The sequence below is a fragment of the Streptomyces sp. NPDC052301 genome (genome assembly GCF_044593395.1).
Taxonomy (GTDB): Bacteria; Actinomycetota; Actinomycetes; order Streptomycetales; family Streptomycetaceae; genus Streptomyces.
In genome coordinates this window covers 1-57,671 of the sequence record NZ_JBIUBE010000019.1, presented here as the reverse complement: position 1 = coordinate 57,671, position 57,671 = coordinate 1, and the positions used below count along the sequence as shown (strand labels likewise).

Annotated in this window: 43 protein-coding genes and 1 pseudogene; 18 read left to right on the top strand and 26 right to left on the bottom strand. The window is 71.2% G+C overall.

The window, feature by feature from the left end:
* Nucleotides 1–498: 498 nt before the first annotated feature.
* The 9 genes from ACIHEJ_RS36295 to ACIHEJ_RS36255 all read left to right on the top strand — a co-directional run bounded on the left by ACIHEJ_RS36295 (nt 499) and on the right by ACIHEJ_RS36255 (nt 11,472).
* Complete coding sequence (locus ACIHEJ_RS36295; protein WP_400141920.1) at nt 499–4,374, top strand: nitrate- and nitrite sensing domain-containing protein; 3,876 nt, start codon at nt 499–501, stop codon at nt 4,372–4,374.
* A 9-nt stretch (nt 4,375–4,383) separates the two neighbouring features.
* A complete protein-coding gene (locus tag ACIHEJ_RS36290; RefSeq protein WP_014675212.1) occupies nt 4,384–4,797 on the top strand; it encodes a roadblock/LC7 domain-containing protein in 414 nt (137 codons plus the stop codon).
* Between the two features lie 111 nt (nt 4,798–4,908).
* The gene (locus ACIHEJ_RS36285) at nt 4,909–5,307 is read left to right on the top strand and encodes a DUF742 domain-containing protein (protein ID WP_009190816.1); all 399 of its coding nucleotides are present in this window, start codon (nt 4,909–4,911) and stop codon (nt 5,305–5,307) included.
* Nucleotides 5,288–5,863 (top strand): ATP/GTP-binding protein, encoded by a 576-nt coding sequence (locus ACIHEJ_RS36280; RefSeq protein ID WP_184970470.1) that lies wholly within the window; start codon nt 5,288–5,290, stop codon nt 5,861–5,863. The genes ACIHEJ_RS36285 and ACIHEJ_RS36280 overlap by 20 nt, the downstream gene beginning before the upstream one ends.
* Before the next feature lie 380 nt (nt 5,864–6,243).
* A complete protein-coding gene (locus ACIHEJ_RS36275; RefSeq protein ID WP_400141917.1) occupies nt 6,244–9,471 on the top strand; it encodes a nitrate- and nitrite sensing domain-containing protein in 3,228 nt (1,075 codons plus the stop codon).
* Between the two features lie 10 nt (nt 9,472–9,481).
* On the top strand, nt 9,482–9,895 hold the full coding sequence (locus ACIHEJ_RS36270) for a roadblock/LC7 domain-containing protein (protein WP_004983065.1): 414 nt from the start codon (nt 9,482–9,484) through the stop codon (nt 9,893–9,895).
* A gap of 94 nt (nt 9,896–9,989) precedes the next feature.
* Nucleotides 9,990–10,559, top strand: coding sequence for a DUF742 domain-containing protein (locus tag ACIHEJ_RS36265; protein ID WP_366012002.1), 570 nt, complete (start codon nt 9,990–9,992; stop codon nt 10,557–10,559).
* Nucleotides 10,540–11,121, top strand: coding sequence for an ATP/GTP-binding protein (locus ACIHEJ_RS36260; protein WP_026248371.1), 582 nt, complete (start codon nt 10,540–10,542; stop codon nt 11,119–11,121). Before ACIHEJ_RS36265 ends, ACIHEJ_RS36260 begins: the two co-directional genes overlap by 20 nt.
* A gap of 84 nt (nt 11,122–11,205) precedes the next feature.
* The gene (locus ACIHEJ_RS36255) at nt 11,206–11,472 is read left to right on the top strand and encodes a hypothetical protein (protein ID WP_400141915.1); all 267 of its coding nucleotides are present in this window, start codon (nt 11,206–11,208) and stop codon (nt 11,470–11,472) included.
* 60 nt (nt 11,473–11,532) lie between these two features.
* Here ACIHEJ_RS36255 and ACIHEJ_RS36250 read toward each other — a convergent pair whose 3' ends face one another.
* The 4 genes from ACIHEJ_RS36250 to ACIHEJ_RS36235 form a co-directional block, all read right to left on the bottom strand.
* Nucleotides 11,533–11,727 carry an acyl-CoA carboxylase subunit epsilon gene (locus ACIHEJ_RS36250; RefSeq protein WP_400141913.1) on the bottom strand — a complete coding sequence of 65 codons (195 nt, stop codon included), beginning with the start codon at nt 11,725–11,727 and terminating at the stop codon, nt 11,533–11,535.
* Nucleotides 11,728–11,784: 57 nt separating this feature from the next.
* A complete protein-coding gene (locus ACIHEJ_RS36245; RefSeq protein WP_400141911.1) occupies nt 11,785–13,380 on the bottom strand; it encodes an acyl-CoA carboxylase subunit beta in 1,596 nt (531 codons plus the stop codon).
* A gap of 154 nt (nt 13,381–13,534) precedes the next feature.
* Complete coding sequence (locus tag ACIHEJ_RS36240) at nt 13,535–15,841, bottom strand: polysaccharide lyase 8 family protein (protein WP_400141909.1); 2,307 nt, start codon at nt 15,839–15,841, stop codon at nt 13,535–13,537.
* A 30-nt stretch (nt 15,842–15,871) separates the two neighbouring features.
* Nucleotides 15,872–16,387, bottom strand: a complete 516-nt coding sequence (locus ACIHEJ_RS36235) for a hypothetical protein (protein WP_400141907.1) — start codon at nt 16,385–16,387, stop codon at nt 15,872–15,874.
* Nucleotides 16,388–16,614: 227 nt separating this feature from the next.
* On the opposite strand from ACIHEJ_RS36235, the gene ACIHEJ_RS36230 reads away from it, so the two are divergent.
* Complete coding sequence (locus tag ACIHEJ_RS36230) at nt 16,615–17,223, top strand: YceI family protein (RefSeq protein WP_400141905.1); 609 nt, start codon at nt 16,615–16,617, stop codon at nt 17,221–17,223.
* Nucleotides 17,224–17,440: 217 nt separating this feature from the next.
* Here the strand turns inward: ACIHEJ_RS36230 and ACIHEJ_RS36225 are convergent, their stop codons facing one another.
* Nucleotides 17,441–18,817, bottom strand: coding sequence for a hypothetical protein (locus tag ACIHEJ_RS36225; protein ID WP_400141903.1), 1,377 nt, complete (start codon nt 18,815–18,817; stop codon nt 17,441–17,443).
* A 48-nt stretch (nt 18,818–18,865) separates the two neighbouring features.
* Entirely contained in the window at nt 18,866–21,880 is a 3,015-nt protein-coding gene (locus ACIHEJ_RS36220; protein ID WP_400141901.1) for a glycoside hydrolase family 3 protein, read from the bottom strand.
* Nucleotides 21,881–21,989: 109 nt separating this feature from the next.
* Between ACIHEJ_RS36220 and ACIHEJ_RS36215 the strand changes: the two genes are divergently transcribed.
* The 3 genes from ACIHEJ_RS36215 to ACIHEJ_RS36205 all read left to right on the top strand — a co-directional run bounded on the left by ACIHEJ_RS36215 (nt 21,990) and on the right by ACIHEJ_RS36205 (nt 25,121).
* The gene (locus tag ACIHEJ_RS36215) at nt 21,990–23,855 is read left to right on the top strand and encodes a lectin (protein ID WP_400141899.1); all 1,866 of its coding nucleotides are present in this window, start codon (nt 21,990–21,992) and stop codon (nt 23,853–23,855) included.
* Between the two features lie 286 nt (nt 23,856–24,141).
* Complete coding sequence (locus ACIHEJ_RS36210; protein WP_400141897.1) at nt 24,142–24,432, top strand: muconolactone Delta-isomerase family protein; 291 nt, start codon at nt 24,142–24,144, stop codon at nt 24,430–24,432.
* A 29-nt stretch (nt 24,433–24,461) separates the two neighbouring features.
* Entirely contained in the window at nt 24,462–25,121 is a 660-nt protein-coding gene (locus ACIHEJ_RS36205; RefSeq protein ID WP_400141895.1) for a GPP34 family phosphoprotein, read from the top strand.
* A 48-nt stretch (nt 25,122–25,169) separates the two neighbouring features.
* Here ACIHEJ_RS36205 and cimA read toward each other — a convergent pair whose 3' ends face one another.
* The 6 genes from cimA to ureA all read right to left on the bottom strand — a co-directional run bounded on the left by cimA (nt 25,170) and on the right by ureA (nt 32,523).
* Complete coding sequence (cimA, locus tag ACIHEJ_RS36200) at nt 25,170–26,780, bottom strand: citramalate synthase (RefSeq protein ID WP_400141893.1); 1,611 nt, start codon at nt 26,778–26,780, stop codon at nt 25,170–25,172.
* 285 nt (nt 26,781–27,065) lie between these two features.
* Nucleotides 27,066–28,367, bottom strand: a complete 1,302-nt coding sequence (locus ACIHEJ_RS36195) for an MFS transporter (protein ID WP_400141891.1) — start codon at nt 28,365–28,367, stop codon at nt 27,066–27,068.
* 38 nt (nt 28,368–28,405) lie between these two features.
* Complete coding sequence (locus ACIHEJ_RS36190) at nt 28,406–29,017, bottom strand: TetR/AcrR family transcriptional regulator (protein ID WP_400141889.1); 612 nt, start codon at nt 29,015–29,017, stop codon at nt 28,406–28,408.
* Between the two features lie 17 nt (nt 29,018–29,034).
* Entirely contained in the window at nt 29,035–30,075 is a 1,041-nt protein-coding gene (locus tag ACIHEJ_RS36185) for an agmatine/peptidylarginine deiminase (RefSeq protein WP_400141887.1), read from the bottom strand.
* 16 nt (nt 30,076–30,091) lie between these two features.
* Entirely contained in the window at nt 30,092–31,816 is a 1,725-nt protein-coding gene (locus tag ACIHEJ_RS36180; protein WP_400141885.1) for an urease subunit alpha, read from the bottom strand.
* Nucleotides 31,813–32,523 carry an urease subunit gamma gene (gene ureA, locus ACIHEJ_RS36175; protein ID WP_400141883.1) on the bottom strand — a complete coding sequence of 237 codons (711 nt, stop codon included), beginning with the start codon at nt 32,521–32,523 and terminating at the stop codon, nt 31,813–31,815. Before ureA ends, ACIHEJ_RS36180 begins: the two co-directional genes overlap by 4 nt.
* 142 nt (nt 32,524–32,665) lie before the next feature.
* Between ureA and ACIHEJ_RS36170 the strand changes: the two genes are divergently transcribed.
* Nucleotides 32,666–34,102: a cytosine permease gene (locus tag ACIHEJ_RS36170; protein ID WP_400141881.1), complete on the top strand. Its 1,437-nt coding sequence runs from the start codon at nt 32,666–32,668 to the stop codon at nt 34,100–34,102.
* An 11-nt stretch (nt 34,103–34,113) separates the two neighbouring features.
* Here the strand turns inward: ACIHEJ_RS36170 and ACIHEJ_RS36165 are convergent, their stop codons facing one another.
* The 4 genes from ACIHEJ_RS36165 to ACIHEJ_RS36150 form a co-directional block, all read right to left on the bottom strand.
* Nucleotides 34,114–35,202, bottom strand: coding sequence for a branched-chain amino acid aminotransferase (locus ACIHEJ_RS36165; RefSeq protein WP_400141879.1), 1,089 nt, complete (start codon nt 35,200–35,202; stop codon nt 34,114–34,116).
* Nucleotides 35,203–35,450: 248 nt separating this feature from the next.
* The gene (locus ACIHEJ_RS36160; RefSeq protein WP_400141877.1) at nt 35,451–36,494 is read right to left on the bottom strand and encodes a 3-isopropylmalate dehydrogenase; all 1,044 of its coding nucleotides are present in this window, start codon (nt 36,492–36,494) and stop codon (nt 35,451–35,453) included.
* Nucleotides 36,495–36,586: 92 nt separating this feature from the next.
* Entirely contained in the window at nt 36,587–36,718 is a 132-nt protein-coding gene (locus ACIHEJ_RS36155; protein ID WP_351240118.1) for a hypothetical protein, read from the bottom strand.
* 233 nt (nt 36,719–36,951) lie between these two features.
* Nucleotides 36,952–37,860, bottom strand: a complete 909-nt coding sequence (locus tag ACIHEJ_RS36150; protein ID WP_400141874.1) for a LysR family transcriptional regulator — start codon at nt 37,858–37,860, stop codon at nt 36,952–36,954.
* 102 nt (nt 37,861–37,962) lie between these two features.
* Between ACIHEJ_RS36150 and ACIHEJ_RS36145 the strand changes: the two genes are divergently transcribed.
* The gene (locus ACIHEJ_RS36145; protein ID WP_400141872.1) at nt 37,963–38,955 is read left to right on the top strand and encodes an NADP-dependent oxidoreductase; all 993 of its coding nucleotides are present in this window, start codon (nt 37,963–37,965) and stop codon (nt 38,953–38,955) included.
* Between the two features lie 7 nt (nt 38,956–38,962).
* On the opposite strand, the gene ACIHEJ_RS36140 is transcribed toward ACIHEJ_RS36145, so the two are convergent.
* The 3 genes from ACIHEJ_RS36140 to ACIHEJ_RS36130 all read right to left on the bottom strand — a co-directional run bounded on the left by ACIHEJ_RS36140 (nt 38,963) and on the right by ACIHEJ_RS36130 (nt 42,176).
* Nucleotides 38,963–39,502 carry a GNAT family N-acetyltransferase gene (locus tag ACIHEJ_RS36140; RefSeq protein WP_400141870.1) on the bottom strand — a complete coding sequence of 180 codons (540 nt, stop codon included), beginning with the start codon at nt 39,500–39,502 and terminating at the stop codon, nt 38,963–38,965.
* A 76-nt stretch (nt 39,503–39,578) separates the two neighbouring features.
* Nucleotides 39,579–41,210 (bottom strand): L-glutamate gamma-semialdehyde dehydrogenase, encoded by a 1,632-nt coding sequence (gene pruA / locus ACIHEJ_RS36135; RefSeq protein ID WP_400141868.1) that lies wholly within the window; start codon nt 41,208–41,210, stop codon nt 39,579–39,581.
* 39 nt (nt 41,211–41,249) lie between these two features.
* Nucleotides 41,250–42,176 carry a proline dehydrogenase family protein gene (locus ACIHEJ_RS36130; protein ID WP_400141866.1) on the bottom strand — a complete coding sequence of 309 codons (927 nt, stop codon included), beginning with the start codon at nt 42,174–42,176 and terminating at the stop codon, nt 41,250–41,252.
* A gap of 142 nt (nt 42,177–42,318) precedes the next feature.
* Between ACIHEJ_RS36130 and ACIHEJ_RS36125 the strand changes: the two genes are divergently transcribed.
* Entirely contained in the window at nt 42,319–43,629 is a 1,311-nt protein-coding gene (locus tag ACIHEJ_RS36125; protein WP_400141864.1) for a PucR family transcriptional regulator, read from the top strand.
* A gap of 228 nt (nt 43,630–43,857) precedes the next feature.
* Here ACIHEJ_RS36125 and ACIHEJ_RS36120 read toward each other — a convergent pair whose 3' ends face one another.
* Nucleotides 43,858–44,442 (bottom strand): TetR/AcrR family transcriptional regulator, encoded by a 585-nt coding sequence (locus ACIHEJ_RS36120; protein ID WP_400141862.1) that lies wholly within the window; start codon nt 44,440–44,442, stop codon nt 43,858–43,860.
* A 97-nt stretch (nt 44,443–44,539) separates the two neighbouring features.
* Between ACIHEJ_RS36120 and ACIHEJ_RS36115 the strand changes: the two genes are divergently transcribed.
* Nucleotides 44,540–46,087: an MFS transporter gene (locus ACIHEJ_RS36115; RefSeq protein WP_400141860.1), complete on the top strand. Its 1,548-nt coding sequence runs from the start codon at nt 44,540–44,542 to the stop codon at nt 46,085–46,087.
* A gap of 63 nt (nt 46,088–46,150) precedes the next feature.
* Here the strand turns inward: ACIHEJ_RS36115 and serA are convergent, their stop codons facing one another.
* The 6 genes and pseudogenes from serA to ACIHEJ_RS36085 all read right to left on the bottom strand — a co-directional run bounded on the left by serA (nt 46,151) and on the right by ACIHEJ_RS36085 (nt 56,133).
* Nucleotides 46,151–47,740 carry a phosphoglycerate dehydrogenase gene (gene serA / locus ACIHEJ_RS36110; RefSeq protein ID WP_400141858.1) on the bottom strand — a complete coding sequence of 530 codons (1,590 nt, stop codon included), beginning with the start codon at nt 47,738–47,740 and terminating at the stop codon, nt 46,151–46,153.
* A gap of 255 nt (nt 47,741–47,995) precedes the next feature.
* Nucleotides 47,996–48,994, bottom strand: a complete 999-nt coding sequence (gene ilvC / locus ACIHEJ_RS36105) for a ketol-acid reductoisomerase (protein ID WP_400141856.1) — start codon at nt 48,992–48,994, stop codon at nt 47,996–47,998.
* 113 nt (nt 48,995–49,107) lie between these two features.
* A complete protein-coding gene (gene ilvN, locus ACIHEJ_RS36100) occupies nt 49,108–49,632 on the bottom strand; it encodes an acetolactate synthase small subunit (protein ID WP_030654216.1) in 525 nt (174 codons plus the stop codon).
* Nucleotides 49,633–49,652: 20 nt separating this feature from the next.
* Nucleotides 49,653–51,500, bottom strand: a complete 1,848-nt coding sequence (locus ACIHEJ_RS36095; RefSeq protein ID WP_400141854.1) for an acetolactate synthase large subunit — start codon at nt 51,498–51,500, stop codon at nt 49,653–49,655.
* 243 nt (nt 51,501–51,743) lie between these two features.
* Nucleotides 51,744–54,791, bottom strand: a pseudogene (locus tag ACIHEJ_RS36090) (putative bifunctional diguanylate cyclase/phosphodiesterase).
* A 379-nt stretch (nt 54,792–55,170) separates the two neighbouring features.
* Complete coding sequence (locus ACIHEJ_RS36085) at nt 55,171–56,133, bottom strand: 2-hydroxyacid dehydrogenase (protein ID WP_400141852.1); 963 nt, start codon at nt 56,131–56,133, stop codon at nt 55,171–55,173.
* A 75-nt stretch (nt 56,134–56,208) separates the two neighbouring features.
* Between ACIHEJ_RS36085 and ACIHEJ_RS36080 the strand changes: the two genes are divergently transcribed.
* Nucleotides 56,209–57,207 (top strand): aldo/keto reductase, encoded by a 999-nt coding sequence (locus ACIHEJ_RS36080; RefSeq protein ID WP_400141850.1) that lies wholly within the window; start codon nt 56,209–56,211, stop codon nt 57,205–57,207.
* Nucleotides 57,208–57,671: the final 464 nt, after the last annotated feature.

Here is a 57,671-nt window from a genome sequence, read left to right as displayed (position 1 = left end):
CGATTCCCCGTCGATGACGCCAACTGGCCGCCGCAGGCATGTGAGTTTGCTCACGAAGTCACGGACGAACCGGTCAAATCGGGCCCGCAAATCGGCCCATCGAAACGGACATTGACCCCCTGAAGGCATCATTCCGCTCCTGATCATGGCGACTGGGACACCGCAGCCCCCTCGACGACTCGCAGGGATACGCCCGTTATGCACCGAATCAGGCTCCACGGCTGGTAACGCGTCACTCACACGCCGTCACGGAGGTCACAGCTCGGGACACGGCCCTTGTTGGAGATCCGGCACTGTGCTGGAATTCCACGGACCGCCGCGGGATCGAGCCGGCGCGCAAGGGCGCAACGCAGCGCCGGGTGTGGCGGTGAGAGTAGGGGGAACCAGCGCCGGTCACTCCAGACCACCGGGGGGCGTATTCAGGGCGCTCTCCAGAACGCCGACACCGTGTTCCTCCGTTCGCGCGGAGGGGCGCCTGGTCCAGAGGTTGCGACGCTAGTGCAGGGACGTTTCAAGAGGGATGGCAGCGCTTCGGCGGAGCCGGAGTCGCACGACAGGACTGGCCCCATGAAGGGCAGCTCCTCGCCCCAGCACGCCCACAACCAGGGCCCGGCCCCGTCCGGAGACGGCGGTGACCGCGGCGGGCGCCCCGGTCCGTCGGCCTCGTCGGGCACCACGGCGGCCACCAATTCCGCCGGCGCCACGCCGACCGTGAAGGCCCCGCAGGGCCCCACCGGTCCCGGCTCGCGCATGGCCCTGCGCAACTGGCGCATCTCCACGCGCCTGGTGTCGCTGCTCGCGCTGCCCGTGGTCGCGGCGACCTCGCTCGGTGCGCTGCGCATCAGCGACAACATGAACGACATCCAGCAGCTCGACAACATGAAGCTGCTGACGGACATGACCAAGCAGGCCACCGAGCTGGCCGCCGCGCTCCAGGACGAGCGCGACCAGTCCGCCGGTCCCCTGGCGCACGGCCTCACGGTGAACAACTACGAGGTCAAGGGCTACCAGGAGAAGACCGACCGGGCCCGTTCGAACTTCCAGAACGCGGCCGAGGAGATCGACGCCGCCAGCAAGCAGGGCAACCTGCAGGGCGTCCGTGACAACCTCGTCGGCCTCTTCAACCAGCTGGACCAGCTGGCCAAGATCCGCAAGAACGCGTACCAGCAGAAGGACAACTCGACCCAGACGATCGAGTCCTACCACCGGCTGATCACCCAGCTGATCGGCCTCTCGGAGGACATGGCCGAGGCGTCCAGCAACCCGGAGATGATCCAGCGCACCCGCGCCCTGGCGGCCTTCTCCACCGCCAAGGAGTACGCGTCGGTGCAGCGCGCCGTGATCGCCGCCGCCCTGCCCTCGACCCCCAGCGGCAAGAGCAACCTCTCCGACAACGACCGCCTCTACGGCGAGTCGGCCTCCGAGAGCGAGAGCTCCGAGATCTCGATCTTCCGCAAGATCGACACCGCCGAGGACCCCGAGGAGCTGCTGAAGCCGATCGACCAGGGCAACCCGACGATCCAGGCCGCCGACCTGTACGCCAAGCGCGCGCTCGCCTCCCCGGAGGGTCTCGGCCAGCAGACCGCGCGTTCCTACCGCGACTGGGTGGACGACAGCTCGACCAAGATCGAGCAGATGAAGAAGATCGAGCACACGCTGCTCGAGGACATGGAGCAGAAGGCGCGCGAGCTGAAGAGCGCCACCCAGCGCGACGCCATCATCTCCGGTGCGCTGATCCTGCTCGTGCTCGGCGTGTCGCTGGTGGGCGCGTTCGTCGTGGCCCGCTCCATGATCCGCTCGCTGCGCCGGCTGCAGGAGACCGCGACCAAGGTCGCCCAGGAACGCCTGCCCGAGCTGGTCAAGCAGCTGTCGGAGTCCGACCCGCAGGACGTCGACACCTCCGTGGAGTCGGTCGGTGTGCACTCCCGGGACGAGATCGGCCAGGTGGCCACGGCCTTCGACGACGTGCACCGCGAGGCGGTCCGCCTCGCCGCCGAGCAGGCCCTGCTGCGGGGCAACGTCAACGCGATGTTCACCAACCTCTCGCGCCGCTCCCAGGGTCTGATCCAGCGCCAGCTGTCGCTGATCTCCGAGCTGGAATCCCGCGAGGCCGACCCGGACCAGCTGTCCTCGCTGTTCAAGCTCGACCACCTCGCGACGCGTATGCGCCGTAACGGTGAGAACCTCCTCGTCCTCGCGGGTGAGGAGCCCGGCCGCCGGTGGACCCGCCCGGTCCCGCTGGTCGACGTGCTCCGCGCCGCCGCGTCCGAGGTGGAGCAGTACGAGCGCATCGAGCTGGCCGCCGTGCCGACGACCGAGGTCGCAGGCCGGGTCGTCAACGACCTCGTGCACCTGCTCGCCGAGCTGCTCGAGAACGCCACCTCGTTCTCCTCGCCGCAGACCAAGGTCAAGGTCACCGGTCACGCGCTGCCCGACGGCCGCGTCCTGATCGAGATCCACGACACCGGTATCGGCCTCTCCCCCGAGGACCTCGCGGCGATCAACGAGCGGCTCGCCTCGCCGCCCACCGTGGACGTGTCGGTGTCCCGCCGCATGGGTCTGTTCGTGGTCGGTCGTCTGTCCCAGCGGCACGGCATCCGCATCCAGCTCCGCCCGTCCGACTCCGGTGGTACGACCGCGCTGGTCATGCTGCCCGTGGACGTGGCCCAGGGCGGCAAGAAGCCCGCTCCGGGCAAGCCGGGCGCGCCGGCCACCGGTGGTCCCGCCGCCGCGCAGGCCGCGGCCGGTGCGGCCGCGGCGCGCCGCGCGAACGGCGGCAACGGCCAGGGCGGCGCCCTCGGTGGCGCCCCGTCCGGCGGTGGACTGCTCGGTGCCGGTCCGGGCCCGCGCGGCCAGGTCGGCTCCGGCCAGGGTCCCCGGGCCGCGCTGCCCGGCGCGGGCCAGGGCGGCCGTCCCGGTGCGCCGGGCAATGCCCGGGGTCCGCAGGGCGGTCCCGGTGCTTCTCAGCAGGGCCGGCCGGCCGCCGGTGCCGGTGCGGGTGGCTTCGGCTCCCCGGCCGCCGGCGCCACGCAGGGTCTGCAGGCCGCGAACCCGGGCGGGGCCCAGCAGGACGCCTTCGGCGGCCGTGGCTCGCAGCGGCCCGGTGCCCGCTCCGAGCGGGGCCGTCAGCCCCAGCTGCCGCCGCGCGGCGGCTCGCGGCCCGAGCTGCCCGGCGGCGACCAGCAGCGCACCCCGGACTGGGGCCCGGCCCAGACACCGCTGTCGCGGGCCTCGATGGACGCTCCGCGCGGCCACGACGAGCAGGACCCGACGCAGACCGCACGCATGCCGCGTGTCGACGACCGGCAGGGCCCGGGCTCGACCTCGGAGATACCCCGGATCGACGCCCAGGGTCCGTCCGCCACGGGCGAGTTCCCGCGCGCGGACCTGAACGGCGCCCAGAGCACGGGCCAGTTCCCCCGCCCGGACCTCTCCCAGCAGCCGGGACGGTTCGGCCACCGGGACACCTCCCAGACCACCGGCCAGTACGGCCGGCCGGACGACACCCAGACCACGGGTCAGTACGCGCGGCCGGAGGACCCCCAGCAGACGGGTCAGTTCGCGCGCCCGGACAGCCCGCAACCGCCGGGCCGGTTCGACGGCCTCGGTACCCAGCAGGGCACGGATCCGTTCGTCCGCTCCGACGTGTTCGGCACGCCGGCGCCCGGGCGGCAGGACGACGCCCCGCAGAACATGGGTTACGACACCGGCCAGTTCGCGGCCCCGCAGGCGTACGACGGCGGTTTCGACTCCGGATCCACCGGACAGCACGCGCTGCCCGGCCGCCAGGGCCCGGCGCACACCGGCCAGTTCGAGCGCCCGCAGTCGGGCGGCCGGAACGACTTCGGCACCCCGCGCCCGCAGGCCCCGCAGCAGCAGCGCCCCGTGCACCGCGAGCCGGAGGCCCTGCCGCCGGCCAGCGGCCCGATGGACGGCCGTACCCCGCTGTACGACACGCTGGAGACCAACTGGTTCCACGGTCAGCAGCAGGAGAGCGCGCCCGCGCCGCAGCAGCCGCAGCAGTCGCAGGCACCCGCCCCGGCTCCGCAGCGCCCCGCGGGCGGCAACGGCTCCACCACCGGCTCCTGGCGCACCTCGCCGAACGACGAACTCGTCCGGCAGGCAGAACGCGTCCGACAGCCCGCGTCGGGCGGGATCACCACGTCCGGCCTGCCGCGCCGCGTACCCCGGGCGAACCTGGTCCCGGGCACCGCACAGCAGCAACAGCACCAAGCCGGTCCGCAGGTCTCGCGTGCGCCTGACGACGTACGCGGACGGCTGACCAATCTCCGTCGGGGCATCGCTCAGGGCCGTCAGGCCGGCAGCGGCCAGACCGGCAGCTACCCGAGCCCCACTCACCAGCAGGAGCGTTAGTTGAGTCCGATGAGCCAGGCGGCACAGAACCTGAACTGGTTGATCACCAACTTCGTGGACAACACCCCCGGGGTGTCGCACACGGTGGTGGTCTCCGCCGACGGCCTTCTGCTGGCGATGTCCGAAGGTTTCCCGCGGGACCGCGCCGACCAGCTGGCGGCCGTCGCGTCCGGTCTGACCTCACTGACGGCCGGGGCTTCCCGGATCTTCGAGGGCGGCACGGTGGCGCAGACGGTCGTCGAGATGGAGCGCGGCTTCCTCTTCCTGATGTCCATCTCGGACGGGTCGTCCCTCGCGGTCCTGGCCCATCCCGAGGCGGACATCGGTCTCGTCGGCTACGAGATGGCACTGCTCGTCGACCGCGCGGGGGCGGTACTCACCCCGGACCTGCGCGCCGAACTCCAGGGAAGTCTGCTTCACTGACCGCCCCGGCACCACCCACCTCACAAAAACACCGTCCGGCCGCCACGATCCCCCCACCGGCCCCCGACAGACGGCTCGACCGACCGACTTGCTGTCCCGCCCGGAGGATTCATGACCCCGCCCACCGCCCATCACGATCCGTACGCGGAGCCGTACGGTGACGAGGGCGATCAGCCGCTGGTCCGTCCGTACGCGATGACCGGCGGCCGGACCCGGCCGCGTTACCAGCTCGCGATCGAGGCGCTGATCAGCACCACGGCCGACCCGGCAGCGCTCATGGGACTGCTCCCTGAGCACCAGCGCATCTGCCACCTGTGCCGGGAGGTCAAGTCGGTCGCGGAGGTCTCCGCGCTGCTGGCCATGCCGCTCGGGGTGGCCCGGATCCTGGTCGCCGACCTCGCCGAGGCCGGCCTGGTCGCCATCCACCAGCCTGGTGGCGACGAGAACAACGGCGGCGCTCCGGATGTGACGCTGCTCGAAAGGGTGCTCAGTGGACTTCGCAAGCTCTGACGCGGGTCGGGCCACCACCTCCGCGAAGATCGTGGTGGCGGGCGGCTTCGGCGTGGGCAAGACCACGTTCGTCGGCGCCGTCTCGGAGATCAACCCGCTGCGCACAGAGGCCGTGATGACGTCCGCTTCGGCCGGCATCGACGACCTCACCCACACCGGGGACAAGACGACGACCACCGTCGCCATGGACTTCGGCCGCATCACCCTGGACCAGGACCTGATCCTGTACCTCTTCGGTACGCCGGGCCAGGACCGTTTCTGGTTCATGTGGGACGACCTGGTGCGCGGCGCGATCGGCGCGGTGGTGCTCGTGGACACCCGGCGCCTCGCCGACTGCTTCCCGGCCGTCGACTACTTCGAGAACAGCGGCCTGCCGTTCGTCGTCGCCCTCAACGGCTTCGACGGCCAGCAGCCCTACGCCCCCGAGGAAGTACGGGAGGCGCTGCAGATCGGCCCCGACACCCCGATCATCACGACGGACGCGCGCCACCGCGCGGACGCGAAGAGTGCGCTGATCACGCTGGTGGAGCACGCCCTGATGGCACGCCTGAAGTAGCACTCAAGTACGACCTGCCGTACGGCAGTTGTCGTAAGAAGATCGGAGCCGACTGTGGCCTTTGACACGGTCGGCTCCGGTGTTCATAACAGTTCGGCAGAGGAATCGCCCGGTGTCACCACGCGACGCGGTCGAGTGGTGCCGCTGCGCTCACAAACGCCCCGCCTTTTGGCGGGGCTCGCTCTTTATGACCGTTTTATCTGGGACTTACAACGGTCGCGTCACAAGGTTTCCACTGTTTGGAAGTGCGCTGGTCCACGTGCTGGAATGCCTGAACTGCCCAATGGTCAAAGACGTACCCCGTAGTGGTCTGCGACGAACCGGGCTCTGAGAGACTGCGGCACGACGTAGGTGCCGACCGCCGAGAGGTTGTTGGTCGAGTGAGGCGAAGCAAGAACGGTCCCGAGCCGTCGGCGCGGGGCAACTTCACCCCGCCGCCGCGCGCTGCGGCGCCCAGTCCTGTGCCCGGTGCGGAACCGACGGCCACTCCCGCGTCGAGCGGCGGCCGATTCTCCCCGCGCAACTGGCGGGTGCCGACCCGGCTGAACGCGATCCTGCTCATACCCGTGGCGGTCGGTCTCGTCATGGGCGGCTTCCAGGTGAAGAGCTCGATCGACACCTGGCAGAACGCGCAGGACGCCGAGAACACCGCGCGCCTGGTGCGGGCCTCCCTGTCCTACGCCAACGCCCTGGAGAACGAGCGGGACATCACCGCCGGCCCCCTGCTGGCGGGCAAGGCCGCGAGCGCCGAGGACAAGAAGACGATCTCCGCCGCCCGCGCGGCGACCGACAAGGCCGCCGACGTCTTCGACGAGGCCGCGCAGAACGCGCCGCACACGTCCGGCCTGGACCGCCGGCTCAAGCTGTTCCACAAGGCCGAGCCCTTCCTCAAGACGCTGCGTGCGGGCGCGTACACCTCGAACTTCACCGGAGTGCAGACCGAGGAGGGCTACGTCAAGGTCGCCCACCCGCTGATGGAGTTCGCCAACGAGCTCGGCCTGGGCACCGGAAACATCACCTCCTACGGCCGCACCGTCTACGCCATCTCGCTGACCAAGGCGGCGCTGTCCCTGGACCGCTCGATCGGCACACACATGCTGGTCAAGCCGGGTCCGGACGCCCCGAACCTGACCAGCCAGCGGGTCGCCCTCACCTCCTACGCCTACCTGGAGGGCATCGCCGTCGAGGAGTACCTCGGCGGTGGCACCCAGGCCGACGCGGACAGGCTGGACGCGGAGAAGGCGGACATCCAGAGCAAGGCCGCCGCCATGGCGCAGCAGGCCAAGGCCGCCAACCCCCGCTACGTCCCGCCGCCGTCCGACCCGCAGGACATGGTCACGGAACTCGCCCAGCTGGGCTCCACCGACCTGGCCGCGCGCCAGCAGCTCGCCGTCAAGGGCATCACGGCGCAGAACTGGTGGGCGGTCAACACGCTCAAGTTCGACGCCTACCGCCAGATCGAGTCGGACATGGCCGACAAGGCGGTGAACGAGGCCTCGGCCATCGCCGACGACGCCAAGGCCTCGGCCATCACCACCGGTGCCGTGGTCGTGATCGCCCTGCTCGCGGCGTTCATCCTGGCCGGTCTGGTGGCCCGCCAGATGAGCCGCTCGATGCGCCAGCTGCGCAACGCGGCCTTCGGCATCGCCGAGCAGCGGCTGCCGATGCTGGTCGACCAGCTCTCCCGCACCGACCCCGGCCGGGTCGACACCCGGGTCGCCCCGATCCCGATCACCACCAAGGACGAGATCGGCGAGGTCGCCCGCGCCTTCGACCAGGTCCACCGCGAGGCGGTCCGGCTCGCCTCCGAGCAGGCCCTGCTGCGGGGCAACATCAACGCGATCTTCACCAACCTGTCGCGCCGCAACCAGTCGCTGATCGAGGGCCAGCTGACCCTGATCACCGACCTGGAGAACAACGAGGCCGACCCGGACCAGCTGGAGAACCTCTTCCGGCTGGACCACCTGGCCACCCGTATGCGCCGCAACGGCGAGAACCTCCTGGTCCTCGCCGGCGAGGAGCCCGGCCGCCGCTGGGACCAGCCGGTCCCGCTCGTCGACGTGCTGCGCGCCGCCTCCTCCGAGGTGGAGCAGTACGAGCGCATCGAACTGTCCGGCGTTCCCGAGGCCGAGATCCACGGCCGCGCGGTCACCGACCTCGTGCACCTGCTGGCCGAGCTGCTGGAGAACGCCACCACGTTCTCCTCCCCGCAGACCAAGGTCCGCGTCACCGCGACCCGGCTGCCCGACGGCCGTGTCATGATCGAGATCCACGACAAGGGCATCGGCCTGACGGCCGAGGACTTCGCGGACATCAACCACAAGCTGGCCAACCCGCCGACCGTGGACGCCGCGATCTCCCAGCGCATGGGCCTGTTCGTGGTCGGCCGTCTGTCCGACCGGCACGGCATCCGCGTCCAGCTCCGCCCCTCGGGCGAGCAGGCCGGTACGACCTCGCTGGTCATGCTGCCGGACGCGATCACGCACGGTGGCGGCGGCGAGGCCCCGCTGGACCGCGAGGAGTTCACGGTCTCGCAGATCATCCCGGAGCAGCAGTTCCAGGGTGAGAGCTTCGACCACGTGCAGCCGATGCGCACCGCAGCCGAACTCGGCTTCGACGACAGCCGGTACACGGAGGTCCCCGACGACCTCCGCGACCTGGACCCCGTCGGACGCTCCCTGATGCGCGAGGAGCGCCGCGCCGCCCTGGAGGCCCAGACCCACGGCCAGCCGCAGCAGGAGGGCGCCGAGGCGTCCGCCGGCTACGCCGACCCCTTCGACGGCCGGCAGGGCTACCAGGAGCAGCAGCAGCCGTACGAGGAGCAGTCCTACCAGGAGCAGCAGCCGCAGCAGCAGTCGTACGAGGAGCAGACGTACGCGGAGCCGCAGCAGGCCTCCTACGCGGAGCAGACGTACGAGAAGCCGTACGAGGAGCAGTACTACGCGCCGAACGGCGGCTACCCGGACCCCGCGTATGCGGAGCCTGCCCAGGCCCCGTCCTTCCAGGACGACTGGCCCCAGCAGCCGCAGCAGGACGGCTACCAGAACGGCTACCCGGCCCAGTACGCTCCGGAAGCGGAATCCCCGCAGGCCGCTGACGCGAGTGAGCGGAACCGCGTAGGCTTCGACCGTCCGGGACCGGCCTCTCCCGCCGCCCACGAGCTGACCGACGCCGGGCTGCCCCGCCGCGGTTCCACCGCGAGCGGTTCCCCCGGCACCGGCCGCACGAACGGCACGGCGCACGTGCAGCAGGAGGCATCGGCTCCCGCGGCGACTCCCGCTCCGGGGAGCAACGGTGACAGCGGCTGGCGCTCGGCGAACGACGAGCGGTGGCAGCAGGCCTCGCAGCTCCGGAAGCCCAAGGCAGGCGGGGTCACCGCCTCGGGCCTGCCGCGGCGGGTGCCCAAGGCCAATCTGGTCGAGGGTTCCGCCGAGACCACCCCTCAGGGAGGCCCCCAGGTCTCCCGCGCCCCGGAGGACGTCCGGGGCAGGCTGAGCAACCTGCGTCGAGGCGTCCAGCGCGGACGCAACGCAGGCAGTGAAACGAACGGCCAGGCCACTAGGAATCAGCACAGTGGTCCTGACAGCACCTACAACCAGGAGCGTTAGTGTGAGCCCGATGAGCCAGGCGGCACAGAACCTGAACTGGTTGATCACCAACTTCGTGGACAACACCCCGGGGGTGTCCCACACGGTGGTGGTCTCCGCCGACGGACTCCTTCTGGCGATGTCCGAAGGCTTCCCCCGCGACCGCGCCGACCAGCTCGCGGCCGTCGCCTCCGGTCTGACGTCTCTGACGGCAGGCGCCTCCCGGATCTTCGAGGGAGGCAGCGTGAATCAGACGGTTGTGGAGATGGAGCGGGGATTCCTCTTCATCATGTCCATCTCCGACGGTTCGTCGCTCGCGGTCCTGGCCCACCCGGAGGCGGACATCGGCCTCATCGGGTACGAGATGGCCCTTCTGGTGGACCGCGCGGGCACGGTCCTCACCCCGGATCTCCGTGCGGAGCTCCAGGGGAGCCTTCTCAACTAGTAATCGGACGGTGCGTATTCGCGTCCTGGGGCCGTAAGGTTTCGGGACGCGGCTCCACACGGATGGGTGCCCGGCGCAGTCGGAGGAGGAGAAAGTGGCAACACCCCCAGGCGGTTCGTCTTCGGGTAACTGGTCGTACGGCCCTGCCCAGGGCCATGGCGACGGTTCGGCGAACCGGTACAACTTCCCCTCCGCCCCGGGCCACCACCAGCCGTACGCCCCGCAGGGCCCCGGCCCCTCGCCGTACGACCAGCCGCCGGCCCCGCGGATCCAGCCGGTACAGCCCCAGCGCCGCCCCGAGCCGGCGCCGGCCTCGGCGTCCAACAACCCCTTGGTGCGTCCGTACGCCATGACCGGCGGCCGGACCCGCCCGCGCTACCAGCTCGCCATCGAGGCACTGGTGCACACCACCGCCGCTCCGCACCAGATGCAGGGCCAACTGCCCGAGCATCAGCGGATCTGCAACCTGTGCCGGGAGATCAAGTCGGTGGCCGAGATCTCGGCCCTGCTGACGATCCCCCTCGGCGTGGCCAGGATCCTCGTCGCCGACTTGGCGGAGGCGGGCCTGGTCGCCATCCATCAGCCCGGCGGCGACGAGAACGCCGGTGGCCAGCCAGACGTGACACTGCTCGAAAGGGTGCTCAGTGGACTTCGCAAGCTCTAGCGGCGGTCCTTCCCGCTCCACCACCTCCGCGAAGATCGTGGTGGCGGGCGGCTTCGGCGTGGGCAAGACCACGTTCGTCGGCGCCGTCTCGGAGATCAACCCGCTGCGCACAGAGGCCGTCATGACGTCCGCTTCGGCCGGCATCGACGACCTCACCCACACCGGGGACAAGACGACGACCACCGTCGCCATGGACTTCGGCCGCATCACCCTGGACCAGGACCTGATCCTCTACCTGTTCGGCACCCCCGGACAGGACCGCTTCTGGTTCATGTGGGACGACCTGGTGCGCGGCGCGATCGGCGCGATCGTGCTCGTGGACACCCGGCGCCTCGCCGACTGCTTCCCCGCGGTCGACTACTTCGAGAACAGCGGCCTGCCGTTCGTCATCGCCCTCAACGGCTTCGACGGCAACCAGCCGTACAACCCGGACGAGGTCCGCGAGGCCCTTCAGATCGGCCCCGACACCCCGATCATCACGACGGACGCCCGCCACCGCGCGGACGCCAAGTCGGCGCTGATCACGCTGGTCGAGCACGCTCTGATGGCGCGCCTGCGGTAACGCCGCCGCCCCGGGGAACCGACGTGAGCTCCTGTCTCTCTTCCTGAGGGACAGGAGTTTTTGTCATCGGCAACGGGGATGATCGTGATCCAGATCGACGGTTGGGGAGCCCTGGTGTGGGCTGCGGTACTGCTGGCGCCGAGCGCGCTGGTGTCCTCGGCCCTGCTGTTCCCGCTCCGGGCGCGGCTGCGCAACAGGCTGGTCCTCGGGTGGCTGACCGTGTTCCTGACCGCCGTCCTGCTGCCCCTGTGGACCCCGGGCCTGCACATGGCCTCGTTGTGGCCGGCGGTCTGCGTGGCGACGCTGTCCGTCCCCTTCAGCCTGTGGCGGCGCCGGCGTCTCCGCCCCTGAACACACCGCAGCCCCGCCCTCCCGGAGGAGAAGCGGGGCTGCGATCACGCGCGGGAGAACTCAGTGCCAGCTGTGCGGGGCACGGAAGCCGCCCTCACGCTCCAGGCGGCGCCAGCCGGCCTTGGGGCGGCCTCGGTGGGTCTGGGCGGAGTCGGCGGGGCGGGCGGCCGCACGGGCCAGGAGGACGGCCGTGATGGCGGCGACTTCCTCGGGGTCTGCGTGGCCCTTCTCGACGCGGATGTCAGGAGTGCTCATGGGTGTCAGTCTCCGTGAGTGTGAGGTCCGCGGGGTTGCCGCGGCGGGTCCGCTCGGTTACTGCGGGGGGTTGCCGTGCTTCCGGGAGGGGAGGTCGGCGTGCTTGGTGTGCAGCATCGCCAGGGACTTGGCCAGGACCTCGCGGGTCTCCGCCGGGTCGATGACGTCGTCCACCAGGCCGCGCTCGGCGGCGTAGTAGGGATGCATCAGCTCGGCCTTGTACTCCTTGACCATCTTCTGCCGCATCGCCTCGGGGTCCTCGGCCTCGGCGATCTGTCGGCGGAAGATGACGTTCGCGGCGCCTTCCGCGCCCATGACGGCGATCTCGTTGGTCGGCCAGGCGTAGGTGAGGTCCGCGCCGATCGACTGGGAGTCCATGACGATGTAGGCACCTCCGTACGCCTTGCGCAGGATCAGCGAGATCCTCGGCACGGTCGCGTTGCAGTAGGCGTACAGCAGCTTCGCGCCGTGGCGGATGATTCCGCCGTGCTCCTGGTCGACGCCGGGGAGGAACCCCGGAACGTCCAGGAAGGTGACGATCGGGATATTGAAAGCGTCACACATCTGGACAAAGCGCGCAGCTTTTTCACTCGCCTCGATGTCCAGGACACCCGCGAGGACCTGCGGCTGGTTGGCGATGATGCCCACCACCTGGCCGTCCAGCCGGGCGAGCGCGCAGATGATGTTCCGCGCCCAGCGCTCGTGGACCTCCAGGTACTCGCCGTCGTCGACGATCTCCTCGATGACCTTGGCCATGTCGTACGGCCGGTTGCCGTCCGCCGGGACCAGGTCGAGCAGGGCGTCGCTGCGGCGGTCCACCGGGTCGGAGGAGTCCACCCGCGGGGGGTTCTCGCGGTTGTTCTGCGGCAGGAGCGACAGGAGGTAGCGCACCTCGGCGATGCACGTCTCCTCGTCGTCGTAGGCGAAGTGGCAGACGCCGGAGGTCTCCGCGTGGACGTCGGCACCGCCGAGCCCGTTCTGGGTGATCTCCTCGCCGGTGACCGCCTTGACCACGTCCGGGCCGGTGATGAACATCTGCGAGGTCTCACGGACCATGAAGACGAAGTCCGTCAGAGCCGGGCTGTAGGCCGCGCCGCCCGCGCACGGGCCGAGCATCACGGAGATCTGCGGGATGACACCCGACGCCTTGGTGTTCCGCTGGAAGATGCCGCCGTAGCCGGCGAGGGCGGAGACGCCCTCCTGGATCCGGGCGCCGGCGCCGTCGTTCAGCGACACCAGCGGCGCACCGGCCGCGATGGCCATGTCCATGATCTTGTGGATCTTGGTGGCGTGGGCCTCGCCCAGCGCACCGCCGAAGATCCGGAAGTCATGGGCGTAGACGAAGACGGTACGGCCCTCGACCGTGCCCCAGCCGGTGATGACACCGTCGCTGTACGGCTTCTTCGCCTCCAGGCCGAACCCGGTCGCCCGGTGCCGGCGCAGCTGCTCGACCTCCTGGAAGGACCCCGGGTCCAGGAGCAGCTCGATCCGCTCCCGCGCCGTCAGCTTGCCCTTGGCGTGCTGCGCCTCGGTCGCCTTCTCGCTGGGGCCGGCCACGGCCCGGGCACGAATCTCGTGCAGCTCGGCGACCCGTCCGCGCGCGTCCGTCGGCTCACCGGTCGGCTCACCCGTCGTCTCTTCCAAAACGGTCATGTAGCGACCTTACGAAGGACACCAAGGAATGCGAGCCGTCGACTCCGTACAGTCTCCGGCCCGTTTTCCTGGTACCAGTGAACAGAACCGGGGCGGCATGCAGCCGTTCCGACTGCTCAGAGGGCATCGCTGTTGTAGAGGGGCCACAAAGGCGTCACCTGAGAGCCACCTCACAAACGCGGGTGGAACATGCCATCCCCGGAGTGACACGGAGCCTCAGACGGCGGTCCGCCTCGAGCACCTCGACCCCGTCGCCGGCACGGACGACGGAGCGCACCGGACGGTCCCAGACGATCTCCAGCGGCACCCCCGTGCGGGGTGGCTCGCTGACGCGGACGCCGGCGGTCCGGCCCCGGCGTACGACGAGGACGCTCGAGCCCGCCGAGGCGGTCAGGGCTCCCACCGTACCGGCCCGCCAGAAGTTGGCCGCGGTGAGGCCCAGCCGGGGTGCGGCGACGGCCTGACAGGTGGTGTCGTTGGCGAGGACGGTCGGCCGGTGCCGGTCGGCGGCCCGGGCCGCGGTCTCGGCGCGGGTGGCGCCGGGCAGCAGGACGTACACGTAGCAGGCGTCGGCGGGGTCGGTGCCGTGATCGAGCCACAGGGTCTGCCAGCGCCGGGTGCGCCGCTCGTCGGTGCCGCCGGCGTTGATGTCGGACCAGGCGCCGGTGCGGTTCTCACGGAGGGCCCGCAGCTCTCCTCCGCACGGCAGGATCCAGCCACCGTGGTCCTCCAGATGGGCCCACCCCCGGCCCCGTACGAAGGCCTGCGTGCCGGCCTCCCCCAGGTTGCGGTTGTCCACGACCGTCTCGACCGGGACGCCGTCGGCGCAGGCGATCCCGGCGCCGAGGCAGACCACGGCATCGTCGAGGAAGAACCAGGACTTGTGGGCCCGCAGGGTGGAGCCGAGAACTTCGAGATGCTGGCCCACGGCCGCGTACACCCCGTCGGTCGTACCGCCCACCCACCGCACGTCCGGCTTGGGCGCACCCCATTCACCGCCGGCCCCGTCGGGCAGGCGCCGGGTGGACACGGTGGTGCCGGGCAGCCGGTACCAGTCGACGGTCGGCCAGAACCAGTCGGTGTACTGGTCGCTGTGCCCCCGCGGCCACCAGTACAGCATTCCGGCCCCGGTGTGCCAGCCGCGCGGGTTCTCGCCGTTGCCGCACTCGTAATGGGCGATGCGGTCGCTCGCCGTCGAGAGCGCCGCGGTGAAGCGGGAACGGCGGTGAACCGCACGGTCCATGGCCGGGAAGAGCCTGTGCCCGAGGGGTTCCGCGACCGCGGGTGCGCCCGACTCGGCGACGGCGTGCAGCCGCGCGAGATCCCCCACGTCGAACTGGGCAGAGGTCAGGAGCGGAGCGACCGTGTCCCGTTCGATCCACCCCTTCACCAGCCCGTACCACCGCCTGCGCCGCGCCTCGTCGGCGCCGCCCGCGAGCAGCGCGACGGCGGCGACGAGAGCGTGCCCGTGCCAGTGGTCGCTCCGCATGACGCCCGAGTCGTCATCGCGCTGCCGGCCCCGGCTGATGGCACGCCCGTTGACGCAGTCCATCACCAGCCCGTCATGGATGAGCGGCGCGAAGGCGTGCTCGACCCCGTCCAGGACGTTCTCGCGGGCGGGGTCGGTGACCTCCCAGGGCGACCCGGCGAGGAGGGCGAACAGCCGCCCCAGGCCGTCGAGCAGGACCTGTCCGTACGTCCCCGAGTAGGCGACCCAGGTGTGCTGCACGAAAGAGCCGTCGGCGTAGAGGCCGTCACCTTCCGCGACATACGGGAAGACCGGCGAGAGGGCGTCCCGGGCCAGGGCGATCCGGCCGGCGTCCCGGCCGAGGATGCCGCGCAGGGCGACGGAACGGCACAGATCGACGCGGTTGGCCCCGGTGGAGGTGCCGGAGTAGTCGGTGAGCATCGAGTCCGGGACGAAGTGGTCCACGGCGGCGCAGGCCGCCACGACACGGTCGTCACCGACCCGTTCGTACAGGGCGGCGGTGATGTCCATGAGCAGGCGGGGGCTGCCGATCTGCCATTCCCACCAGTTGCCGTAGCGGGCGGTCGAGGGGTTGTAGACGTCGGCGGAGAGGTGATCGAGCCCCCGCAGCACGGCCCGGAGGAGTCCTGGATCGCCGGTGACACCGGTGCCCGGCTGGACGTAGGCCTGCGTCATGATCCACAGCCGGCCGTAACTGAAGGTGATACCGGCCGGCGGGTCGAAGGGACGGCCGGGCCAGAGAGAGCCGACACCGGGGGCCATACCGGCCGCGAACTCACGGGCCTGCGCACCGAGTTGGGCGAGCCGTGCGGCGTACGGCTCGCGGGCCGGATCGTAACCCGTCCCGAGAGCGATGCCGATCCAGCGGCGGCGCAGAGCGCCGTAGGCATCACCGTCGTCGGCCCGCACGGCGAAGGACAGGACCGGAACGAGGGCGGTGGCCAGCAGCAGTGCGCGTCGGGTCAGCCCCATGGGCCGGTCACCGCCCTCTCTCACTCCGCTTCAGCAGCCGCCGCAGTTGTAGTAGAGGGCGTCCCAGTGGTTGCCCTCGTCGGCGTAGATGTTGCCGGAGCCGGACTGCCACTGCGGGTAGCCGTCGCCACGCAGGCCGATGTAGCTGAAGTTGTTCTTGATGTACGCGGTGATGCAGGTGTTCTTGCCGTAGTCGAGCTTGTAGCCGTTCCAGTGCGAATAGGTGCCGGAGGCGTGGCCGGCCTCGGTGCCGCCGGTGATGTTGAGGGCGCAGCCGCTGGCCCGCTTCAGGGTCTGGGCGCCCTGGGCGGTGGCGAGGTTCAGCTGGTCGAAGGACGTGCAGGTGGAGTTGTTGCGGTCGGTGCAGTTACCGGAGGACGACCAGGTGATGCCGACCTGGCGGAACATCGACTCGGCGGTGGCCTGGCTGATCTTGGTGACGGCGAAGGCATCGGTGGCGGTGCCGACGACGGCGACGCCGGGGGCGACGACGAGGGCGAGCGCGGTCAGGACGGAGCGGAGCCTCATGGCTTTCCTGAGCTTCATGGGGACCTTCCTGCGGTCGGGCCGGGTTCCTGGTGGGGGGCGGCGTTGCAGGCGGTGCACGCAGATGGTGCCCGAGCTCTACGCGCGTCCGCCAGAGGGCGTACAGACGTCACCCCACGCAACCGCAGAAACACGCTGCGGATGATGTTGAAAACCGAACCGAATAGGGTTACCGTCGAAGACGCAAGGTTGTTTAACGTTCAACTGACACTTTCCTGGAGCACATCATGGGCATCTTCAGCCGCAAGGACAGCACCGCCCCGACGACCGCCGCGCCGGCCGCACCGGCCCCCGACCTGTCCGCGCTGACCGGCGACTACACGATCGACCCGGCGCACACCAGCATCGGCTTCGTGGCCCGCCACGCCATGGTCACCAACGTGAAGGGCAGCTTCCAGGACTTCACCGGCACGCTGCACCTGGACGGCGGGAACCCCGCCGACTCCACCGCCACGCTCGACGTGCAGATGGCGAGCATCGAGACCGGCAACGCCGACCGCGACGGTCACCTGAAGTCCGCCGACTTCTTCAAGATCGACGAGTTCCCGACCATGACCTTCCGCTCCACCAAGGCGGAGGCCCTCGGCGGCGACGACTACCGCATCACCGGCGAGCTCTCCCTCCTCGGCGTCACGAAGACGATCAGCATCGACCTGGAGTTCAACGGCGCCGCGAAGGACCCGTTCGGCAACGACCGCGTCGGCTTCGAGGGCAAGACCGAGATCCTGCGCTCGGAGTGGGGCCTGACCTGGAACGCGGCCCTGGAGACCGGCGGCGTCCTGATCTCCGACAAGATCAAGCTGATCTTCGACATCTCGGCGATCAAGAACGCCTGACCGGCGCGCGACGGGCAGATGTGTGCCACCCCAGGGCGACGGCCCGGCCCGCCAACGATCGTGCGGGAGCGGGGGACCGACGACCGGCGGCGGCGGTGAGGGAGCGGCTGGGTCCACCGGGGACCGACCGGGAGGCATGGGCGAAGGGGCGGCGGACCGCCCCTTCGCACCTCTTGAGCCCTCGCATCAGCACCCGGAGCAGAGCCCTCCCACCGGATCAGAACCCCCCACCGAAATCTCCCCCACCGCCCCCGTCTCCCCCGCCCCCGTCGAACCCCCCGCCGTCCCCGAACCCGCCCCCGAAGTCCCCGGGGTCGAAGTCCGTGCCCGAGACGTCCCCGCCCTGGTACCCGTCCCCGAACCCACCCCCGAAGTCTCCGTACCCCGCCCCGTACGCCGCCGCATACGACGGCGCCGCCATCATGCTGCCCAGCACCGTCCCCACCAGCAGACCGGGCAGCAGGCCGCCGCCGAAGTAGCCGCCCGCCCAGGGGCCGTAGGCGGGGCCCGCGTCCCAGTAGGGGCGGCGGCCGTAGTCCGTGTCGACCTCACGGATCACCGGGTCGCGGCCGTCGGCCAGACGGGTGGCGTCCGCCGCGCAGACCGGGACCTCGCGGGGGGCGCCGCCCGGCGGGGACCAGGCGGCGTCGGTGACCGAGGGGCCGTGGCGGGGGTCGAAGAAGCAGGGCGGACGGCGTTCGGGAAGGGGGCTGCCCGCGCGGCGGGCGGCCAGTTGGGTGAGGGAGAAGCGGCCGTCCTCCAGGGCCTGCGTGACCGTGCGGACGTCCTCCGGCTTCGCCGCTTCGGCCATGCGCTGCTTGGCGGTCTCGTAGGAGTCCAGGGCCCGCTCGTAGTCGGCGCGCATCGCGTCGTCGGCACCCGGTTCCGCGGGATGGAAGTCCAGGCGGTCCAGTTCCTCGCCGAAGGCCGTGATGTCCTCGTTCACGACCACCCGCAGCCGGTCCAGGGCGGCCCGCTGTTCCTCCTCGCGGCGCCGGCGGCCGCGCCGGACCATCGCGTACGCGCCCGCGCCGCCGGCCACCAGCACAGCCCCGATCACGATCAGTGCCGTACCGGACGAGCCGCCGCCCGTACCGGACGAGCCGCCCCAGCTCCGCGGCGCACGGCCCCCCATGTTGGCGAGCGCGCGGTCGGCGAAGTCGGTGAGCTGGGCCTTGGCGCTCTCGCCCTGGACACTGGCCACGAGGTTCTGCCGGGCCGTCGGCGACATCACGGAGGAGTCGGCGCGGGCGTCGAAGCGGTCGCCCAGGCGGATGCCGTACAGGCCGGTGATGCCGGTGGCCGCACGGAGCCCGGAGAAGAGGCCGGCCGTCGGATAGCCGGCCGGGAGCACCACGACGAACAGCGGTTTGTTCGCGTCCTTGATGCGTTTCGCGAGCGCGTCGGCGTCCGCCTTCGGCAGCTGGGCCGAGGCCGCCGGGTCGACGTAGACGGGGCCCTTGCGGAGGGCCTGGGCGATCGTGGAGATGCTGGTGTCCGCGCTCGCCCCGGGGGCGAACAGCGCCGCCACGACCAGCACGAGCGCGGCCAGCATCAGTGCCGGGAGGCTTCGGGTCCGCAGGACGGCCTTCATTCTTCGAAGCTACCCGAAGCCCCCCGCACACGGACACATGGGTTGCTTCTACGCGGCCTGATAAGCCTGCGCCAGCCTGTCCACCGCCTTCCCGTACCGGCCGGTCAGCAGCAGGTGGTCGGCGTCCGCGAAGGGTTTCGCCACCGCTTCCGTCATCCGCGCCCCCGCCCGGCTCTGCACGATCAGCCGCGCCTTGGTCACCAGCTCGCGTCCGGCCCGGTCGTCACCCCTGCGTTCGGCGACGGAGGCCGCCACGGCGAGCGCCTTGAGCGTGGCCGCTCCGCCGCGCGGGACGTCGGTGAGCGTGGTCAGGCCCCAGCCGTAGGGGAACTGGGGGTCGTACGACGCGTCGCCGACGTTGATCGGTAGCTGGGACTCGGACTTCGGCCAGGTGACGGGGAGCTGCCCGGTGAAGGGGCGGGTGCCGTAGAGGACGTCGGCCACGCCCTCGCCCTCGGTGCCGGGCAGCCAGGAGGCCACCAGGGCGTCGATCTTGTCGAGCCGGTCACCGATGAGCTGCGGACGCCCGGAGACGATCAGCACGGCGCACTTCATGGCCGCGCACACCTTGTCCACGGCCGCCTGGTCGGCCGCCGACAGCTGCAGGCTGTGACCGTTGCCGACGTCGCCGACGCCCTCGGCGTACGGGGTCTCGCCGACGACGACCACGCCGACGTCGTAGCCGCTCGTGGGGGCCGAGGCGTCCTTGGACCAGGTGACGTTCCCACCGGCCGCACGCATGCCCTGGAGGATGGTGGTGCCCTGGGTGTGGGTGCCGGAGGCGCCCTGCCAGGTGATGGTCCAGCCGCCGGTCTGGTTGCCGAGGTCGTCGGCGTCGGACCCGGCGACGTACACCTTCTCGCTCTTCTTCAGCGGCAGCAGCCCGCCGCTGTTCTTCAGCAGCACCTGCGACTCGGCCGCGGCCTGGCGGGCGACGGCCCGGTGGGCCGGGGAGCCGATGGCGGAGGCGCCGGAGGTGTCGGCGTAGGGGTGCTCGAAGAGGCCGAGTTCGAACTTCTGGGTGAGGATGCGGGAGACGGCGTCGTCGATCCGCTTCTCGCTGATCCGGCCGGCCCTCACCTCGTCGACGAGCGTGGAGCCGAAGTCCTTGTAGGTGTACGGCACCATCATCATGTCGACGCCCGCGTTCACGGCCGTGCGGACGTGGGCCGCATAGTCGCCGGGGAGCTGGTCGATGGCGTTCCAGTCGCTGATGACGAAGCCGTCGAAGCCCATCCGGCCCTTCAGCTCGCCGTTGATCATGTCGCCGCGGGCGTGCATCTTCACCGCGCCCTTGCCGTCGCCGACGACGTCGAGGGAGGAGTACGACGGCATGACCGTGCCGATGCCCCGCTGGACGGCCGTCCTGAAGGGCGCCAGGTGGATGTCCTGGAGCTGCTGCCGGGTCACGGTGGTGACGCCCTGGTCGGTCGTGTAGGTGCCGGTGGTCGAGGAGCCGTAGGCCGTACCGCCGTCGCCGACGAAGTGCTTGGCGGTGGCGAGCACCTTGTCGTCCCGGCTCAGATCGCGGCCGTCGGCCCGGCCCTGGAGGCCCTGGATCACGGTCTCCATGGACTGGACGAGGGCGGGGTCCTCGCCGAAGGACTCGTAGGAGCGGCCCCAGCGTTCGTCACGGCTCACGCACAGGCAGGGCGCGAAGTCCCAGGGGATGCCGGTGGCGCGGACCTCTGCCGCGGTCACCGCGCCAGTCCGCTCGGCGAGTCGGGGGTCGCGGCTCGCGCCGATGCCGATGTTGTGCGGCATGATCGTGGCGCCGGTCAGGTTGTTGTGACCGTGGACCGCGTCGACGCCGTAGATCAGCGGGATCTGGAAGCGGGTGGCCTGGGCGCGGAGCTGGAAGCCGTCGATCATCCGCGCCCAGGCGCCGGGGGTGTCGGGCGTGGGTGTGGAGCCGCCGCCGGAGAGCAGCGAGCCGAGGTCGTACGCGGCGATGTCGCCCCCGCCGCCCACGGCGCCCCGTTCGGCCTGGGTCATCTGCCCGGCCTTCTCCTGAAGGGACATGCGGGAGAGCAGGTCGGCGACGCGCTTCTTCACCGGCAACCCGGCGTTCAGGTACGGCAGTCCGTGCGCGTCGACAACGATCTGCGGGGTCTCGGCGGGTGCCTTGGCTCCGGTGACCGTGAGCTTCAGCGGGACGGTCTTCGCGGGTGCGGGGGTCCGGACCGTCCGGGTCGGCACCTCGACGGTCCGCGAGGTTCCGGACGCGGTGCCGGCCGGGAAGGTGAGGGTGCCGGTGACCGGGGTGTAGTCCCGGCCGGCCGTTGCGGTGCCGCCCTCCGTCGTGTACGTGACCGTCACCGGGTCGTCGACGGGCCGGTCGCCGGTCGTGGCCAGGGTGACCCTGACCTCGGCGGTGCCGCCCGCCCTGACCGGGTAGACGGCCGCGTCGGTGCTGACGGAGGCGCGCAGCGACTGGTCGGCCCGGCCGTACAGCTCCACGTCGTCCATGGCGAAGTCGCCCTTGGTCCCGGCCGGGAGTGTGACGGCGTAGCCCCACATCTGCGTGAGGCCGAGGACGTGGTCGATGCCTCCGACGGGCTGGTAGTCGGTGCGGTAGGCGAAGTCCGTGAAGGGGATCTCGATCTGTTTCCAGCCGGTGAAGTCGTCGGTGAAGGAGGTCGTCCACAGCTCCGACGCCTCGCCGTTCGCGCCGCCGTCCTTGATCTCGAAGGCGATCTTCCGGCCGTTGTCGCGACCGTCCCACCAGAAGCGGATGCCCTGGTGGGCGGACCAGTCGTGGGCGGGCCGGCCGGCGGCGAAGTCGTGGGTGAAGCCGCCGTAGCCGCTGATGTCGTAGGTGCCGGTGAGCACCTCGGCGCCCTCGGGGGCGTCGGCGCGGTCGGCGAGTCGGAGGGCGGGCGGGTCGTCGGCGTCGCCGCCCCAGGGGAAGATGCCGTCGGCGGGCTGGGAGGCGAAGGGGACCTCGCCCTCGAAGCGGTCGACGGGGGTCGGCGCGGGGTCGTCGGCCGCGTGGGCCGCGGCCGACAGGGGCAACAGGGCGGCGAGCAAGGCGCCGGAGACGAGCAGGGCGGTTCTCGGCATGGACCTTCCCTCGGCTCTCGTGTTTCACTCAGGACTTAGATCACGCCGTGAGTTAACTAACGGCTCCCCAACCCGTCAAGAGTGCACGTCAGTTGAAGGGCGACGCACCATGAGGAGAACCCCCCGCACGGTCCGGCTGTTGCTCGCCGGACTGCTCTCCGCCGCCGGCCTCACCGCCGCCGTGCCCCCCGCTCACGCGGCCGGTGAACAGGTGACGGCCTGGCTCACGACCACGGACGACTCCGCCGGACGGCATGTCGTGCGCGGACTGCAGGCGCAGACGCCGTTCGCCTTCCAGTCCGGGAGCGGCGGCGGCGGCGAGAACATCACCGTCGACGAGAACACCCGCTACCAGACCTTCACCGGCGGCGGCGCGTCCTTCACGGACACCGCGGCCTGGCTGATGAACAGCAGCGGGGCGCTGTCGCAGGCGACCCGGGACGCGACCATGCGCAAGCTGTTCTCGCCGACGGACGGCATCGGACTGTCGTTCCTGCGCAACCCGATGGGCGCCTCGGACCTCGCGCGGTACGGCTACACGTACGACGACGTGCCCTCCGGGCAGACGGATCCGAATCTGTCCACGTTCTCGATCTCCCACGACCTCGCGGACGTGGCACCGCTCACCAAGCAGGCGCTCCAGCTGAACCCGTCACTCACGGTGATGGCCTCGCCCTGGACGGCCCCCGCCTGGATGAAGGACAGCGGCTCGCTCGCCGGCGGCTGGCTCAAGGCCGAGGACTACGGCGCCTACGCCTCGTACTTCGTGAAGTACCTCCAGGCGTACAGGAGCCAGGGGATCGACGTCTCGTACGTGACCCCACAGAACGAGCCGACCTGCTGCTCCGGCTACCCGTCGATGAGCTGGAACGCGAGCGGCCTGGACTACTTCCTCAAGAACGACCTGCTGCCGCAGCTGCAGTCGGCGGGCCTGAGCACCAAGGTCCTCGCGCACGACTGGAACTGGGACACCTACGACTCCTACGCCGCCCAATCCGTGGACGACGCGGCGATCCGCAACCACCCGAACTTCGGCGGGATCGCCTGGCACGGCTACGGCGGTGACGTCACCAAGCAGACGACGGTGCACGACCAGTACCCGTCGCTGGACGCCTTCGGCACCGAGCACTCCGGCGGCACCTGGATCGCGAACCAGCAGCGCGAGGACATGTCCGACATCATCGACTACACCCGCAACTGGGCGAAGTCGGTGACCAAGTGGTCGCTGGCCGTCGACCAGAACGGCGGTCCGCACAACGGCGGTTGCGGCACCTGCACCGGGCTGGTCACCGTGCACGACGGGGACGGCGCGAGCGGGACCGTGGACTACACCGTCGAGTACTACGACATGGGCCAGCTGACGAAGTTCGTGCGGCCCGGCGCCCAGCGGATCGCCTCGACGGCGTCCACCGCGGTGCCGAACGTGGCGTGGCGCAACCCGGACGGCAGCAAGGCGCTGATCGCGTACAACGACTCGTCGTCGGCGAAGACGGTCACCATCGACTGGGGCTCCCAGCACGCCACTTACTCGCTGCCCGGGAAGACCTCGGCGACCTTCACCTGGTCCGGCACCCAGTCCGGCGGCGGCAGCCGCACCGGCACCTTCGTCGGCCTCGGAGGCAAGTGCCTGGACGTGGCGGGCGGTTCGAGCGCCAACGGTACGGCGGTGCAGCTCTACGACTGCAACGGCACCACCGCCCAGCAGTGGACCGTCCAGGCCGACGGGTCGGTCCGGGCGCTCGGCAAGTGCCTCGACGTGACCTCGGCGTCGACGGCGGACGGGGCGAAGGTGCAGTTGTACGACTGCAACGGGACCGGTGCCCAACAGTGGTCGTACAACTCCTCGACCGGTGATGTGGTCAACACTGCGGCGAACAAGTGCCTCGACGTGACGGACAACTCGTCGGCGAACGGGGCGCGGGCACAGATCTGGTCGTGCACGGGAGCCGCCAACCAGAAGTGGCACCTGCAGTAGGAGCCTGAGGTGCTGTATGCGGGGGCCGTCGCGGCGGGGACCTCGGCGCGATGCTGCTGCTCGGCGGCTGTGCGGCCGTGGATCTGCCGCCGGCCCCTGCCGAAGGCCGTTCCTCGCGGCCGGCGGTCCCGGCACCGGCCAGGTCCGGGCGGACGGCCGGATGATGAGCCGGAAGGCGTTCGAGCGGCTCGCGGAGGGCTCCTGCTGAGCGGCGCTCGCGCAGTGGCTGGGAGACGATGAGGAGGAGCCGGAGGTCAGCCGGGCGGTTCACCGCGGGAGCGGGATCATGCGTGAGTTCCTGGTCGAGATCACCACCACCGTGCCGGAGGGCACCAGCGAGGCGGAGGTCGCCGAGCGGCGGGCCGCCGAGGCCGTACGGGCCCGGGAGCTGGCCGCCGGCGGTAACCTCGTGCGGCTGTGGCGGCCGGTGGGCGAGAAACGCAGCATCGGAGTCTGGCGCGCCGACGACGAGGAGCAGCTGCACGAGAAGGTGCTGGGTACGCTTCCGCTGCGACCCTGGATGAGCCTCACGGTCACCCCGCTGGAGTCCCACCCCAACGATCCGGGCCGCGCCTGACGCCGGACACCCGTCGATCTGGAGCTCCCATGACCACACCGCAGGATCTGTTCCTCGTCAGTCTGGACGTCCCCGGCAAGAACCCCATCGAGCAGGGAGACCTGTCGCTGGCTCTCGCCGGGGCCGAGCTGATCGATCTGCTCGGCGTCCGGGCGCTGGTCCTGGACGGCGACCGCATCGTGCCCGGGCCGACGCTGACCACCGGTGACCGGCTGCTGGACGAGGCCGGGGCGGCGCTCGTGCGGCAGGAGCCGTACGAGACGGTCGAGGACTGGCTGTGGCGCCGGGGGCAGGGGCTGGCCACGGCCTACCGGGACGTCCTGGACTCCGAGGGGCAGCTCACCGGGAAGCGCCCGCACTGGCTCTCCCTGCGCGGTGGGGCCGGCACCCCGGCCGACACCCCGGCACGACGGCACGCGGCCGACCGCTGGTGGTCCCACGAGCCCGTCCTCGCCGGGCTCGCCGGCACTCTGGGCATCCGGAGCGAGCGCCCGGCGGAGGAGCCCGGCGAGGAGGAGCCCGGCGAGGAGGAGCCCGGCGAGGGAGAGCCCGGCGAGGACAGGCCCGGCGAGGAGGCCGTCGTCACCGTCCTCCTGGCGGTCGGCGACGCGGTGACCGAGCTGGAGGCCGTACGCGAGCGCCGCCGCATCGAGAACATCGCCTTCGACAACATCTGGCGAGCGCCGTGAAGCCGGCGCAGCCGCAGACGGGCGGGCGCCCCGGCTGAACCGGCGGGACTACTCCGCCGGCTCCACGCCCGCCCGCAGCAGACCGTACGTGTACGCGTCCTCCAGCGCCTGCCAGGACGCGGCGATCACGTTCTCCGCCACGCCGACCGTGGACCACTCGCCCGAGCCGTCCGAGGTGGAGATCAGCACCCGGGTCGTCGACTGGGTGCCGTGCTTGCCCTCCAGGATGCGGACCTTGTAGTCGACCAGTTCGAGCTTGGCGAGCTGCGGGTAGATCTTCTCCAGCGCGACGCGCAGGGCACGGTCGAGGGCGTTGACCGGGCCGTTGCCCTCCGCGGTGGCGACGATCCGCTCGCTCTTGGCCCACAGCTTCACCGTGGCCTCGTTGGCGTGGGTGCCGTCGGGGCGGTCCTCGACGATGGCCCGCCAGGACTCGACGTCGAAGTACTTCAGCGGGCGGCCCTCGACCTCGGCGCGCAGCAGGAGTTCGAAGGAGGCGTCGGCGGCCTCGTAGGTGTACCCCTTGAGCTCGCGTTCCTTCACCCGCTCGACCACCCGGCCGACCAGCTCGCGGTCGCCGCTCAGGTCGATGCCGAGCTCCTTGCCCTTCAGCTCGATGGAGGCGCGGCCCGCCATGTCGGAGACCAGCATCCGCATGGTGTTGCCGACCAGCTCGGGGTCGATGTGCTGGTACAGGTCCGGGTCGACCTTGATCGCGGAGGCGTGCAGGCCGGCCTTGTGGGCGAAGGCGGAGACACCGACGTACGGCTGGTGGGTGGAGGGGGTGAGGTTGACGACCTCGGCGACGGCGTGCGAGATCCGGGTCGTCTCGCGGAGCTTGCCGTCGGGCAGCACCTTCTTGCCGTACTTCAGCTCCAGGGCGGCGACGACCGGGAAGAGGTTGGCGTTGCCGACGCGCTCGCCGTAGCCGTTGGCCGTGCACTGGACGTGGGTGGCGCCCGCGTCGACGGCGGCGAGGGTGTTGGCGACGGCGCAGCCGGTGTCGTCCTGGGCGTGGATGCCGAGGCGGGCGCCGGTGTCGGCGAGGACGGTGGAGACGACGGCGTGGATCTGGGCGGGGAGCATGCCCCCGTTCGTGTCGCAGAGGATGACGACGTCCGCGCCCGCCTCCGAGGCCGTACGGACCACGGCCTTCGCGTACTCGGGGTTGGCGCGGTAGCCGTCGAAGAAGTGCTCGCAGTCGACGAACACCCGGCGGCCCTGCTCGCGCAGGTACGACACGGTGTCGCGGACCATCTCCAGGTTCTCGTCGAGGGTGGTGCGCAGGGCCAGCTCCACATGCCGGTCGTGCGACTTGGCGACCAGGGTGATCACCGGGGCGCCGGACGCGAGCAGCGCGTTGACCTGGGGGTCCTCGGCGGCCTTGGCGCCGGCGCGGCGGGTGGCGCCGAAGGCGACCAGCTGGGCGTGCTTGAACTCGATCTCCGCCTGCGCGCGGGCGAAGAACTCGGTGTCGCGGGGGTTCGCGCCGGGCCAGCCGCCCTCGATGAAGCCGACGCCGAAGTCGTCCAGGTGCCGGGCGATGGCGAGCTTGTCCGCGACGGTGAGGTTGATGCCCTCGCGCTGCGCGCCGTCGCGCAGCGTGGTGTCGAAGACGTGGAACGAGTCGTCGAGCTCGCTGGTTGCCGTCTCGGTCATGGTCTCAAGGCTCCTGTTGTGGATCTTCGGTCTTACCGGAATGACCGGCTCCACCGTCCCCCCAATATTCCCTCGCGCTCCGTTCCCGGCTGAAGGTGGGCCGGAAAACGAAAAAACCCCTCGCGGGTGCGAGAGGTCTGCGCGCGGGTCGAGGACGACGGTGGCCACCCGCACCTGGTCGTACGAGGTGGTCACTGCGGACCGGCGCGCCTGCTGCCCATAATCATGGCGAACGAGAGCACGGGGGCAGTTTGGCACAACCCCGCCCCCGACTCACCGACCGTCTCAGGATGCGGTCGTCACCGTGGATGCCTCGCGCGCCCGCACCCTGGCCAGATCCAGGTCCTTCGTCTCCCGCATGGTGACGTACACCACGAGGGACACGGCGGCGCAGCCCGCCACGTACCAGTAGAAGCCGGACTCGATCCCGGCGTTCTTGAACCACAGGGCGACGTATTCCGCGGTGCCGCCGAAGAGGGCGTTGGCCAGGGCGTAGGGCAGGGCCACGCCGAGCGCGCGCACCCCGGTCGGGAACAGCTCGGCCTTCACGCAGGCGTTGATGGAGGTGTAGCCGGTGACCACGATCAGCGCGAGGAGGGCGAGGCCGAGCGCGGGCCAGTAGCCGTCCGCGTGCCTCAGCAGGGTCATGATCGGCACGGTGAGGACGGTGGAGCCGACCGCGAAGGTGATCAGCAGCGGGCGGCGGCCGATCCGGTCGGAGAGGCGGCCCGCGAGCGGCTGGAGGGCGGCGAAGACGATCAGCGCGGTGAAGGAGACCAGGGTCGCGGTCTGCTTGGACAGGCCGGCCGAGTTGGAGAGGTACTTCGTCAGGTAGGTGGTGTACGTGTAGTACGCGACCGTGCCGCCCATGGTGAGCGCGATCACCAGGAACGCCTCCCGCCTGTGCTGCCACAGGGCGCGCAGGGTGCCGCGCTCCTCGGCGTGGGAGGTGTCGTCCGCGTAGACCTCGGTCTCCAGCATGCTGCGGCGCAGATAGAAGACGACCGCCGCGCCGAGCGCACCGACGACGAACGGGACGCGCCAGCCGTAGCTGTGCAGGGCGGAGTCGGACAGGGTGTGCTGCAGCATGATCTGCAGGCCGAGGCCGACGATCTGACCGGCGGTCATGGAGACGTACTGGAAGCTGGAGGCGAAGCCCCGGCTCCCGGGGTCGGAGGCCTCCGTCAGATAGGTGGCGCTGGCCGCGTACTCGCCGCCCACGGAGAGGCCCTGGAGCAGGCGGGCGACGAGCAGCACGAGGGCACCGCCGTAGCCGGCGACCGAGTAGGTGGGCGCGACGGCGATGAGGACGGCCGAGGCCGACATGAGCGAGACGGTCAGGGTCAGCGCCGCCTTGCGGCCCCTGCGGTCGCCGACCCGGCCGAGCAGCCAGCCGCCCACGGGGCGCATGAAGAAGCCGACGGCGAAGATGCCGGCGGTGTTCATGAGCTGGGCGGTGGGGTTGCCGCTCGGGAAGAACGCGCCGGCGAAATAGGTGGCGAAGCTCGCGTACACGAACCAGTCGAACCACTCGACCATGTTCCCCGCCGAGCCGACCCAGATCCTCTTCCAGTGTTGTCGTCCCATGGGCAGGTACATGCCCGGCACCGGAGCGGACGATTCCTCTACCCGGCCGGCACCAGGAGGGAGTCGGCGATGAACTCCCGTACGTGCGCGAGTACTTGCTCCCGGTCGGTACCGCGCAGCCCGATCGCCACATGGATGGAGAACCCGTCCAGCAGCGCACGCAGCCGCGCCGCGAAGCGGTCCGCGTCCACCCGGCGGAACTCGCCGCGCGAGACGCCCTCGGCCACCAGGGCGACCAGGTCGCGATGCCACGCCCCCTCGATCGCCGCCTGCCGGGAACGGGCGCCGTCGTCCGCGTTCTGCGAGCGGTTCCACACCTCCAGCCACAGCGTCCAGTGCGGATCGCGGTGACCGTCGGGCACGTACAGGTCGACGTAGGCGGAAAGACGCTCGCGCGCGGTTCCGGAACCGGTGAGCAGCCGGCCCCGCTCCGCGCCCAGCCTGCCCTCGCTCCACTCCAGGGTCTGCAGCAGCAGCTCGTCCTTGGAGTGGAAGTAGTACAGGAGATGGCCGCTGCTCATGCCGACCTCACGGCCCAGCGCCGCCATGGTGAGCTTCTCCAGACCGCGCTCGGCGATCATGTCCATGGCGGCGGCGAGCACCTCCTCGCGCGGCGGCGCGTTCTTCCGCGCCCGTGCCGCACCGGCCATCCCTCACTCCTACGTGCTCATGCCTTCGGCTGCTGCTGGGTGATGCAGTGGATGCCGCCCCCACCCGCAAAGATCGTACGCGCGTCCACCAGGGTCACCGTCCGCTCGGGGAACAGGCGGCGGAAGATGCCGGCGGCGATCTCGTCGCGCGGGTCGTCGAAGCCGCACAGCACCAGGCCGCCGTTGCAGATGTAGTGGTTGATGTAGGAGTAGTCGGCCCAGTGGCCGTCGGCCTCCAGGACGGTCGGGGCCGGCACCTCCACGACCTCCAGCCGGCGGCCCCGGGCGTCGGTCGCCGACTTCAGCAGGCCGATGACCTCCTTGGTGACCTCGTGGTCGGGGTGCGCCGGGTCCGGCTGGTGGTGGGCGACGACGACACCGGGGCGGGCGAAGGCGGCGACGATGTCGACGTGGCCGAGGGTGCCGAAGCCGTAGGGCGGGTAGTCGCCGGTCAGGCCGCGCGGCAGCCAGATCGCCTTCTTGGTGCCGAGGTGGGCGTGGATCTCGGCCTCGACCTCCTCCTTCGACCAGTGCGGGTTGCGCTCGGGGCCGAGCTGCACGGTCTCGGTGAGCAGCACGGTGCCCTCGCCGTCGACGTGGATCGCGCCGCCCTCGTTGACCAGCTTCGAGGCGTACGTCTGCGCGCCCGCGAGGTCGCAGACGTACGCGCCGATCTTGGAGTCGTGCTCCCAGCGGGCCCAGTCCTGCGCGCCCCAGCCGTTGAACGTCCAGTCCACGGCGGCGAGGCCGCCCTTGCCGTTGGTGAGGAAGGTGGGGCCGATGTCCCGCATCCAGGCGTCGTCCAGCTCGCGCTCGACGGTGTCGATGCCGGGGCCGAGGAGCGCCTGCGCCTCGGCCGTCCGGCCGGGTCCGCACACGACCGTCACCGGTTCGAAGCGGCGGATGGCGCGGGCGACGGACGCCCAGGCGATCTGGGAGGCGGCGAGGCCGTCCGGGTCGTCGAAGGTGGGGTTGGGGCCCGGCCACGCCATCCAGGTGCGCTCGTGCGGGGTCCACTCGGCGGGCATGCGGAAGCCGTCGGCTGCGGGGGTGGTCATGTGAGATCCCTGAGAACTAGAGGAAGTAGAGGCGGTTGAGGGAGACGGAGTCGGCCGGCTCGGAACTGAGCGGGGCGCCGTCGAGAGTGACCAGGCCGGTGCGCTGGTCGACGTCGACGGCTCCGGTACGGGCGTTCAGCCGCAGGTCGGCGGGGCCGATGCCCCGGGTGCCGCGCACGGCGACCCTGCGCCTGCGGGTCGGCATGGTGTCGTTGCCCTGGTCCACGGCCGCCCGGGCGACGAACGCGACCGAGATGTCGGCGGCCGTGGCGCCGTACGAGCCGAACTGCGGCCCCAGGACGAGGGGTTCGCAGGTGTCGGTGGCCGCGTTGGGGTCGCCGACCACGCCGTACGCCGGGAAGCCGGCCTTGAGGACGAGCTGCGGCTTGGCGCCGAAGTACTCCGGCCGCCACAGCACGATGTCGGCGAGCTTGCCGGTCTCGAGCGAGCCGACCTCGTGGGAGAGGCCGTGGGCGATGGCCGGGTTGATGGTGAGCTTGGCCATGTAGCGCAGGACGCGGGCGTTGTCGTCGCCCTCGCCGTCGCCCTCCATGGGCCCCAGCTCGGCCTTCATCTTCCCGGCCATGGCGAAGGTGCGGCGGACCGTCTCCCCGGCGCGGCCCATGCCCTGGGCGTCGGAGGAGGTGATGCCGATCGCGCCCAGGTCGTGCAGCACGTCCTCGGCGCCCATCGTGCCGGCCCGGATGCGGTCGCGGGCCATGGCCGCGTCGCCGGGCAGGTCGGGCTTGAGGTCGTGGACGGAGACGATCATGCCGTAGTGCTCGGCGACCGCGTCCCGGCCGAAGGGCAGGGTGGGGTTGGTGGAGGAGCCGATGACGTTGGGGACGCCGGCCATCTTCAGCACGTTCGGGACGTGTCCGCCGCCGCAGCCCTCGATGTGGAAGGCGTGGATCGTGCGGCCTTCGAGGACGCGAAGGGTGTCCTCGACCGACAGGCACTCGTTCAGGCCGTCGCTGTGCAGGGCGACCTGGACGTCGTGCTCCTCGGCGACGCGCAGGGCGGTGTCCAGCGCGCGGGTGTGGGCGCCCATGTCCTCGTGCACCTTGAAGCCGGACGCGCCGCCCTCGGCCAGGGCCTCGACGAGGGGCGCGCCCTGGGAGGACGAACCGCGGCCGAGGAAGCCGATGTTGACCGGCCAGGCGTCGAAGGCGTTGAAGGCGTGGCGCAGCGCCCAGGGCGAGTTGACGCCGACGCCCCACACGGGGCCGAACTCCTGCCCGATGATCGTGGTCACGCCGGAGGCGAGGGAGGCCTCCATGATGCGCGGCGACAGCAGGTGGACGTGGGTGTCGACGGCACCGGCGGTGGCGATCAGGCCCTCGCCGGAGACGATGGAGGTGCCGGTGCCGACGACGACGTCCACGCCGTCGAGGGTGTCGGGGTTGCCGGCTCGTCCGATGCCGCAGATCCGGCCCTCGCGGATGCCGATGGAGACCTTGCGGATGCCCTGCGCCGCGTCGATCACGACGACGTTGCTGATGACGACGTCGCAGGTCTCGCGGACGGCGGCGGCCTTCAGGTGCAGTCCGTCGCGGGCGGTCTTGCCGAAGCCGGCCAGGAACTCGTCGCCGTACTTCTGGGAGTCGGACTCGACGCGGACGGTGAGCCCGGAGTCGCCGAGGCGGATGCGGTCGCCGGCGCGGGGGCCGTGTGTGGCTGCGTAGGCGTGCGGGTCGACGTGGATCGCCCGGCTCACCTCTCGTCCCTTCGAGCGGCTCATCGCTCCTCGCCTCCTTCCGGCGTGACGGCTTGGGAAACTCCGAGGTAGCCGCAGGCGGCGGCCCGGCGCAGGGCCTCGTCCTTCGCGCCCGGCGCGTCCAGCGGCCCGTCGACCAGCCCGGCGAAGCCGATCGCGATGCGGTCGCCGCCGATCGGCACGAGACCGACCTCCTCGCTCTCGCCCGGTCCGAACCGCACGGAGGATCCGGCGGGTACGGCGAGCCGCATGCCGTAGGCGGCACCGCGGTCGAAGCGCAGGCGCGGGTTGGCCTCGAAGAAGTGGAAGTGGGAGGTGACCGAGACCGGAACGGACGCGGTGTTGGTGACCGGCAGCCGCAGGACCGGCTCCGGGTCGGCGTGCTGGGGCCCGGGCAGCAGGGCGCCCGGGGCGTCCGCGCCGAGGCCGCCGCCGATCGGGTCGGAGACCACGGCGAGGCGCGAGCCGTCGTCGAAGACGGCCTCCACCATCACCTCGGTGACGACGTCCGCGACGCCCGGCAGCACGTCCTCGGGGCCGAGCACCGAGCGGGCGGCCTCGACGGCCTCCGCGAGCCGCCTGCCGTCCCGGGCCGCCTCGCACACGGTGTCCGCGATCAGCGCGGTCGCTTCCGGCACGTTCAGCCGCAGGCCGCGCGCCCGGCGCGCCCGGGCCAGCTCGGCGGCTCCGAAGAGCAGCAGCCGGTCACGTTCCGTGGGAGTCAGTCTCACGACGCGGCACCTCCTTGCCTTCCCGACGTTAGAGCATCACTCTAAACGTCGAATTCATGGAACGGAAACATTGACATCCGGAGTCCAGTAACTGAGATTGAACGTCGCTCTAACTCAGGCGGCAGTCGAAGGAGACCCAGCCATGCCGATAGAACAGCGCGGAGTCGACACCATCCCGGACGAGGAGCGGACCAGCGGTCCGCGCGACCTCGTCTCGATCCTGCTCGGCTCCAACCTCTGCCTCGGAGTGATCATCTTCGGCTGGCTGCCGCCGTCCTTCGGGCTCGGCTGGTGGGCCTCGGTGAGCTCCGTCGTCGCGGGCACGGTCGTCGGCACCGTGTTCACCGCCCCGCTGGCGCTGGTCTCCCTGCGCACCGCGACCAACCTGTCCACGTCCTCCGGCGCCCAGTTCGGGGTGCGGGGCCGGCTCGTCGGCTCGATCGTCGGCCTGCTGCTCGCCCTCGGCTACACCGCGCTGACCGTGTGGATCGGCGGTGACGTGATGCTGGGCGTCCTCGGGCGGATGATCGACCTGCCCGCGGACGGGATGTCGTACGCCGTCGTCTACGCGGTGCTCGCCGCGGCGACCGTCGCGGGCGCGGTGTACGGCTACCGGGTGCTGCTCGCCATGTCCAAGGTGCTGGCCATCGGCATGACCGCCCTGCTGGTCCTCGGGATCTTCGCCTACGCCCCGCACTTCACCACCGCGGCGCTGCCGGGCGCGGGCGGCTATCTGCTGGGCTCGTTCTGGCCGACCTGGTTCCTGGCCGCCGTCGCCGCGGGGCTGTCCGGCCCGATCGCCTTCATCACCCTGCTCGGCGACTACACCCGCTACATCTCCCCCGTCCGCCACAAGAGCCGCCGGGTCCTGCACGCCACCTGGCTCGGTCTGATCCTCGGCCTGCTGGTCCCGCAGCTGTTCGGCACCTTCACGGCGTACGCGGCCCGGGCGGCGACGGACTACGCGGGCCCGCTGGTGACGGCCTCCCCCGCCTGGTACCTGATCCCGCTGCTGCTGTCCGCCTCGGCCGGCTCGGTCGGCAACGCGGGTCTGATGCTCTACTCCATGGGCCTGGACCTGGACGCGATCCTGCCCCGGGCCTCCCGCGCCCGGGCCACCTACACCGTCGCCCTCGTGGCCACCGCCTGCGTCTTCGTCGGGCACTACGCCTGGAACGCGCAGTCGGCGATGACGTCCTTCGTCCTGCTGCTCACCGCCATCGGCACGCCCTGGGCGGTCATCACCCTCATCGGCTTCGTCCGGTGCCGCGGGGTGTACGACGCCGACGCCCTGCAGGTCTTCAACCGCCGCTCGCGGGGCGGGATCTACTGGTACCGGGCGGGCTGGAACGTCCGGGCGACCGTGTCCTGGGCGGTGGGCGCCGGGGTCGGCCTGCTCGCGGTGTCCCTGCCCTCGTACGAGGGCCCGCTGCTGCACCTGACCGGCGGGGTGGACTGCAGCTTCCTGCTCTCGGGCGCGGTCGGGGGGCTGGTGTACCTGCTGCTGACGCTCACTTCGGAACGCACGAGGGCCGCCACGGAGCCCAGCGAGGAGTCCGAGGCGGCCCTGAGCGTGTAGCGGCGGGGCCGTCAGCCGACGCGGTGCATCCAGCCGTGCTTGTCCTCCGTCGTACCGCGCTGGAGGTCGAGCAGGGCGCGGCGCAGGCGCAGGGTGACCTCGCCGGGGTTGCCGTCACCGTGGGTCCAGGCGTCCGTCTTGGTCTTGACGTGACCGATGGGCGTGACCACGGCGGCGGTGCCGCAGGCGAAGACCTCGGTGAGGGCGCCGGAGGCGGCGTCCGCGCGCCACTGCTCCAGGGTGATCACGCCCTCCTCGGCGGTGTAGCCCAGGTCGCGGGCGACCTGGAGGAGGGAGTCGCGGGTGATGCCCTCCAGGATCGAGCCGGTCAGCTCAGGGGTGACGATGCGGTCGCCGTAGACGAAGGCGACGTTCATGCTGCCGCTCTCCTCGACCTTGGTGCGGGTGACCGCGTCGAGGTAGACGACCTGGTCGCAGCCGTGCGCGGCGGCCTCGGCCTGCGGGAGCAGGGAGGCGGCGTAGTTGCCGCCGGTCTTGGCGTCGCCGGTGCCGCCCGGGACGGCGCGGACGTGGTCCTCGGAGACCCAGATGGTGACCGGCTTCACGCCGCCCGCGAAGTAGGCGCCGGACGGGGAGGCGATCAGCATGAACAGGTACTCGTTCGCCGGGTGCACACCGAGCGCGGCCTCGGTCGCGAACATGAACGGACGCAGGTAGAGGGCCTCCTCACCGCCGTGCGGCGGGACCCAGTCGGCGTCCTGGGACAGCAGCGCGTCCAGCGCGGCGATGAACAGCTCCTCGGGCAGCTCGGCCATGGCCATGCGGCGGGCGGAGTTGCGGAAGCGGCGGGCGTTGGCCTCGGGACGGAAGAGCGCGATCGAGCCGTCGGCCTGCCGGTAGGCCTTGAGACCCTCGAAGATCTCCTGGCCGTAGTGCAGGACGTGGGTGGAGGGGTCCAGGGAGATCGGGCCGTACGGAACGAGCTGCGCGTCGTGCCAGCCGCGGCCCTCGGTCCACTTGATCGTCACCATGTGGTCGGTGAAGTGGCGGCCGAACCCCGGGTTCGCCAGGATCGCCTCGCGCTCGGCGGCGGCGAGGGGACTGGCGGAGGGCTTGAGCTCGATCGTGGGCGTCGTCATGAGTGGTTGTCCTTCACCGGTTGTAGTGACGGGCCGCGCTCACGCCCGTCACCGGCCTTCGCAGGCTGGTGCTAGGACGTCCGATCTTTCCCTCATACCGCGGCTCCGCGTTCGATTATCGCGCGACGGGCGCGGCCGATGGTATCGGGGTGAAGGCGGCCCAGGGGTCGATGGTGGCACCCGGCGGGGACATGCGAAAGCCGCCGGGCGGTCGTCCGACCCGGCGGCTTCTGGAGTGGAGCGCCGGGTCAGCCGGCTACTCGGGAGGCCAGCGCGTCGCCGATCTCCGAGGTGCTGCGGGCGGGCTTGCCCGTGCGCTCGGTGAGGTCGGCGGCGACCGCCTGGTCGATGCGGTCGGCCTCGGCGTCGTAGCCGAGGTGACGCAGCAGCAGGGCGACGGACAGGACGGTGGCGGTGGGGTCGGCCTTGCCCTGACCGGCGATGTCCGGGGCCGAGCCGTGGACCGGCTCGAACATGGACGGGAACTCCCGGCTGGGGTTGATGTTGCCGGAGGCGGCCACGCCGATGCCGCCGGAGACGGCCGCGGCGAGGTCGGTGACGATGTCGCCGAAGAGGTTGTCGGTGACGATGACGTCGAACCGCTCGGGCTGGGTGACGAGGTAGATCGTCGCCGCGTCGACGTGCATGTACTCGGTGGTGACCTCCGGGTACTCCGCGGCCACCTTGTTGAAGACGTTCGTCCACAGGTGTCCCGCGAAGGTCAGCACGTTGTTCTTGTGGATCAGCGCGAGCTTCTTGCGGGGGCGGGCCTGGGCACGCGCGAAGGCGTCGCGGACCACGCGCTCCACGCCGAAGGCCGTGTTGACGGAGACCTCGGTGGCCACCTCGTGCTCGGTGCCCTTGCGGATGGTGCCGCCGTTGCCGGTGTAGGGGCCTTCCGTGCCCTCGCGGACGACGACGAAGTCGATCTGCGGGTCGCCGGCGAGCGGGGTCGCGACACCGGGGAGCAGCTTGCTCGGCCGCAGGTTGACGTGGTGATCGAAGGCGAAGCGGAGCTTGAGCAGGAAGCCGCGCTCCAGGACACCGGACGGCACCGACGGGTCGCCGATCGCGCCGAGCAGGATGGCGTCGTGCTGCTTGAGCGCTTCGAGGTCGGCGTCGGTGAGGGTCTCACCAGTGGCGTGGTAGCGCCGGGCGCCGAAGTCGTACTCCTTGGTCTCCAGCTTCACATCCTGCGGGATGACGGCGGAGAGGACCTTGAGGCCTTCGGCCACGACTTCCTGCCCGATGCCGTCACCGGGGATCACTGCGAGATCGATGCTGCGAGACATGCGGGCACCCTACTCCTCGTCCCACCCCATGACACGGCCTGTCCGCCATCCGGACAGGCCGTGTCGGGCGGGCGCGGCTCCCGGCGCGTGGCTCAGTGGCCGGTCTCGCCGCCGTTGTCCCGGCGGTCGAGGGCGCGCTGGAGTGCGGCGGCGGCGTTCTTGCGGTCGGACTCGCTCGCGCGGGACGCGTGGCGGACTCGGCGGCGGACGGTCGTCTCGGCCATGGGAATCGACTCCTTCGCAGACATGGAGTGCGGCATGAGGGGTCACGGAAGAGGTGACGAGACGCCGGATGGGGCGGTGAGCGACGGCCGCAGGGGTTGCCTGCACGGGGCCCGCTCACGACCGCCCTTCGCTTGATCGAGCGAGACGTTCGGCTCCTACAAAAATAAGGGAGCGGCCCGCCCCTGTCTGCACAATTACTCGGACTTCCTACTATCTGAGACGGCGGCCCGGCTCACACCGCTCTGAGCTGCGCCTTCGCGCATTCGGGGGTCAGCGGTCCGAGGGAGCGCAGCGCCCGGATCAGCGCCCGTACGGCAGCCATGGCGGCCAGTTCGGGGGTGGTGACGTAGCCGACGGAGCGGTGCGGACGCGCCGGCCCGAGGTCCGCGATCTCCACGGTGGAGGGCGCCCCGGTGAGGGACAGCGCAGGCATGATCGCCATGCCGAGGCCGCTGCCCACCATCGACAGCACCGCCCCGTCGTCCTCGGCGCTGACGGTCGCGGCCGGGATCCAGTCCTGGGCGGCCCACCAGCCGCGCGTGTACGAGCCGCAGTTCTCCGCCCAGTCGACGAGCGGCAGGGCGCGCGGGTCGGGGTGTCCCGCCGGATGCACCAGGGAGTACGGCTCCTCCAGCAGCACCCCGCCGATCAGCCCGGCCGGCGGCGGCCCGCTCAGGGTGGCGATCCCGAGGTCGGCCCGTCCGGCGGCGACCTCGCCCGCGGTGCCGGCGCCCAGCTCCCGTACGACGGTGACGGTCACCTCGATGCCGGGGTGCAGGGCGGCGAGCCGCTCCAGGGCGGCCGGCAGCAGATGCAGGGCCGCGCTGCGGAACGCGGCGATCCGCAGCGGGCCGGCGACCTCGCCGGTGTCCGCGGCCCGCACGTCGGCGGCCATCAGCCGCAGCATCCGCAGCACCCGCCGCGCATGGGCCACGGCCCGCTCCCCGGCGGCCGTGGGACGGGCGCCGAACCGGCCGCGCTCGAACAGCACGGCCCCCAGCTTCCGTTCGATGCCGCGCACCGCGTGGGAGACGGCGGACTGGGTGGTCCCGAGCCGGGCGGCGGCGGCCGAGAACCCGCCCTCCTCGGTCACGGCGACCAGGGTCCGCAGCTCCTGCGGGGCAAGGTCGGCTGTCGTCACTCGGGGCTCCCACCTGCGAGTATGAGGGCGGTTCATGGATCGCCGGGTTCCATGAACCGTACCGCCTGCCCACCCCGGCCGCGCGTCCCTACGGTCCTTCGCATGACCGAGACCGCGCTCACCGTGCAGCAGACCGCCCGCCCCACCGGCTTCCCCACGCCCGGCCACTTCCGCTTCGCCGAGTCCCCCGTCCCCGAACCGGCCCCCGGCACGGCCCTGGTGGAGAACCTCTACTGGTCCGTGGACCCCTACCACCGGGAGATGATGGACGGCGACTTCGAGCTGAACGCCCCGCTGGAGGGCCGCACCCTGGGCCGGGTCACGGCCTCCCGCACCCCTGCCCTGGCCGAGGGCGAGATCGTCCTGCACCGCCGGGGCTGGCGCACCCACGCGGTGGTCCGCCCCGAGGAGGCCCGGCGGCTCCCCCACCACCCCGGCGTCCCGCTCTCGGCCCACCTGAGCGTGCTCGGCGGCACGGGCCTGACGGCGTACGTCGCCCTCACCCGGATCGCCCGGCTGCGCGAGGGTGAGGACCTGTTCGTCTCCGGTGCGGCGGGCGGGGTCGGCACGGCCACCGGCCGCTTCGCACGGCTGCTCGGCGCGGGCCGCCTGATCGGCAGCGCGGGCTCGCCGGAGAAGGTCGCCCACCTGACCGGGCAGGTCGGTTACGACGCCGCCTTCGACTACCGCACGGCCCCCGTCGGCGACCTGCTGGCGGCGGCGGCCCCCGGCGGCATCGACGTCTTCGTGGACAACGTCGGCGGCGGCCACCTGGGGGCGGCGATCGGCGCGCTGCGCGAGCGGGGGCGGGTGGCACGGGTCGGCACGATCAGCCAGTACAACACCCCTGACGCCCCACCGGTCGTCTTCGACCACGCCGACGTGGTGGAGAAGCGCCTGCGGATCGAGGGCTTCCTGGTGAGCGACCACCGGGACGCGCAGGAGGAGTTGTACGACTTCGCCGTACCGCATCTGCGCAGCGGGGCGCTGGTCGCGGACGAGACGGTGGTCGACGGGTTCGAGCGGATCGTGGAGGCGTTCCTGCTGATGCTGCGCGGCGGGAACACGGGCAAGATCCTGGTGCGCGCCACCTGATGTGCCGTCAGGTGACGTCGCCGTCCCGCCAGTCGAGGACCAGCTCGTGCTCCGGGTCGAGCGGTCCGGCGAGCGCGGGACGCAGATACACACCGCCCTCCTCCTCCGGCAGCCGTACGATCCCGTCCGGTGAGAGGGCGTGCACCTGCCCGGCCCAGCGCTGCCAGCCCCGGGCTGCGTACAGCAGGGCCCCCTCGTCGCTCGCGGAGAGCGCGCCGAGGTCGTAGGCCCGGTCGATCACCCGCTCGAGCTCGGCCATCACCCGTCCACCGAGCCCGGTCCGCCGTACGTCGGCGCGTACGGCGACGGCCTCGACGTACCCCGTCCGCAGCCGCCGCCCCCGGTGCCGCAGGCACCGCATCACGAGGGATCCATGGGCGGCGAGCCCTGCCTCGTCGTGGACCAGGGCGTGCAGGCCGCCGAGTCCGTGGTCCCAGTCCTCGTCGGAGAAGTCGCCGTCGAACGCCGTGTCCAACAGGGCGCGTACGGCGTGGAGTTCGGCGGGTTCGAGGTCGGCGGTGTGGGCGAGGCGCACGCGGACGGTCATGCCCCGAGTATGGCGACGGGCCGGGAAGCCTGCTCGAGGGTCAGGCTTCCCGGCCCGTGTTCACGGGGGCTGAGGATCAGCCCATGTGCGGGTAGGCGTAGTCGGTCGGCGGGACCAGGGTCTCCTTGATGGCGCGGGTCAGGGTCCAGCGCAGGAGGTTCTGGGGGGCGCCGGCCTTGTCGTTGGTGCCGGAGGAGCGGCCGCCGCCGAAGGGCTGCTGGCCGACGACGGCGCCGGTCGACTTGTCGTTGATGTAGAAGTTGCCCGCGGCGAAGCGGAGCTTCTCCATCGTGTAGGCGGCCGCCGCGCGGTCGCCCGAGATGACCGAACCGGTGAGCGCGTAGTCCGACACCGACTCCATCTGGGTCAGCATCTCGTCGTACTGGTCGTCCTCGTACACGTGCACGGCGAGGAACGGGCCGAAGTACTCGGTCGTGAAGACCTCGTTCTCCGGGTCGGTGCACTCGACGACGGTCGGGCGGACGAAGTAGCCGACCGAGTCGTCGTAGCTGCCGCCCGCGACGATCGTGCAGGTGGGGTCGGCCTTGGCGCGGTCGATCGCCGCCTTGTTCTTCGCGAACGCGCGGTCGTCGATCACGGCGCCCATGAAGTTGGACAGGTCGGTGACGTCACCCATGGTCAGGTAGTCGACCTCGGCGGCGAACTCCTCACGGAAGCCGCTGTTCCAGATCGACGCGGGGATGTACGCCCGGGAGGTCGCGGAGCACTTCTGGCCCTGGTACTCGAAGGCGCCCCGGGTGAGGGCCGTCTTCAGGACCGCGCGGTCGGCGCTGGGGTGGGCCACCAGGAAGTCCTTGCCGCCGGTCTCGCCGACCAGACGCGGGTACGAGCGGTACTTCTCGATGTTGTTGCCGACCGTCTTCCACAGGTACTGGAAGGTCTTGGTCGAGCCGGTGAAGTGGATGCCGGCCAGGTCGCGGTGCTCAAGGGCGACGTCGGAGACCTCGATGCCGTCGCCGGTGACGAGGTTGATGACGCCCTTGGGCAGGCCCGCCTCCTCCAGCAGCTGCATGAGGAGGACGGCCGCGTGGGTCTGGGTCGGGGACGGCTTCCAGACCACCACGTTGCCCATCAGCGCCGGGGCGGTCGGGAGGTTCGCGGCGATCGCGCTGAAGTTGAACGGCGTGATCGCGTAGACGAAGCCCTCGAGCGGGCGGTGGTCCAGGCGGTTCCAGACGCCCGGGGAGTTCGCCGGGGGCTGCTCGGCGAGGATCTGGCGGGCGTAGTGCACGTTGAAGCGCCAGAAGTCGACCAGCTCACAGGGGCTGTCGATCTCGGCCTGCTGGGCCGTCTTGGACTGGCCGAGCATGGTGGAGGCGGCGATGGTCTCGCGCCACGGGCCGGCCAGCAGCTCGGCGGCGCGCAGGATGATCGCCGCGCGGTCGTCGAAGGCCATTGCACGCCAGGCCGGCGCGGCGGCCAGGGCCGCGTCGATGGCGTCCTGGGCGTCCTGCCGGGTGGCGTTGCGCAGCGTGCCGAGGACGGCCTTGTGGTTGTGCGGCTGGACCACCTGGAACGGCTCGCCGCCGCCCATGCGCTTCTCGCCGCCGATGGTCATCGGCAGGTCGATCGGGTTCTCGGCCAGCTCCTTGAGCTTGGCCTCCAGGCGCGAGCGCTCGGGCGAGCCGGGGGCGTAGCCGTGCACCGGCTCGTTGACGGGGGTGGGGACCTGGGTCACAGCGTCCATGGGTTCCGTAACTCCTTGTACGTGAGCGGGTGTTCGGACTCAGCCCTTGCTGACCATCGACCGGAGGAAGAAGCGCAGGTTGGCCGGCTTCTCCGCCAGACGGCGCATGAAGTAGCCGTACCAGTCGGTGCCGTATGCGGTGTAGACGCGCATGCGGTGGCCCTCGGCGGCCAGCCGCAGGTGCTCGTCACTGCGGATGCCGTACAGCATCTGGAACTCGTACTCGTCGAGCTTACGGCCGGCCTGGCGGGCCAGCTCCTGACCGATGGCGATCAGGCGCGGGTCGTGGGACCCGATCATCGGGTAGCCCTCGCCCTCCATCAGCGTCTTCAGGACGCGCACGTAGGCCTTGTCGATCTCGTGCTTCTGCTGGTAGGCGACCTCGGCGGGCTCCTTGTAGGCGCCCTTGACCAGGCGGACGCGGCTGCCGGACTCCGCGAGGCGGCGGGCGTCGGCCTCGGTGCGGAACAGGTAGGCCTGGATGACGCAGCCGGTCTGCGGGAAGTCCTTCCGCAGCTCCTCGTGGATGGCGAACATCGAGTCGAGGGTGGTGTGGTCCTCGGCGTCGAGGGTCACGGTCGTGCCGATGGCGGCGGCGGCCTCGACGACCGGTCGGACGTTCGCGAGGGCCAGTTCGTGGCCGCCCTCCAGCGCCTGACCGAACATGGACAGCTTGACCGACATCTCGACCCGCTCGCCGAGCTGGAGCTCCTTGAGGTGGTCGATCAGCGCCAGGTAGGCGTCGCGGGCGTGGGTGGCCTGCTCGGGGGTGGTGATGTCCTCGCCGACGACGTCCATCGTCAGCTCCAGGCCCCTGGCCGTCAGGTCCTCGATGATCGGCACGATGTCGGCCACGGTCTCGCCGGGGATGAAGCGGTCGACGACCTGCTTGGTCACCGGGGCCGCCGAGATCAGGCGTCGCATCCGGTCGCTGCGCGACGCGGCGAGAATCACGGGACCCAGCACGGGGCACCTCCACAGACAAGCACCAAACGGCCACTACCCGACGATTCGGGTACGGCACGGAGAACCACCGTGAAACCTAAGGATCTCTCCGATCGTCGGCCATCGACAGCTGTCACGCATCCGTGCCCGGGATCTCAGACAGATGTATGAAGGGCGCCGGAGAATGGGGGAGAATGCCCGAGTGGCGGCGGAATTCAAGACGGACTATCAGGAGCTGGTGGACGAGATCTCGGAGCTGCTGGGCGTTCCGGCGACCCTGGAGAACCGTGATTTCGAGCTGATCGCCTTCGGGGCGTACGACAGTGAGGACGAGCTGGATGCGTCCGCGCTGGATCCGGTGCGTACCCGGTCGATCCTGACCCGGCGTTCCACGGCCACCGTCCGGTCGTGGTTCGAGGGCTTCGGCATCACGCGCGCGACCGCACCGGTGCGGATCCCGGCGAGCCCGGAGGCCGGGGTCTACCGCGGCCGGATCTGCCTGCCGGTACGCCATCGGGGTGTCGTCCTCGGCTATGTCTGGCTGCTGGAGGGCGAGCCGGGGCCGACGGACGCGCAGCTGGCGGCGGCGATGCAGGTGGCGGGCCGGATCGGCGCGCTGCTCGCGGACGAGGCGGAGGCCGGGGCGGGACTGAGCCGCGAGCTGCGGGCGGTGCTCACCTCGGAGCGCGGCTGGCAGCGGGACATGGCGGTGGCCGAGCTCCGCACCGCACTCGGCGCCCGCGCGGACGGTCCCCTCACCCTGGTGTGCGTCGCCCCCTGGCCGTCGGCCGACCCGGACGACGCCCCGGCCGCCCGGACGATCCCCCATGCCACGGCGCTGTGCACGCTTCCCTGGGGGGCGTCGGGGCAGAGCCTCGCGCTGCTGGTACGGCTGCGGACCCCGCTGACGAGCGCCCCGGCGCTGGCGGCGGCCGCCCGGCTGCTGAAGGAGGCCGAGGGCGCGCGGGGAGCGTCGGGGACCGCGGCGCGCGGGGCCGGGGCGCGGGTGGCCGCGGCGGCCGCCGCGGGATTCACCGGGCCGGGCCGGGCCGCCGCGGGCGCCGGATGCGCCGCCGGAGTGGGTGAACCGCGCACCGGGCTCGCCGAGCTGGGGGCGGTGTGGCAGGAGGCCGCCGACGCGGCGCGGGCCGCGCTGGCCGAGCCGCGGCTCGGACCGGTCGCCGAGTGGGCGCGGATCGGGCCGTACCGGCTGCTGACCGCGCTGCCGGCGCAGGCCGCGCACGATCCCGTGGTCGGCCCGCTCCTCTCCCCCGCCCATCGCGAGCTGGCCCGCACGGCCGAGGTCTACCTCGACCGTGCGGGCCAGGCCGGGCGCACGGCCGCGGAACTGGGCATCCACCGGCAGACCCTGTACTACCGCCTGTCCCGGGTGGAGCAGCTGACCGGCCTGGACCTCGACGACGGGGAGGACCGGCTGCTGCTCCACATGGCGCTGAAGCGGGCCCGGCTGTAGCCGGTGCATCACGCGCACTGCCCGGATCGGGGGCCTCCGGGCCGGGCGAGGTGCCGTTGATCCTGTTGCCGTCGGACGACACGCCGGTGCCGACGGCCTGGTCCGAGACGGACAGATCCTCCCCGAACGAGCCTGCGCGGCGCTTCGGTCGCCGCGCACAGACCGAGGCCCCGGATCAGGGGGCCGGCCGGGTGATCCTCCGGGAGACGGCGGCGCGGAACGACGGGGTCAGCTCTTCACGGCGGCCTGCGCGATCCGTCGCAGTCCCTCGGTGAGCTGTTCGGCGGTGGTCGCCGAGTCGGGGTCGAACAGCCACTGCACCATGAGGCCGTTGAGGAGGGTCATGTAGAGGCGGCCCTCGGTCTCGCGAGTCTCCTCGTCGAGGTCGGCCTCCGGGATGCCGCTGAACAGCGAGACGAGCCCCGAGCGGCCCTCCTTCTGCGCCTCGGCGAGCAACTTGCGCACCTCGGCGATCCGTTCGTCCTGGAACATCAGCTCGAAGCTGAGCAGCCAGATCGACCGCGCCTCGGGCACGGTGCGGATGATGCTCGTCCACACCTCCTGAAAGCGCTCCAGCGACCCCGGAGGCTGCGTCATCTCGCCGCCGAGGGAGGGATCGAAGCTCTCCCCCACGCCCTCGATCAGCGCGATGTACGCCTGCACCAGCAGCGCGTCCTTCGAGCCGTAGTGGTAGCCGATCGAGGCCAGGTTGGTGCCCGACTCCTTGACGACGTCCCGCGCGGTCGTGCGCAGGAAGCCCTTGGCCAGCAGGCAGCGCTTGGCGCCTTCGAGCAGATCCTCACGGTGTCCCATGCCGCTCACCCTACTCCCGATCCATACAACCGTCCTAGACGACTGAATTATACAAGCGTTCTAGACAAGCGTTTAAGACGCGCGTACATTCCTCGGCATGACGAACCCGACGAGCACCACCCCGACCGCGCCCCCGCCCTCCCCGACCCGCGCCGGACGCCGCGAGTGGACCGCTCTCGGCGTGCTGATGCTGCCGCTGCTGCTGGTCTCGATGGACGTCTCCGTCCTGTACTTCGCGACCCCCGCGATCAGCGCCGACCTGCACCCGAGCGGCACGCAGCAACTGTGGATCTTCGACATCTACGGCTTCGTCCTGGCCGGCCTGCTGATGACGATGGGCTCGCTCGGCGACCGCATCGGCCGCCGCAAGCTCCTGCTGACGGGGGCCGCCGCCTTCGGCGCGGCCTCGCTCCTCGCGGCCTACGCGAACAGCGCCGAGACCCTGATCGCGGCCCGCGCGGTCCTCGGCATCGGCGGCGCGACCCTGATGCCGTCCACGATGGCCCTGCTGCGCACGATGTTCACCGACCCCGCCCAGCGGACGAAGGCGATCGGCCTGTGGTCCGGCGTGATGACCGGCGGGATCGCCCTCGGCTCGGTGATGAGCGGCATCCTCGTCGAACACTTCTGGTGGGGTTCGGTCTTCCTGGTCAACCTGCCCGCCATGGCGCTGCTGCTGCTCCTCGGCCCGCTGCTGCTGCCGGAGTCGAAGGACCCGAGCCCGGGCCGTTTCGACTGGCTGAGCGTCCCGCTGTCGATGGCCGCCGTGCTCCCCGTGATCTACGGCCTGAAGGAGATCCCGTCCGAGGGCTGGCACCCGCTCTACGTCGTCTCGGTCACCGTAGGCCTGCTCTTCGCGGCCCTCTTCGTGCACCGCCAGCGCACCGGCGCCTCCCCGCTGATCCCGCCGGCCCTGCTCAGGGGCCACGGCTTCACCCCGGCGCTGGTCCTGAATCTCGTCGCCAGCCTCGCCATGATGGGCTCGGCCGTCTTCACCACCCAGTACCTGCAGTCGGTGCTCGGCAAGAGCCCGCTGTCGGCGGCCCTGTGGGCCCTGCTGCCCTCGGTGTTCATCGGCGTCGCCGGCCCGCTCACCGCGCAGCTCGTCCAGCGGGGTGTCAACCGGGGGTACGTCGTCGCGGGTGGCTTCGCGGCCATGGCGGCCGGCTACGCACTGCTCGTCTGCACCGGTACCGACTCGCTGTGGCTGGTGCTGGCCGGCGCCGGGGTCCTGGCCTGCGGGATGGTCGCGGTCGTGTCCCAGCTGACCGACCTCGCGATGAGCGGCGCCCCGGTCGAGCGGGCGGGGACGGCCTCCTCGCTGCTGGAGACCAGTGCCGAGTTCGGCGGCGCGCTCGGCATGGCGGTCCTCGGCTCCATCGGTACGGCGGTCTACCGCCACGAGATGCCGGCCACGGCGCCGGCCACGGCCCGCGAGACCCTGGGCGACGCGCTCGCCACGGCCGCCCGGCTGCCCGGCCGAACCGGGGCGTCCCTGCTCACCACGGCGCGGGAGGCGTTCACCAGCGGCATGCAGGGAGCGGCGATCGCCGGGGCGGCGCTGCTGGTGGTGGCGGCGCTCGGGGCGGCGGTGACGCTGCGCGGGATCGAGGTCGGCGCCGACGAGCAGGAGGACGCCCAGTAGGGCAGCAGAACGCCGGACGGGCCGAGGAGACTCTCCTCGGCCCGTCCGGCGCTGTCAGGACACTCAGACCAGGTTCACCGACCGGGCCGACGTGGCCCCGATCTCCGAGGCGACCTCGGCCAGCACACCGGAGCCCACCGTGTCGTCCACGGTCAGCACCGCCAGCGCCTCGCCGCCCACCGCCGCGCGAGCGACCTGCATGCCGGCGATGTTGATGCCCGCCTCGCCGAGGATGCGGCCGACGGTGCCGACGACACCCGGACGGTCCTCGTAGCGCAGGACGACCATGTGGTCGGCGAGCGCGAGGTCGACGTCGTAGTCGCCGACCGCGACGATCTTCTGGACGTGCTTCGGGCCGGCCAGCGTGCCGGAGACCGACACCTCCTCGCCGGTGCCCAGCGTGCCGCGCACGGTCACCACGTTGCGGTGGTCGCCCGACTCGGAGCTGGTGGTCAGGCGCACCTCCACACCGCGCTCCTGCGCGAACAGCGGGGCGTTGACGTACGACACCGTCTCGTCGACGACGTCCTCGAAGACACCCTTGAGCGCCGACAGCTCCAGCACCTTCACGTCGTGCTGGGTGATCTCGCCGTAGACCTCGACGTCGAGGCGGACCGCGACCTCACCGGCCAGCGCGGTGAAGATACGGCCGAGGCGCTCGGCGAGCGGCAGACCCGGCTTGACGTCCTCGGCGATGACACCGCCCTGGACGTTCACCGCGTCCGGCACCAGCTCACCGGCGAGGGCGAGGCGCACGGACTTGGCGACGGCGATACCGGCCTTCTCCTGGGCCTCGTCGGTGGAGGCGCCGAGGTGCGGGGTGCAGACGACCTGGTCCAGCTCGAACAGCGGCGAGTCCGTGCACGGCTCCTTGGCGTACACGTCGAGGCCGGCGCCGGCGACCCGGCCCTCCTTCAGCGCCGCGTACAGCGCCGCCTCGTCGACGATGCCGCCACGCGCGGCGTTGACGACACGCACCGTCGGCTTGACCTTGCGCAGCGCCTCGTCGCCGATCAGGCCGAGCGTCTCGGGGGTCTTGGGCAGGTGGACGGTGATGAAGTCGGAGACCTCGAGCAGCTCGTCCAGGGACAGCACCTTGACACCCATCTGCGCGGCCCGCGCGGGCTGCACGTAGGGGTCGTAGGCGACGACCTTCATACCGAAGGCGGACATGCGCTGCGCGACGAGGGCGCCGATGCGGCCGAGGCCCACGACACCGAGCGTCTTCTCGGCCAGCTCCACGCCCGTGTACTTGCTGCGCTTCCACTCGCCGTTCTTCAGCGCGGCGTTGGCCTGCGGGATGTTGCGGGCGGTGGCGAGGATCAGACCGCAGGCCAGCTCGGCGGCGGTCACGATGTTGGAGGTCGGGGCGTTGACGACCATCACGCCGGCCTTGGTGGCGGCGGAGACGTCGACGTTGTCCAGGCCGACGCCGGCTCGGGCGACGACCTTGAGCTTCTTCGCCGCGGCGATGGCCTCGGCGTCGACCTTGGTGGCGGAGCGGATCAGGATCGCGTCGACGTCGGCGATCGCGGGGAGCAGTTCGGCTCGGTCCGCGCCGTTGCAGTGCCGGATCTCGAAGTCCGGGCCGAGTGCGTCGACGGTCGCGGGCGACAGCTCTTCAGCGATGAGTACGACAGGTTTCGAGCTCACGTGAGGTCCTCACAAGTCCAGAGCATGCGGACGGCCGTCCCGACGGCCGCAGGCGGAGGAGGGGGGCTAGCCGCGGAAGACGCACGACGCTGTGGGCCTGACGCGTGTTGTGCAGAAGTGTAGTGGCGGGGTGGGTGTCGCATTGCGCCTCTACGGAAGGATCACCCGGACGGGAAACTCCATTTTGTATGGAGGCTTTCCACGGAATGGACGACGGGGGCCGGAGCAGTGTGCCCCGACCCCCGTTCACGAGGCTTACGCCTCCTCGTTCACCCAGCTCATCAGCTTGCGCAGCTGCTTGCCGGTGGTCTCCAGCAGGTGCTCGGAGTCCTGCTGCTTGTATTCGTTGTACTTCTTCAGACCGCCGTGGTACTCGTCCATCCAGTTCTGCGCGAAGGTGCCGTCCTGGATCTCGGCGAGGACCTTCTTCATCTCGGCCTTGGTGGCGTCGGTGATGATCCGCGGTCCGGTGACGTAGTCGCCCCACTCGGCGGTCTCCGAGATCGACCAGCGCATCTTCTCCAGGCCGCCCTCGTACATGAGGTCCACGATCAGCTTCAGCTCGTGCAGGCACTCGAAGTAGGCGATCTCCGGCTGGTAGCCGGCCTCGGTCAGCGTCTCGAAGCCCGCCTTCACCAGCGCCGCCGTACCACCGCACAGCACGGCCTGCTCACCGAACAGGTCGGTCTCGGTCTCCTCGGTGAAGGTCGTCTTGATGACACCCGCGCGGGTGCCGCCGATGCCCTTGGCGTACGACAGCGCCAGCGCGAACGCGTTGCCGGAGGCGTCCTGCTCCACGGCCGCGATGCAGGGGACGCCGCGGCCCTCCTCGTACTGGCGGCGCACCAGGTGGCCCGGGCCCTTCGGGGCGACCATGCAGACGTCCACGCCGGCCGGGGGCTTGATGAAGCCGAAGCGGATGTTGAAGCCGTGGCCGAAGAACAGCGCGTCGCCGTCCTTCAGGTGCGGGGCGATGGACTCCTCGTAGACCTGCGCCTGGATCGGGTCCGGCACCAGGATCATGATCACGTCGGCCTCGGCGGCGGCCTCGGCCGGCGTCACCACGCGCAGGCCCTGCTCCTCGGCCTTCGCCTTGGACTTCGAGCCCTCGTGCAGACCGACACGCACGTCGACACCCGAGTCACGCAGCGACAGCGCGTGGGCGTGGCCCTGGCTGCCGTAGCCGATGACCGCGACCTTGCGGCCCTGGATGATGGACAGGTCGGCGTCAGCGTCGTAGAACAGCTCGGCCACTTTGGGTTCTCTCCTTGTGTGCAGGTGGTGCGTCCCACCGTATGCCGGTGGGAGGGAAGGAAGTTTCGGGGTCTCGGTATACGGGCGGCCGTCGGGACCGCCCGTATCCAGCGTTACGCGGTTCGGTCCAGGGCGCGCAGCGAGCGGTCCGTGATGGAGCGGGCGCCGCGGCCGATGGCGATCGTGCCGGACTGGACCAGCTCCTTGATGCCGTACGGCTCCAGCATCTTGAGCATGGCGGACAGCTTCTCGCTCGATCCGGTGGCCTCGATGGTGACGGCCTCCGGGGAGACGTCGACGGTCTTGGCGCGGAAGAGCTGGACGATCTCCACGATCTGGGACCGGGTCTCGTTGTCGGCGCGGACCTTCACCAGAACGAGTTCGCGCTGAACGGCCTGGCCCGGCTCCAGCTCGACGATCTTCAGCACGTTGACGAGCTTGTTGAGCTGCTTGGTCACCTGCTCCAGCGGGAGGTCCTCGACGCCCACCACGATGGTGATGCGGGAGATGTCGGGGTGCTCGGTGACGCCGACCGCGAGCGAGTCGATGTTGAAGCCGCGGCGGGAGAACAGCGCGGCGATCCGGGCGAGGATGCCCGGCGTGTTCTCCACCAGGACGGAGAGCGTGTGCTTGGACATGGTTCTCTGCTCTTCCTCGCTCAGTCGTCTTCGTTGTCGCCGAAGTCGGGGCGGACGTCCCGAGCGGCCATGATCTCGTCGTTGGAGGTGCCGGCGGCGACCATCGGCCAGACCATCGCGTCCTCGTGGACGATGAAGTCGACGACGACCGGGCGGTCGTTGATGGAGTTCGCCTCCTCGATCACCTTGTCCAGGTCCTCGGGGCGCTCGCACCGCAGACCCACACAGCCCATCGCCTCGGACAGCTTCACGAAGTCCGGCACGCGTGTGCCCTTGGCCTCCGGATTGATGTCGTCGGGGCCGCTGTGCAGGACGGTGTTGGAGTAACGCTGGTTGTAGAACAGGGTCTGCCACTGACGGACCATCCCCAGCGCGCCGTTGTTGATGACGGCGACCTTGATCGGGATGTTGTTCAGCGCACAGGTGGTCAGCTCCTGATTGGTCATCTGGAAGCAGCCGTCACCGTCGATCGCCCAGACCGTCCGGCCCGGCTGTCCGGCCTTGGCGCCCATCGCGGCCGGGACCGCGTAGCCCATCGTCCCGGCGCCACCCGAGTTCAGCCAGGTGGCGGGCTTGTCGTACTGGATGAAGTGCGCGGACCACATCTGGTGCTGCCCGACGCCCGCCGCGAAGATCGTGCCCTCCGGGGCGAGCTGCCCGATCCGCTCGATGACCGCCTGCGGGGACAGCGAGCCGTCCTCCGGCTGGTCGTAGCCCAGCGGGTAGGTCTCGCGCCAGCGGTTCAGGTCGCTCCACCAGGCGGTGTAGTCGCCCTTGTTGCCCTCGCTGTGCTCCTTCTGCACCGCCTGGACCAGGTCGGCGATGACCTCGCGGGCGTCACCGACGATCGGCACGTCCGCGGCGCGGTTCTTGCCGATCTCCGCCGGGTCGATGTCGGCGTGGACGATCTTGGCGTACGGGGCAAAGCTGTCCAGCTTGCCGGTGACACGGTCGTCGAAGCGGGCTCCGAGGGCGACGATCAGGTCGGCCTTCTGCAGCGCGGTGACGGCGGTGACCGCACCGTGCATGCCCGGCATCCCCACGTGCAGCGGGTGGCTGTCGGGGAACGCGCCCAGCGCCATCAGGGTGGTGGTGACGGGGGCTCCGGTGAGTTCGGCGAGGACCTTCAGCTCGGCCGTGGCCTGCGCCTTGAGCACACCGCCACCGACGTAGAGCACCGGCCGCTTCGCGGCGGTGATCATTTTGGCCGCCTCGCGGATCTGCTTGGCGTGCGGCTTCGTCACCGGACGGTAGCCGGGCAGGTCCATGGTGGGCGGCCAGGAGAAGACGGTCTTCGCCTGCAGGGCGTCCTTGGCGATGTCCACCAGCACCGGGCCCGGCCGGCCGGTGGAGGCGATATGGAACGCCTGCGCGATCACCCGCGGGATGTCCTCGGCCTTGGTGACCAGGAAGTTGTGCTTGGTGATCGGCATCGTGATGCCCACGATGTCCGCCTCCTGGAAGGCGTCCGTGCCGATCGACTTCGAGGCGACCTGGCCGGTGATCGCGACCATCGGCACCGAGTCCATGTGCGCGTCGGCGATCGGCGTGACCAGGTTGGTGGCGCCGGGGCCGCTCGTCGCCATGCAGACGCCGACCTTGCCGGTGGCCTGCGCGTAGCCGGTGGCCGCATGACCGGCACCCTGCTCATGACGGACCAGGACGTGGCGCACCCGGGTCGAGTCCATCAGCGGGTCGTACGCCGGAAGGATCGCCCCGCCCGGAATACCGAACACCGTGTCCGCGCCGACCTCCTCGAGGGAGCGGATGAGGGACTGCGCACCCGTGACGTGCTCGACGGGGGCGGAGTGCTGTCCTCCGGATCGGGGCCGCGGCTGCGGATGGGCCCCGGTGGCCTGCTCGGTCATCGGCATTCTCTTCTCGATGCTGAGGGTTTTTGCGAGGTTTGGGCGGAGTTCAAGCGCTGCACGAAAGGTGCTCGTGCAACAAAAAACCCCTCGTGCCGTAGGGCAAGCGAGGGGAGCGCGCCGGTGAAGTCGCTGGGGTTTCCGGATCGTCCTCCGGTGGGTCCCAGCTCAGCCGACGCGCTGTCCAAGTACGAGAATTCGGGTGCGCATGGCACTGACCCTCCCCCCGGCACGCACCACGTGTCAAGTGGGTGGGACGGGCGTCTCAGAATGTGAACGCAGGGCACTGCCGCCTCCGATGACAGCGGACACACCCCCTGTGTACACCCCCGCACCCTTGCCCGCGAACGCCGGTTCGGCCGGTGCGTGCGGCACCGGATAATGGCCGGATCCGAGCGCCCGGCGCAGCCGGTACTCGTCCAGCGCCGTCGCGAAGGCGCTGCCCTGCCCGTGCGTGCAGCCCATCGCGCGCAGCGCGGCGACCTGCTCCGGGACGTCCACGCCCTCGGCCACCGACTGCAGCCCGAGGTCGCCGGCGATCCGCAGCAGCCCACTGGTGATCTTGTGCAGCCGCGCGGACTCGACGACCCCCTCGACCAGGCCTCGGTCGAGCTTGAGGATGTCCACGGGGAGCTTTCTGAGCGCCGTGATGGCCGCGTGACCCCCGCCGAAGCCGTCCAGCGCGATCCGTACCCCGAGCCGGTTGAGTGCGGTCAGCCGCCGCTCCAGCTCGTCCAGAGGGGCCCTCGGGTCGGCGTCGGACAGCTCGATGACCAGGGCCCCGGGCGGCAGCCCGTGCCGGGTCAGCAGCGCCTCCACGGAGCCCAGCGGCATCGAGCGGTCCAGCAACCGCCGCGCGCTCATCCGGACGGCCACCGGTACGACCAGCCCGCTCGCCGCCCGCTCGGCCGCCTGCTCGACGGCCTCGCGGAGCACCCAGCGGTCCAGTTCGGCGGTCTTGTCGCTGTCCTCGGCCACCCGCAGGAACTCGGCGGGGGTGAACAGCACACCCTGGGAGGAGCGCCAGCGCGCCTGCGCGGAGACCGCCGTGATCCGGCCGTCCGCGAGACACACCACCGGCTGGTGGAGCAGCACGAACTCGCCGTCGTGCAGCGCGGCACGCAGGCGTGTGGCGAGTTCCGCCTTGCGTACGACGTCCTGCTGCATCTGCGGGCGGTACAGCTCGACCCGGCCTTTTCCGGCCGATTTCGCGCGGTACATCGCGAGGTCGGCGTTGCGCAGCAGCTCGCCCGCGCCGAGACCCGGTTCGGCGAAGGCCACGCCGATGGAGGCGTTGACCCGGACGTCGTTGCCGTCGATGGCGTACGGCTGGGAGAGGGTCGTCCTGAGGCGGTCGGCGAGCTCCAGGATGTTGCGCTCCCGGGCGGCACGGTCGCGGGTGCCGTCCCCGACGATCAGGGCCGCGAACTCGTCGCCGCCCAGCCGGGACGCGGTGTCGCCGTGGCGCACCGCGTCCTGGAGTCTGCGGGCGGCCTGGACGAGGAGTTCGTCGCCGGCCTGGTGTCCGATGGTGTCGTTGACGGCCTTGAAGCCGTCCAGGTCGATGAAGAGCACCGCCGTACCGCGCAGGGCGGCACCCCGGTCGGTGGCCCGGCGGCCGGACAGGGCCTGCTGCACACGCCGGGTGAACAGCGCGCGGTTGGGCAGGTCGGTCAGCGGATCGTGCTCGGCGTTGTGCTGCAGCTGCGCCTGCAGCCGCACCCTTTCGGTCACGTCCCGGCTGTTGAAGATCAGGCCGCCGTGGTGCCGGTTGACGGTCGACTCGACGTTGAGCCAGCCTGCCCCGCTCCCGGTTTCGCTCGAGCGGGAGGTGCCCCCACCGCCGGAGCGGAAGCGGCACTCGATGCGCGTGGTGGGTTCCTCCAGCGGGTCGGCGGCGAGGAAGCGGCGCACCTCGTGCACCACGCAGCCCAGGTCCTCCGGGTGGATCAGCGCGGCCAGTTCGGTGCCCACCAGCTCCTCGGCGGGCCGGCCGTAGACCCCGGCGGCGGCCGGGGAGACGTACCGGAGGATGCCGTTGGGCGCGGCGATCATGATGACGTCGCTGGAGCCCTGCACCAGGGAGCGGAAGTGGTTCTCCTTCTGCGCCAGTTCCTGGGTGAGGGTGATGTTGTCCAGCAGCATGATCCCCTGCCGGATGACGAGCGCGAGCACCACGGCACCCGCGGTGATCAGGACCACGTGGTCCGGTCTGCGGCCGTTGAGGACGTTGTACAGGATGCCCAGGGTGCACACGGCGGCGGCGAGGTACGGGGTGAGCGCGGCGAGGGAGCCGGTGATCGGCCGTCCGGACGGGTACCGGAGGTGGTCGCTTCCCGGACCGGTCACGGTGACGTGGTGGTGGGCCGTGCCGCGCTGTCCGGGCACGTGCTCGTGGACCACCCGGGTGTGCCCGTCCCCGGCGTGCGCTTCCTGCGCGGCCCGGCGCCGGGGTGCGGCCCAGGGGGCGTAGGCGAGCAGCAGGGAGCCGGCGAACCAGCCCGCGTCGAGCAGCTGCCCGGAGTGGTAACTGCTGTGCAGCAGCGGCGACGTGAACAGCGCGTCGCACATCACGGTCAGCGCCAGCGCGCCGATCGCGGTGTTCACCGCCGTGCGGTTGCCCGGGGAGCGGCGGAAGTGCAGCGCGAGGACCATGCTGACGAGCGCGATGTCGAGCAGCGGGTACGCGAGCGACAGCGCGGTGTGTGCCACGCTCGGCCCGTCGAACCGGGCCGCCTGGGCGAGCGCGAGGCTCCACGACAGGGTCAGCAGCGAGCCGCCGATCAGCCAGGCGTCCAGCCCGAGGCAGATCCAGCCGGCCTTGGTCACGGGCCGCTTGGCGAGCACCAGCAGGCCCACGATCGCGGGCGGCGCGAAGCACAGGAAGAACAGGTTGGCCCAGCTGACCGCGGGGACGTCGACACCGAGGACGACCTCGTACCACCCCCAGACGGCGTTGCCGAGGGCCGCCATCGCCGAGGAGAGGGCGAACAGCAGCCAGGCGGAGCGGAAGCGGACGCGCCGGTTGCGGGCGTACACGAAGCAGGAGACGGCGGCGGTGCCCGCCGCGGCGGTCAGCCCGAAGTCGCCCATGATCAGCGCGACTTCCTGCGTACCCCAGTCACACGCGGCGCCGACGGCTTAGGCCGCGCAGACCAGGGCGAGGACGAGCTGCTCCGTCAGCCGCGTGCCCTCACCGGGGGCCGGCCGGCGGTCCGGCGGCGTGTCCTGCGGGTGCGGTGCGCGCACCGCTTCCTCGAGGGTGGTCGTCACGGAGGGCGGCGCGCTCACCGGGGCCTCCCGCTCCGCGTCGCTCCCGCGTCCCGGCCCCGGTGCGCTGGGTGCGCATGCCTGCGGCGGCCGCTGTGCCTGCGCTGGTGGCTGTGGTGGCTGGTGTGATGGCCGCGCCTGCGCGCGGCCGTGCGCCAGGGTCGCCGTCGGCGGCTCCGCCGCGTCGGATCGTTCGTCCATAGGCCGTGCATCGCCCGTCGCCCCCCTCACAAAATCTGAAATGTCCATCCCCGGCGCCGAACGTCGGCGGCGCAGCCCCTGTCGGGACGATACACCAGGATCGTCACTCAGGGACATAGCTTCTCTACGCTCCGTGACGACCAGCGGGGATGTGCGTACGGGCCGCGTCCGAGGGGTTGCGGAGGGTGCAGAAGCCGGACTACCGACCGTCCGCTGCCGTCGTCAGGATCACGTTGCGCAACGGCTCCTGGTTCACGAAACGGGTCAACTGGTCGACCAGCAGTCGCTTGGCGCGCGGCAGGAAGGCCGAGGACGGGCCGCCGACATGAGGGCTGATCAGCACGCCGGGCGCCTGCCACAAGGGGTGTCCGGGCGGCAGCGGCTCGGGGTCGGTGACGTCCAGGGCGGCGGTGATCCGGCCGCGCTCCACCTCGGCGAGCAGCGCCTTGGTGTCCACGACGGGCCCGCGAGCGACATTGACCAGCAGCGCCCCGTCCTTCATCCGTGCGAGGAAATCGGCGTCGACCAGGCCCTGCGTGGCCTCGGTGAGGGGGATGGAGAGGATCACGACATCGGCTTCCGGAAGCAGTGAGAGCACATCGGTGATCGGATGCACAAGCCCGCGCGCTGTGGTGCGCCGGGAGCGCGCGATGCGCGCCACCCGCGCTACCTCGAACGGTTCGAGCCGGTCCTCGATGGCGGCGCCGATGGCGCCGTAGCCGACGATGAGGACGTTCTTGTCGGCGAGCGAGGGGTGGAACCCGCTCTCCCAGCGCCCCTGGTCCTGGGCCCGGACGAAACCCGGGATGCCGCGCAGGGAGGCGAGGGTCAGGGTGAGCGCGAGTTCGGCCGTGCTCGCCTCGTGCACCCCGCGCGCGTTGCACAGCTGTGCTCCCGGTGCGATGTCCGTGAGCCGCGAGGTCATGTCGTCGACGCCCGCGGTGAGCGTCTGGACGAGCCGGACATGGGTCAGCTGCGCCAGCGGACGCACCTTGACCGGGTACCGCTTCATGTACGGCACCACGTACACGGCACAGTCCGCGGGGTCTCCGGGGAACTCCTGCTCACCGTCGGCGCCGCCGTCCCAGAACAGGTACCGGAGCCCTTCGGGGAGTCCGTCGATCTCCTCCGGCGGGATGGGAAGCCATACGTCTGCAGTCATGGCAAGGAGGCTATGTCAGGGACCTGAACCGCAGAGGTTAGGTTGGGGGCCGGGCAGAGGGAGGTTCACGAGCAGGTGGAGCGCAGGACGATCGGCGCGGGGGCACTCGCGGTGGGGGCCGTCGGACTCGGGTGCATGCCGATGAGCTGGGCGTACAGCGGGTCACGGCAGCGGGGCGAGGAGTCGCTCAGAACGGTGCACCGGGCGCTGGACCTGGGCTCGAACCTCCTGGACACGGCGGACATGTACGGCCCGTTCACCAACGAGCTGCTGCTGGGCCGGGTGCTCAGGGAGCGGCGCCGGGAGGCGTTCGTGTCCACGAAGGTGGGGCTGCTGGTGGGCGAGCAGCACATCGTGGCCAACGGCCGCCCGGGCTATGTGAAGCGGGCGTGCGACGCCTCGCTGCGCCGCCTGCAGACGGATGTGATCGACCTCTACCAGCTGCACCGCGCCGACCCCGAGGTCCCCGTGGAGGAGACGTGGGGTGCGATGGCCGACCTGGTGCGCGCCGGGAAGGTGCGGGCGCTGGGTCTGTGCGCGGTGGGGGCGCGCGGCGGACGCCGGGCGGGTTCGGGCTTGTACGACGCGACCCTGCGCCAGTTGCAGCGGGTGCAGCAGGTGTTCCCCGTGACCGCGGTGCAGGCGGAGCTGTCGGTGTGGTCGCCGGAGGCGCTGGACGCGCTGCTGCCGTGGTGCGAGGCGCGCGGTGTGGGCTTCCTGGCGGCGATGCCGCTGGGCAACGGCTTCCTGACCGGCACGCTGACCCCGGGCGAGGGCTTCGAACCGGACGACGTACGCGCCCGCCACCCCCGTTTCACCGCCGAGATGATGGCGGCCAACCAGCCGATCGTCGCGGGCCTGCGCCGCGTCGCCCGCCGGCACGGCGACCAGGTCACCCCGGCCCAGGTGGCCCTGGCCTGGGTACTGGCCCAGGGCCGGCACGTGATAGCCCTGCCGGGCACCAAGCGGGAACGCTGGGCCCAGGAGAACGCGGCGGCGCCCGGGCTGCGACTGACCGAGAAGGACCTGACAGAGACGTCGACACTGCCACCGGCCCGGGGATCTTGGGACTGAGGGGTGGTACGGGGGCGGGGTCGACGCGGGTGCTACGACGGCGGGTTGGGGGCTGAGGGATGCCGCGGGGCGTCTGGGGCGTGCGGCCGGGTGCGGGGCCGGCAGGGGTGGGCGGGGCTGCAGGATGCGGCGAGGCTCGCGGCCGGCAGGAAGGTCCCGGGGATGCGGCCCGGGACGCGGGGCCGGCAGAGATGGGCGGGACTGCAGGATGCGGCGAGGCTCGCGGCCGGCAGGAAGGTCCCGGGGATGCGGCCCGGGACGCGGGGCCGGCAGAGATGGGCGGGACTGCAGGATGCGGCGAGGCTCGCGGCCGGCAGGAAGGTCCCGGGGATGCGGCCCGGGACGCGGGGCCGGCAGAGATGGGCGGGACTGCAGGATGCGGCGAGGCTCGCGGCCGGCAGGAAGGTCCCGGGGATGCGGCCCGGGACGCGGGGCCGGCAGAGATGGGCGGGACTGCAGGATGC

Excerpts from the sequence above, each read along its gene's own strand:
- ACIHEJ_RS36290 (WP_014675212.1), top strand. The coding sequence starts at position 4,384 with ATGAGCCAGGCGGCACAGAACCTGAACTGGTTGATCACCAACTTCGTG.
- ACIHEJ_RS36285 (WP_009190816.1), top strand. The coding sequence starts at position 4,909 with ATGACCCCGCCCACCGCCCATCACGATCCGTACGCGGAGCCGTACGGT.
- ACIHEJ_RS36270 (WP_004983065.1), top strand. The coding sequence starts at position 9,482 with ATGAGCCAGGCGGCACAGAACCTGAACTGGTTGATCACCAACTTCGTG.
- ACIHEJ_RS36250 (WP_400141913.1), bottom strand. The coding sequence starts at position 11,727 with ATGAGCACTCCTGACATCCGCGTCGAGAAGGGCCACGCAGACCCCGAG.
- ACIHEJ_RS36245 (WP_400141911.1), bottom strand. The coding sequence starts at position 13,380 with ATGACCGTTTTGGAAGAGACGACGGGTGAGCCGACCGGTGAGCCGACG.
- ACIHEJ_RS36240 (WP_400141909.1), bottom strand. The coding sequence starts at position 15,841 with ATGGGGCTGACCCGACGCGCACTGCTGCTGGCCACCGCCCTCGTTCCG.
- ACIHEJ_RS36235 (WP_400141907.1), bottom strand. The coding sequence starts at position 16,387 with ATGAAGCTCAGGAAAGCCATGAGGCTCCGCTCCGTCCTGACCGCGCTC.
- ACIHEJ_RS36230 (WP_400141905.1), top strand. The coding sequence starts at position 16,615 with ATGGGCATCTTCAGCCGCAAGGACAGCACCGCCCCGACGACCGCCGCG.
- ACIHEJ_RS36225 (WP_400141903.1), bottom strand. The coding sequence starts at position 18,817 with ATGAAGGCCGTCCTGCGGACCCGAAGCCTCCCGGCACTGATGCTGGCC.
- ACIHEJ_RS36220 (WP_400141901.1), bottom strand. The coding sequence starts at position 21,880 with ATGCCGAGAACCGCCCTGCTCGTCTCCGGCGCCTTGCTCGCCGCCCTG.
- ACIHEJ_RS36215 (WP_400141899.1), top strand. The coding sequence starts at position 21,990 with ATGAGGAGAACCCCCCGCACGGTCCGGCTGTTGCTCGCCGGACTGCTC.
- ACIHEJ_RS36210 (WP_400141897.1), top strand. The coding sequence starts at position 24,142 with ATGCGTGAGTTCCTGGTCGAGATCACCACCACCGTGCCGGAGGGCACC.
- ACIHEJ_RS36205 (WP_400141895.1), top strand. The coding sequence starts at position 24,462 with ATGACCACACCGCAGGATCTGTTCCTCGTCAGTCTGGACGTCCCCGGC.
- cimA (WP_400141893.1), bottom strand. The coding sequence starts at position 26,780 with ATGACCGAGACGGCAACCAGCGAGCTCGACGACTCGTTCCACGTCTTC.
- ACIHEJ_RS36195 (WP_400141891.1), bottom strand. The coding sequence starts at position 28,367 with ATGGGACGACAACACTGGAAGAGGATCTGGGTCGGCTCGGCGGGGAAC.
- ACIHEJ_RS36190 (WP_400141889.1), bottom strand. The coding sequence starts at position 29,017 with ATGGCCGGTGCGGCACGGGCGCGGAAGAACGCGCCGCCGCGCGAGGAG.
- ACIHEJ_RS36185 (WP_400141887.1), bottom strand. The coding sequence starts at position 30,075 with ATGACCACCCCCGCAGCCGACGGCTTCCGCATGCCCGCCGAGTGGACC.
- ACIHEJ_RS36180 (WP_400141885.1), bottom strand. The coding sequence starts at position 31,816 with ATGAGCCGCTCGAAGGGACGAGAGGTGAGCCGGGCGATCCACGTCGAC.
- ACIHEJ_RS36170 (WP_400141881.1), top strand. The coding sequence starts at position 32,666 with ATGCCGATAGAACAGCGCGGAGTCGACACCATCCCGGACGAGGAGCGG.
- ACIHEJ_RS36165 (WP_400141879.1), bottom strand. The coding sequence starts at position 35,202 with ATGACGACGCCCACGATCGAGCTCAAGCCCTCCGCCAGTCCCCTCGCC.
- ACIHEJ_RS36160 (WP_400141877.1), bottom strand. The coding sequence starts at position 36,494 with ATGTCTCGCAGCATCGATCTCGCAGTGATCCCCGGTGACGGCATCGGG.
- ACIHEJ_RS36155 (WP_351240118.1), bottom strand. The coding sequence starts at position 36,718 with ATGGCCGAGACGACCGTCCGCCGCCGAGTCCGCCACGCGTCCCGCGCG.
- ACIHEJ_RS36145 (WP_400141872.1), top strand. The coding sequence starts at position 37,963 with ATGACCGAGACCGCGCTCACCGTGCAGCAGACCGCCCGCCCCACCGGC.
- ACIHEJ_RS36140 (WP_400141870.1), bottom strand. The coding sequence starts at position 39,502 with ATGACCGTCCGCGTGCGCCTCGCCCACACCGCCGACCTCGAACCCGCC.
- pruA (WP_400141868.1), bottom strand. The coding sequence starts at position 41,210 with ATGGACGCTGTGACCCAGGTCCCCACCCCCGTCAACGAGCCGGTGCAC.
- ACIHEJ_RS36125 (WP_400141864.1), top strand. The coding sequence starts at position 42,319 with ATGTATGAAGGGCGCCGGAGAATGGGGGAGAATGCCCGAGTGGCGGCG.
- ACIHEJ_RS36120 (WP_400141862.1), bottom strand. The coding sequence starts at position 44,442 with ATGGGACACCGTGAGGATCTGCTCGAAGGCGCCAAGCGCTGCCTGCTG.
- ACIHEJ_RS36115 (WP_400141860.1), top strand. The coding sequence starts at position 44,540 with ATGACGAACCCGACGAGCACCACCCCGACCGCGCCCCCGCCCTCCCCG.
- ilvN (WP_030654216.1), bottom strand. The coding sequence starts at position 49,632 with ATGTCCAAGCACACGCTCTCCGTCCTGGTGGAGAACACGCCGGGCATC.
- ACIHEJ_RS36095 (WP_400141854.1), bottom strand. The coding sequence starts at position 51,500 with ATGACCGAGCAGGCCACCGGGGCCCATCCGCAGCCGCGGCCCCGATCC.
- ACIHEJ_RS36085 (WP_400141852.1), bottom strand. The coding sequence starts at position 56,133 with ATGACTGCAGACGTATGGCTTCCCATCCCGCCGGAGGAGATCGACGGA.